At 51.7% G+C, this 55,041-nt stretch carries 58 protein-coding genes (1 of these 58 running past the window's edge); 26 read left to right on the forward strand and 32 right to left on the reverse strand.

Annotation, left to right across the window (positions count from 1 at the left end; all coding sequences use genetic code 11):
- Window positions 1-43: 43 nt before the first annotated feature.
- The gene (locus tag HMPREF3047_RS03380; protein WP_070712192.1) at window positions 44-1,018 is read right to left on the reverse strand and encodes a TerC family protein; all 975 of its coding nucleotides are present in this window, start codon (window positions 1,016-1,018) and stop codon (window positions 44-46) included.
- Window positions 1,019-1,051: 33 nt separating this feature from the next.
- Complete coding sequence (locus tag HMPREF3047_RS03385) at window positions 1,052-1,501, reverse strand: CopD family copper resistance protein (protein WP_049330770.1); 450 nt, start codon at window positions 1,499-1,501, stop codon at window positions 1,052-1,054.
- 254 nt (window positions 1,502-1,755) lie between these two features.
- Between HMPREF3047_RS03385 and HMPREF3047_RS03390 the strand changes: the two genes are divergently transcribed.
- On the forward strand, window positions 1,756-1,968 hold the full coding sequence (locus HMPREF3047_RS03390) for a glycine zipper 2TM domain-containing protein (protein WP_003684747.1): 213 nt from the start codon (window positions 1,756-1,758) through the stop codon (window positions 1,966-1,968).
- Between the two features lie 63 nt (window positions 1,969-2,031).
- On the opposite strand, the gene HMPREF3047_RS03395 is transcribed toward HMPREF3047_RS03390, so the two are convergent.
- The 5 genes from HMPREF3047_RS03395 to HMPREF3047_RS03415 form a co-directional block, all read right to left on the reverse strand.
- Window positions 2,032-2,952: a hydrogen peroxide-inducible genes activator gene (locus HMPREF3047_RS03395; protein ID WP_003749313.1), complete on the reverse strand. Its 921-nt coding sequence runs from the start codon at window positions 2,950-2,952 to the stop codon at window positions 2,032-2,034.
- A gap of 3 nt (window positions 2,953-2,955) precedes the next feature.
- Window positions 2,956-3,219: a cell division topological specificity factor MinE gene (gene minE / locus HMPREF3047_RS03400; protein WP_003680625.1), complete on the reverse strand. Its 264-nt coding sequence runs from the start codon at window positions 3,217-3,219 to the stop codon at window positions 2,956-2,958.
- Window positions 3,220-3,222: 3 nt separating this feature from the next.
- Window positions 3,223-4,038, reverse strand: coding sequence for a septum site-determining protein MinD (gene minD, locus HMPREF3047_RS03405; RefSeq protein ID WP_070712193.1), 816 nt, complete (start codon window positions 4,036-4,038; stop codon window positions 3,223-3,225).
- 26 nt (window positions 4,039-4,064) lie between these two features.
- On the reverse strand, window positions 4,065-4,784 hold the full coding sequence (gene minC, locus HMPREF3047_RS03410; RefSeq protein ID WP_070712194.1) for a septum site-determining protein MinC: 720 nt from the start codon (window positions 4,782-4,784) through the stop codon (window positions 4,065-4,067).
- A gap of 147 nt (window positions 4,785-4,931) precedes the next feature.
- A complete protein-coding gene (locus tag HMPREF3047_RS03415; RefSeq protein ID WP_070712195.1) occupies window positions 4,932-6,167 on the reverse strand; it encodes an FAD-binding domain-containing protein in 1,236 nt (411 codons plus the stop codon).
- A gap of 124 nt (window positions 6,168-6,291) precedes the next feature.
- Between HMPREF3047_RS03415 and HMPREF3047_RS03420 the strand changes: the two genes are divergently transcribed.
- The 7 genes from HMPREF3047_RS03420 (at window position 6,292) to HMPREF3047_RS03450 (ending at window position 15,026) form a co-directional block, all read left to right on the forward strand.
- On the forward strand, window positions 6,292-7,149 hold the full coding sequence (locus HMPREF3047_RS03420) for an ATP-grasp domain-containing protein (RefSeq protein WP_070712196.1): 858 nt from the start codon (window positions 6,292-6,294) through the stop codon (window positions 7,147-7,149).
- Window positions 7,150-7,519: 370 nt separating this feature from the next.
- Window positions 7,520-8,911, forward strand: a complete 1,392-nt coding sequence (locus HMPREF3047_RS03425; RefSeq protein WP_070712197.1) for an alanine/glycine:cation symporter family protein — start codon at window positions 7,520-7,522, stop codon at window positions 8,909-8,911.
- A gap of 77 nt (window positions 8,912-8,988) precedes the next feature.
- A complete protein-coding gene (locus HMPREF3047_RS03430) occupies window positions 8,989-10,245 on the forward strand; it encodes a D-amino acid dehydrogenase (RefSeq protein WP_070712198.1) in 1,257 nt (418 codons plus the stop codon).
- A 180-nt stretch (window positions 10,246-10,425) separates the two neighbouring features.
- Entirely contained in the window at window positions 10,426-11,235 is an 810-nt protein-coding gene (zupT, locus tag HMPREF3047_RS03435; protein ID WP_004520220.1) for a zinc transporter ZupT, read from the forward strand.
- A gap of 96 nt (window positions 11,236-11,331) precedes the next feature.
- Window positions 11,332-14,163 carry a valine--tRNA ligase gene (locus HMPREF3047_RS03440; protein ID WP_070712199.1) on the forward strand — a complete coding sequence of 944 codons (2,832 nt, stop codon included), beginning with the start codon at window positions 11,332-11,334 and terminating at the stop codon, window positions 14,161-14,163.
- Window positions 14,164-14,235: 72 nt separating this feature from the next.
- Entirely contained in the window at window positions 14,236-14,463 is a 228-nt protein-coding gene (locus HMPREF3047_RS03445) for an enterochelin ABC transporter (protein ID WP_070645656.1), read from the forward strand.
- A gap of 98 nt (window positions 14,464-14,561) precedes the next feature.
- Window positions 14,562-15,026: a hypothetical protein gene (locus HMPREF3047_RS03450; protein ID WP_070712200.1), complete on the forward strand. Its 465-nt coding sequence runs from the start codon at window positions 14,562-14,564 to the stop codon at window positions 15,024-15,026.
- 105 nt (window positions 15,027-15,131) lie between these two features.
- Here the strand turns inward: HMPREF3047_RS03450 and HMPREF3047_RS03455 are convergent, their stop codons facing one another.
- Together HMPREF3047_RS03455 and HMPREF3047_RS03460 are read right to left on the reverse strand one after the other, a co-directional pair.
- Complete coding sequence (locus HMPREF3047_RS03455) at window positions 15,132-16,073, reverse strand: ABC transporter ATP-binding protein (RefSeq protein WP_070712201.1); 942 nt, start codon at window positions 16,071-16,073, stop codon at window positions 15,132-15,134.
- A gap of 15 nt (window positions 16,074-16,088) precedes the next feature.
- On the reverse strand, window positions 16,089-16,979 hold the full coding sequence (locus HMPREF3047_RS03460; protein WP_070583778.1) for an NUDIX hydrolase: 891 nt from the start codon (window positions 16,977-16,979) through the stop codon (window positions 16,089-16,091).
- 123 nt (window positions 16,980-17,102) lie between these two features.
- Between HMPREF3047_RS03460 and HMPREF3047_RS03465 the strand changes: the two genes are divergently transcribed.
- The 6 genes from HMPREF3047_RS03465 to HMPREF3047_RS03490 all read left to right on the forward strand — a co-directional run bounded on the left by HMPREF3047_RS03465 (window position 17,103) and on the right by HMPREF3047_RS03490 (window position 24,997).
- Window positions 17,103-17,708: a beta-class carbonic anhydrase gene (locus HMPREF3047_RS03465; RefSeq protein ID WP_070712202.1), complete on the forward strand. Its 606-nt coding sequence runs from the start codon at window positions 17,103-17,105 to the stop codon at window positions 17,706-17,708.
- Window positions 17,705-18,310 carry a nicotinate-nucleotide adenylyltransferase gene (gene nadD, locus HMPREF3047_RS03470; RefSeq protein ID WP_003684732.1) on the forward strand — a complete coding sequence of 202 codons (606 nt, stop codon included), beginning with the start codon at window positions 17,705-17,707 and terminating at the stop codon, window positions 18,308-18,310. Before HMPREF3047_RS03465 ends, nadD begins: the two co-directional genes overlap by 4 nt.
- A gap of 58 nt (window positions 18,311-18,368) precedes the next feature.
- A complete protein-coding gene (rsfS, locus tag HMPREF3047_RS03475; protein ID WP_070712203.1) occupies window positions 18,369-18,755 on the forward strand; it encodes a ribosome silencing factor in 387 nt (128 codons plus the stop codon).
- A 108-nt stretch (window positions 18,756-18,863) separates the two neighbouring features.
- On the forward strand, window positions 18,864-20,258 hold the full coding sequence (gene hrpA, locus HMPREF3047_RS03480; protein ID WP_083315940.1) for an ATP-dependent RNA helicase HrpA: 1,395 nt from the start codon (window positions 18,864-18,866) through the stop codon (window positions 20,256-20,258).
- Between the two features lie 138 nt (window positions 20,259-20,396).
- On the forward strand, window positions 20,397-21,974 hold the full coding sequence (gene lpt3 / locus HMPREF3047_RS03485; protein ID WP_141756544.1) for a lipooligosaccharide phosphoethanolamine transferase: 1,578 nt from the start codon (window positions 20,397-20,399) through the stop codon (window positions 21,972-21,974).
- 65 nt (window positions 21,975-22,039) lie between these two features.
- Window positions 22,040-24,997 carry a DUF3418 domain-containing protein gene (locus tag HMPREF3047_RS03490; protein ID WP_083315941.1) on the forward strand — a complete coding sequence of 986 codons (2,958 nt, stop codon included), beginning with the start codon at window positions 22,040-22,042 and terminating at the stop codon, window positions 24,995-24,997.
- Between the two features lie 60 nt (window positions 24,998-25,057).
- Here HMPREF3047_RS03490 and HMPREF3047_RS03495 read toward each other — a convergent pair whose 3' ends face one another.
- The 6 genes from HMPREF3047_RS03495 to HMPREF3047_RS03515 form a co-directional block, all read right to left on the reverse strand.
- Window positions 25,058-25,912, reverse strand: coding sequence for a reverse transcriptase domain-containing protein (locus HMPREF3047_RS03495; protein ID WP_083315942.1), 855 nt, complete (start codon window positions 25,910-25,912; stop codon window positions 25,058-25,060).
- 255 nt (window positions 25,913-26,167) lie between these two features.
- Window positions 26,168-26,473, reverse strand: a complete 306-nt coding sequence (locus tag HMPREF3047_RS11260; RefSeq protein WP_141756545.1) for a hypothetical protein — start codon at window positions 26,471-26,473, stop codon at window positions 26,168-26,170.
- A gap of 3 nt (window positions 26,474-26,476) precedes the next feature.
- Window positions 26,477-27,031: an SLATT domain-containing protein gene (locus HMPREF3047_RS03500; RefSeq protein ID WP_141756546.1), complete on the reverse strand. Its 555-nt coding sequence runs from the start codon at window positions 27,029-27,031 to the stop codon at window positions 26,477-26,479.
- Between the two features lie 619 nt (window positions 27,032-27,650).
- Window positions 27,651-28,424 carry a ParA family protein gene (locus HMPREF3047_RS03505; RefSeq protein ID WP_070712207.1) on the reverse strand — a complete coding sequence of 258 codons (774 nt, stop codon included), beginning with the start codon at window positions 28,422-28,424 and terminating at the stop codon, window positions 27,651-27,653.
- 67 nt (window positions 28,425-28,491) lie between these two features.
- Window positions 28,492-29,121 (reverse strand): 16S rRNA (guanine(527)-N(7))-methyltransferase RsmG, encoded by a 630-nt coding sequence (rsmG, locus tag HMPREF3047_RS03510; RefSeq protein ID WP_070712208.1) that lies wholly within the window; start codon window positions 29,119-29,121, stop codon window positions 28,492-28,494.
- Window positions 29,122-29,203: 82 nt separating this feature from the next.
- On the reverse strand, window positions 29,204-29,698 hold the full coding sequence (locus HMPREF3047_RS03515) for a hypothetical protein (protein ID WP_070712209.1): 495 nt from the start codon (window positions 29,696-29,698) through the stop codon (window positions 29,204-29,206).
- Window positions 29,699-30,132: 434 nt separating this feature from the next.
- Here HMPREF3047_RS03515 and HMPREF3047_RS03520 point away from each other — a divergent pair, with 434 nt between their 5' ends.
- From HMPREF3047_RS03520 to HMPREF3047_RS03530, 3 genes are all read left to right on the forward strand, one after another.
- Window positions 30,133-31,605 (forward strand): malate:quinone oxidoreductase, encoded by a 1,473-nt coding sequence (locus tag HMPREF3047_RS03520; RefSeq protein ID WP_070712210.1) that lies wholly within the window; start codon window positions 30,133-30,135, stop codon window positions 31,603-31,605.
- Between the two features lie 143 nt (window positions 31,606-31,748).
- Entirely contained in the window at window positions 31,749-32,531 is a 783-nt protein-coding gene (trpC, locus tag HMPREF3047_RS03525) for an indole-3-glycerol phosphate synthase TrpC (protein ID WP_070712211.1), read from the forward strand.
- Between the two features lie 64 nt (window positions 32,532-32,595).
- Window positions 32,596-32,967, forward strand: a complete 372-nt coding sequence (locus tag HMPREF3047_RS03530) for a DUF488 domain-containing protein (RefSeq protein ID WP_070712212.1) — start codon at window positions 32,596-32,598, stop codon at window positions 32,965-32,967.
- 72 nt (window positions 32,968-33,039) lie between these two features.
- Here the strand turns inward: HMPREF3047_RS03530 and HMPREF3047_RS03535 are convergent, their stop codons facing one another.
- The 6 genes from HMPREF3047_RS03535 to HMPREF3047_RS03560 all read right to left on the reverse strand — a co-directional run bounded on the left by HMPREF3047_RS03535 (window position 33,040) and on the right by HMPREF3047_RS03560 (window position 37,028).
- Window positions 33,040-33,672: a DUF421 domain-containing protein gene (locus HMPREF3047_RS03535; RefSeq protein ID WP_070712213.1), complete on the reverse strand. Its 633-nt coding sequence runs from the start codon at window positions 33,670-33,672 to the stop codon at window positions 33,040-33,042.
- 12 nt (window positions 33,673-33,684) lie between these two features.
- Window positions 33,685-34,134, reverse strand: coding sequence for a DUF3290 domain-containing protein (locus HMPREF3047_RS03540; RefSeq protein ID WP_070712214.1), 450 nt, complete (start codon window positions 34,132-34,134; stop codon window positions 33,685-33,687).
- Window positions 34,135-34,312: 178 nt separating this feature from the next.
- A complete protein-coding gene (locus tag HMPREF3047_RS03545) occupies window positions 34,313-34,909 on the reverse strand; it encodes a DUF4240 domain-containing protein (protein ID WP_003749374.1) in 597 nt (198 codons plus the stop codon).
- A gap of 45 nt (window positions 34,910-34,954) precedes the next feature.
- Window positions 34,955-35,170 (reverse strand): DUF4177 domain-containing protein, encoded by a 216-nt coding sequence (locus HMPREF3047_RS03550; protein ID WP_003749376.1) that lies wholly within the window; start codon window positions 35,168-35,170, stop codon window positions 34,955-34,957.
- Window position 35,171: 1 nt separating this feature from the next.
- The gene (gene argG / locus HMPREF3047_RS03555; protein WP_004520241.1) at window positions 35,172-36,515 is read right to left on the reverse strand and encodes an argininosuccinate synthase; all 1,344 of its coding nucleotides are present in this window, start codon (window positions 36,513-36,515) and stop codon (window positions 35,172-35,174) included.
- A gap of 126 nt (window positions 36,516-36,641) precedes the next feature.
- Window positions 36,642-37,028: a hypothetical protein gene (locus HMPREF3047_RS03560; protein ID WP_070461245.1), complete on the reverse strand. Its 387-nt coding sequence runs from the start codon at window positions 37,026-37,028 to the stop codon at window positions 36,642-36,644.
- Between the two features lie 89 nt (window positions 37,029-37,117).
- Between HMPREF3047_RS03560 and HMPREF3047_RS03565 the strand changes: the two genes are divergently transcribed.
- The 3 genes from HMPREF3047_RS03565 to HMPREF3047_RS03575 are packed head-to-tail and all read left to right on the forward strand — an operon-like array spanning window position 37,118 to window position 39,519.
- A complete protein-coding gene (locus tag HMPREF3047_RS03565) occupies window positions 37,118-37,930 on the forward strand; it encodes a competence/damage-inducible protein A (protein ID WP_070712215.1) in 813 nt (270 codons plus the stop codon).
- Window positions 37,930-38,556, forward strand: coding sequence for a phosphatase PAP2 family protein (locus tag HMPREF3047_RS03570; protein WP_070712216.1), 627 nt, complete (start codon window positions 37,930-37,932; stop codon window positions 38,554-38,556). Before HMPREF3047_RS03565 ends, HMPREF3047_RS03570 begins: the two co-directional genes overlap by 1 nt.
- Window positions 38,557-38,568: 12 nt before the next feature.
- Entirely contained in the window at window positions 38,569-39,519 is a 951-nt protein-coding gene (locus HMPREF3047_RS03575; RefSeq protein ID WP_070712217.1) for a YheT family hydrolase, read from the forward strand.
- A gap of 93 nt (window positions 39,520-39,612) precedes the next feature.
- On the opposite strand, the gene HMPREF3047_RS03580 is transcribed toward HMPREF3047_RS03575, so the two are convergent.
- The 6 genes from HMPREF3047_RS03580 to HMPREF3047_RS03605 all read right to left on the reverse strand — a co-directional run bounded on the left by HMPREF3047_RS03580 (window position 39,613) and on the right by HMPREF3047_RS03605 (window position 43,454).
- Window positions 39,613-39,906: a helix-turn-helix domain-containing protein gene (locus tag HMPREF3047_RS03580; RefSeq protein WP_003684039.1), complete on the reverse strand. Its 294-nt coding sequence runs from the start codon at window positions 39,904-39,906 to the stop codon at window positions 39,613-39,615.
- Window positions 39,907-40,310: 404 nt separating this feature from the next.
- Window positions 40,311-41,090, reverse strand: coding sequence for a type I methionyl aminopeptidase (map, locus tag HMPREF3047_RS03585; protein ID WP_070712218.1), 780 nt, complete (start codon window positions 41,088-41,090; stop codon window positions 40,311-40,313).
- Window positions 41,091-41,153: 63 nt separating this feature from the next.
- Window positions 41,154-41,759 (reverse strand): prolipoprotein diacylglyceryl transferase, encoded by a 606-nt coding sequence (locus tag HMPREF3047_RS03590; RefSeq protein ID WP_070712219.1) that lies wholly within the window; start codon window positions 41,757-41,759, stop codon window positions 41,154-41,156.
- A 67-nt stretch (window positions 41,760-41,826) separates the two neighbouring features.
- Window positions 41,827-42,438: a BON domain-containing protein gene (locus HMPREF3047_RS03595; protein WP_039862284.1), complete on the reverse strand. Its 612-nt coding sequence runs from the start codon at window positions 42,436-42,438 to the stop codon at window positions 41,827-41,829.
- Between the two features lie 70 nt (window positions 42,439-42,508).
- Window positions 42,509-43,102 (reverse strand): phosphoheptose isomerase, encoded by a 594-nt coding sequence (locus tag HMPREF3047_RS03600; protein ID WP_003749391.1) that lies wholly within the window; start codon window positions 43,100-43,102, stop codon window positions 42,509-42,511.
- Window positions 43,103-43,106: 4 nt separating this feature from the next.
- Window positions 43,107-43,454, reverse strand: a complete 348-nt coding sequence (locus HMPREF3047_RS03605; protein ID WP_070712220.1) for a YraN family protein — start codon at window positions 43,452-43,454, stop codon at window positions 43,107-43,109.
- A gap of 65 nt (window positions 43,455-43,519) precedes the next feature.
- Between HMPREF3047_RS03605 and rsmI the strand changes: the two genes are divergently transcribed.
- Both rsmI and HMPREF3047_RS03615 read left to right on the forward strand, forming a co-directional pair.
- Window positions 43,520-44,407, forward strand: coding sequence for a 16S rRNA (cytidine(1402)-2'-O)-methyltransferase (gene rsmI, locus HMPREF3047_RS03610; RefSeq protein WP_070712221.1), 888 nt, complete (start codon window positions 43,520-43,522; stop codon window positions 44,405-44,407).
- Between the two features lie 217 nt (window positions 44,408-44,624).
- Window positions 44,625-45,245, forward strand: a complete 621-nt coding sequence (locus HMPREF3047_RS03615) for a DUF1269 domain-containing protein (RefSeq protein ID WP_070712222.1) — start codon at window positions 44,625-44,627, stop codon at window positions 45,243-45,245.
- Window positions 45,246-45,502: 257 nt separating this feature from the next.
- On the opposite strand, the gene HMPREF3047_RS03620 is transcribed toward HMPREF3047_RS03615, so the two are convergent.
- The 3 genes from HMPREF3047_RS03620 to HMPREF3047_RS03630 all read right to left on the reverse strand — a co-directional run bounded on the left by HMPREF3047_RS03620 (window position 45,503) and on the right by HMPREF3047_RS03630 (window position 49,812).
- Complete coding sequence (locus tag HMPREF3047_RS03620) at window positions 45,503-46,312, reverse strand: alpha/beta hydrolase (RefSeq protein WP_070712223.1); 810 nt, start codon at window positions 46,310-46,312, stop codon at window positions 45,503-45,505.
- Window positions 46,313-46,426: 114 nt separating this feature from the next.
- Window positions 46,427-47,416 carry a peptidylprolyl isomerase gene (locus tag HMPREF3047_RS03625; RefSeq protein ID WP_070712224.1) on the reverse strand — a complete coding sequence of 330 codons (990 nt, stop codon included), beginning with the start codon at window positions 47,414-47,416 and terminating at the stop codon, window positions 46,427-46,429.
- A complete protein-coding gene (locus HMPREF3047_RS03630; RefSeq protein ID WP_349267137.1) occupies window positions 47,413-49,812 on the reverse strand; it encodes an LPS-assembly protein LptD in 2,400 nt (799 codons plus the stop codon). The genes HMPREF3047_RS03625 and HMPREF3047_RS03630 overlap by 4 nt, the downstream gene beginning before the upstream one ends.
- Before the next feature lie 69 nt (window positions 49,813-49,881).
- On the opposite strand from HMPREF3047_RS03630, the gene amgK reads away from it, so the two are divergent.
- Window positions 49,882-50,886 carry an N-acetylmuramate/N-acetylglucosamine kinase AmgK gene (gene amgK / locus HMPREF3047_RS03635; RefSeq protein ID WP_070712226.1) on the forward strand — a complete coding sequence of 335 codons (1,005 nt, stop codon included), beginning with the start codon at window positions 49,882-49,884 and terminating at the stop codon, window positions 50,884-50,886.
- An 82-nt stretch (window positions 50,887-50,968) separates the two neighbouring features.
- A complete protein-coding gene (gene mnmG / locus HMPREF3047_RS03640) occupies window positions 50,969-52,864 on the forward strand; it encodes a tRNA uridine-5-carboxymethylaminomethyl(34) synthesis enzyme MnmG (RefSeq protein ID WP_070712227.1) in 1,896 nt (631 codons plus the stop codon).
- 158 nt (window positions 52,865-53,022) lie between these two features.
- On the opposite strand, the gene HMPREF3047_RS03645 is transcribed toward mnmG, so the two are convergent.
- Window positions 53,023-53,610, reverse strand: a complete 588-nt coding sequence (locus HMPREF3047_RS03645) for a GNAT family N-acetyltransferase (RefSeq protein WP_070583731.1) — start codon at window positions 53,608-53,610, stop codon at window positions 53,023-53,025.
- A 94-nt stretch (window positions 53,611-53,704) separates the two neighbouring features.
- A complete protein-coding gene (locus HMPREF3047_RS03650; RefSeq protein ID WP_070712228.1) occupies window positions 53,705-54,295 on the reverse strand; it encodes a 5-formyltetrahydrofolate cyclo-ligase in 591 nt (196 codons plus the stop codon).
- A gap of 78 nt (window positions 54,296-54,373) precedes the next feature.
- On the opposite strand from HMPREF3047_RS03650, the gene HMPREF3047_RS03655 reads away from it, so the two are divergent.
- Both HMPREF3047_RS03655 and rpsB read left to right on the forward strand, forming a co-directional pair.
- Window positions 54,374-54,616, forward strand: coding sequence for a hypothetical protein (locus HMPREF3047_RS03655; RefSeq protein ID WP_004520263.1), 243 nt, complete (start codon window positions 54,374-54,376; stop codon window positions 54,614-54,616).
- A gap of 177 nt (window positions 54,617-54,793) precedes the next feature.
- Window positions 54,794-55,041 carry the start of a 30S ribosomal protein S2 gene (gene rpsB, locus HMPREF3047_RS03660; protein WP_002258397.1) on the forward strand. 481 nt of this gene lie beyond the right edge of the window, so only the first 248 of its 729 coding nucleotides appear in the window; its start codon is at window positions 54,794-54,796; its stop codon lies beyond the right edge, outside the window.

Here is a 55,041-nt window from a genome sequence, read left to right on the forward strand (position 1 = left end):
AAGGCCGTCTGAAATGTTCAGACGGCCTTTTTATATCGGCAGATTATTTTTTCTCTTGCTGACGCGTATATACCAAAGAAGTCAGGATGGACGCACCCAGTGCGCCGAAGACGACAGACAGGGAAATGGAAATCGGGATATGTACCCAGTGCATAATCAGCATCTTGATACCGATAAAGCTCAATACGAAAGCCAAGCCGTATTTGAGGAAAATAAAGCGTTCGGCAAAGTCTGCCAGCAAAAAGTACATGGCACGAAGACCCAAAATAGCAAAAATGTTGGAAGTGAGGACGATGAAAGGGTCGGTGGTTACGGCAAAAATAGCGGGAATGCTGTCCACGGCGAAGATAACGTCGCTCAATTCGATCATAATCAATACCAGCAAAAGCGGCGTAGCGATACGTTTGCCGTTTTCGATGGTAAAGAATTTTTCATCGTCAAACTGTTGGCTGGTCGGGATGACTTTTTTGAGCAGAGTCAGGATCTTGTTTTGGGAAAGGTCTTCTTCAGCTTCGGCTTCGGGCTTCATCATGTGAATGCCGGTGTATAAGAGGAATGCGCCGAAGAGGTACAAAATCCATTCAAATTGTTGTACCAAGGCTGCGCCGATGAAGATCATGATGGCGCGCAGGACGATGGCGCCGAATACGCCATAGAGTAAGACGCGGTGTTGGAATTTGGGTTCTACTTTGAAGTAGCCGAAAATCATCAGGAAAACGAAGATGTTATCGACGGCAAGGGATTTTTCGAGTACATAGCCGGTGAAGAATTCGAGGACTTTTTCTTTGGCGACAACGGCCCCGTAAGTCGGGTTGCCCGCCAGTTCAAAATAGAGCCAGCCTGCAAACGTGCAGGATACGGCCACCCAAATGCCGCTCCAGGCGAGGGCTTCTTTTATGCTGACTTTGTGGGCGCCGTTTTTTTTCAGCGATACCATATCGATGGCGATCATGATTAAGACGGCAATAAAGAAGATGCCGTAAAACATCGGCGAGCCGACGGACGGGTATTGGGTCATAAACAATCCTTGTGTGTGGGGTATGGGTAAGGTTTACCAAGACAGGTAGAACATCGCCTTGGCAAAAAAGACGATAAACAGCATATGGCTGAATACGACGGCATGTATGTATTTCGACCAGCCGACGGTGAGGGTGTGCCGTGCCATTTTGACGACGGCGATGGCAAAATGTACCAAAACGCTTATTGCCAACAGGATTTTGATGCTCAGCATGATGCCGAAAGAGCTGTCGAATGGGTGGTGAAGTATCGGCAGGTAGCGGTTGTACACCATCACGATGCCGCTGATGAACAAGGTAATGACGACAGGCGGCATTACGCGGACGGCACGATAGGACATGGCACGTTCGACTTCGCGGCGCGATTCGCGCGAAACGCGGCCGGTGTGCAAAACGGAGAGAACCAGCATTTCGAAAAATACGCCGCCGACAAAGGCAATCGCGCAATAAACGTGGATGATGTGTGCCAGTGCGTAGATACTCATGACGGGTGTTTCCGGTAATTCAGACAAGTCGTCATTGTATCACTACCGAATGCGGTTGATGTATGCGCAATTTTATGCCAAATATATTAAATTTTATAAATATAATATTGGAATTGCCGTTTATTTTTGAAGTTAACCGTTCATCAAGAGCGTTATCTTAGTTTAATCTGTCTTTACTTATCAGAAAATATATTAATGAAAGGTTGTGCCATACTGCTCTATATACAGCTTAACCCCTGATGGAGAATCAAACCATGAAGAAAACTTTTGCAAAAACTGTGACCTTGATCATGCTGGCCGCTTCTTTGGGTGCATGTGCCAATATGACTCAAACCCAGCGCAACACTGCTGCTGGTGCGGTATTGGGTGGCGTGGCAGGTAACTTGATTGGTGGCGATACCGGTTCTACCTTGGGTGGTGCGGCTTTGGGTGGAGTTATCGGCAGTCAAGTTCATACCCGCTACTAATCCTTTATTCGGTTAAAAATAAAAAGGCCGTCTGAATGTTCAGACGGCCTTTTGTTTTGCGGTTTATTCGTTGACGAAGGTTACACCGGTCAGTTGCGATTGCAAAATGGCAGTGCGCAAAGCAGTCAGTGCTTTGGGACGGACAAAGTTGCGGCGATAAGCCAAAACGACACGGCGGTGCGGTGCAGTGCCTTCAAACGGGATAATGCTGAAAAGCATGTGGTCGTTTTCGGTCAATGCGGTAGCCGGCATGACGCTGATGGCCAGACCGCTGGCAACCATGTGGCGGATGGTGTTGATGGAGCTGCCTTGCAGGGTATTGGTCAAGCCCTGGATTTTTTGCTTGGAAGCCAATTCGGAACAGCTTGCCAACACTTGGTCGCGCATACAGTTGCCTTCGGACAGCAGCAACACTTGTTCTTCGCTCAAAAGCTGAGGCGTAACGGCATCGAGTTCTTCAAAGTGATGGCCTTTGGGAACGATGACGAAGAAAGGTTCGTCATACAGAGGCTCGGTTACGATGCCCGGCTCTTGGAACGGTTCGGCAACGACGATTGCATCGACATCGCCGCGTTTGAGCGACTCGGTCAGGATGTGGGTATAGTTCTCTTCCAGCATCAGCGGCATTTTCGGCGCGGTTTCACGCAGCGCGGTAATGAGCTTGGGCAGAAGGTAGGGGGCAACGGTAAAAATCAGGCCGAGTTTGAACGCGCCTTCCAATTCGTTTTGCTCTTCATTGGCAAGGTGCTTGATGAGTTCGGCTTCTTCCAGAACCCGGCGGGCTTGGGCGACAATGCGCTCGCCCGCTTCGGTCGTGATGATGTCGTTGCTGCTACGGTCGAACAGGGATACCGACAGCTCTTCCTCCAGCTTTTTGATGGCGATGGAAAGGGTGGGCTGGCTGACAAAGCAGCGTCGTGCGGCACGTCCGAAGTGACGTTCTTGTGCGACGGCTACGATGTAACGCAATTCGGTCAAGGTCATGTGTTAAGCCTTTTTTTGTTCCGGCAGGGTGATGTTCAGCTCAAGAACGTCCAAGCCGTCTTGTTTCTCTTGGGAGATGCGGATGTCGTCCAATGATACGTTGACGTATTTAGACAGGACTTCCAGCAGCTCTTTGCGCAAGGTCGGCAGATAATCCGGAGCTTGGCCTTCTTGTGCGCGTTCTTGCGCGATGATGATTTGCAGGCGGTCGCGCGCGACGGTGGCGGTTTTCGGCTTTCTGCCGAACAGCATATCGAGCAGTGACATGTATTAACCTCCGAACAGTCGTTTTAAGAAACCTTTTTTCTCGGCTTCAAGGAAACGCATTTCGCGGTTTTCACCCAAGAGGCGGGCAATAACGTCTTTGTAGGCTTCGGCTGCGGCGGCATTGTCTTGGTGGATGACAGGTTCGCCGGCGTTGGAGGCCTGCAGGACGTTTTGTGATTCGGGAATCACGCCGATCAACGGGATGCGCAAGATGTCGCAGATGTCTTGTACCGACAGCATTTCGCCTTTGGCCACGCGCTCTGGGGAGTAGCGGGTAATCAGCAGGTGCTCTTTAACTGTGCCGCCTTGTTCGGCTTTGCGGGATTTGCTTTGCAAAATGCCCAAGATTCGGTCGGAGTCGCGGACGCTGGATACTTCAGGGTTGGTGGTAATGATGGCTTCGTCGGCAAAGTAGAGCGCCATCAGTGCGCCTTGTTCGATACCGGCAGGGGAGTCGCAGATAATGAACTCGAAGCCCATTTTTTTGCTGGACAGCTCTTTCATCACGTTGTCCACGCCTTCGCGGGTCAGCGCGTCTTTGTCGCGGGTTTGCGAGGCGGGCAGGATGTAGAGGTTTTCGCAGTTTTTGTCTTTAATCAGGGCTTGGTTGAGTGTGGCTTCGCCTTGGATGACGTTGATGAGGTCATACACGACGCGGCGTTCGCAACCCATAATCAGGTCGAGGTTGCGCAAACCGACGTCGAAGTCGATTACGGCGGTTTTGTGGCCGCGCAGGGCCAGGCCGGTTGCGATGCTGGCGCTGGTAGTGGTCTTGCCTACGCCGCCTTTACCTGAAGTTACTACGATGATTTTGGACACGATATTTCCTTTTTAAGTACTGATGTTTATTCGGCGTCGATTGCGCTGATAACCAGTCGGTTGTCTTGCAATGATACTTGTACGGGTTTTTTGTGCAGATGCTCGGGCAAGTCTTGCTCGAAGTTGCGGTAGATACCGGCAACAGAGACTAATTCGGCCTGCATGGAATGAATAAAGATGCGCGCGTTGGTATTGCCTTTTGCACCGGCCAACGCTCTGCCGCGCATGGGGGCGTAAATATGGATGTTGCCATCGGCGATAAGTTCCGCACCTTGGCTGACGATGCCGGTAACGATGAGGTCGCCGTTTTCAGCGTAAACCTGCTGGCCGGTACGCACGGGCGTACTGACCAATACGGTCGGATTGTTGATAACGGTGGTCTGTACGTCTTGCGGCTGCGGTGCTTGGCGCGGAGCAGGTGCTGCCTGTGTATCGGCTGCCTGGGTGGAGTTACCTTGTTTGAAGACCAAGTGGTAACGCGCTGCCGCTGCCGCCCATGTGTCGCTGGTGTGGTGCAGCCCTAAAATTTGCATACCGTAACGGGCAAACAGGGAAATCATGCCGCCCAAATCGATGGATTCGGGATGGTCGAAATCTTGTACGTCTAAAATGAAGGGAACGAATTCGTCTTGGGATTGGCCTGCCAGTTGGCGCAGGAATTCTTCCAATTCTGTTAGATCTGCGGTGTGCAGATGGATGGATAAGACGTCCAACCGTGACGTTTTTATGTCGAATGCGGGTTTCATTGTAATGAAATAATAAAATTTTTTAATGACGTAAGTTTACCGTGTAAATCTTGGCTATTCAATCTGTTTGGCCGTCTGAAATCAAAATATTTTGTTTGAACGTTTTTCAGCTGTATTTAGTGTGGTTTTTTGGTGTGAACGTAGGTTTCAGACGGCCTTGGGAAAGGGATAGCCGTGTGTGTCGATGTCGTCGGCGGCGGCCCACGGCGTGTGGATAAGGGTGGACGGCAGGTGTGCCAATTCGGGGAGGTAACTGCGGATGTGGCTGCCGTCGGGATCGATTTGATGTGAACGATGGGCATAGCGGACGGTGGCTGTGTCTTGGGCGGCAAGGTGCCAGTTGGCTTGGTTGAGCGCAGGGTCGGTGCCGGTTTGGACGGAGGCTGTCCACGCGATGCCTTGGTTGGGGTCGAGGTTGAGGGCGTGGCAGAAATAGTGGGCGCACAGCTGCTGGAGAACGGGGTGTAAGTGGCCGGTGGCTTCGAGGCCGCGGATGGAGGCATCGATGATGGGTACGCCGGTTTGGCCGTGGCGCCAGTATTCGCGTACCGGAGCGGCATCGGTTGTTTCGGGCAGGCGGCGGTGGTAGGCGAGCTGGTAGCAGTAGTCGCGGAAAATGAGTTTGTCCAGCCACTCGAAATGTCGGTTTGCCAAGCCTTCGGCAGCCAGCAGGCGTGGGGAAATGCAGCCTGCGGACAGGTAGGCATTGAGGAGGCTGGTGTTTTTTCGTGCCGGAAAATTTTGGGTAATCGGGTAGTGAACCAAATTCTGTTTGAACGCGTGCCATTGCGTTAAGGCTGCGGTTTCGCCGCCCTGCTGATAGGCAGGCAATACTGCGCCGGTATGGGCTGGAAACAGTGGAACGTCTTGTCCGGTTTGAACAGGCAATTCGGTTTCAGACGGCCTTTGTCCTGAATAAGCCTGCAACCATGCTTGTTTATAGGCGGCAAAATCGGTGTAGGGCAGGCCGTTGGCATCCATGAGGGGGGATTTGGCCAAAATGCCGCGGTCGTTGGCGTGTTGCAGGGCAATGCCTGCGCGGTCGAAATTGTGCCAGAGTAGGTTGTCTTGGCGGATTTCGGCTTCGGTGTAGGCTTCGTCAGTGATGACGGTATGGGCATGGAGCGTAGCGGCCAAGGGGAGGAGGTCTTCGTCGGAAGCGACGACATATAAAGGAATATGGTGCGCCGCCAGACGGGTATGCAGCTCTTGTGCGGCTTGATAGTGGAACAGGCTTTGACGCGGATTGTGGTTTTCAGACGGCCTTTGGCTGACCCAGACGCAGGCGATGGGCAAACCGCTTGCAACGGCGGCATTAAGCGCGGCATTGTCGTGCAGGCGGAGGTTGCGGCGGAACCAGACAAGGACGTGGGCAGATTTCATGAGCATGTTCCGACGGAAAAGGGGAAACCATTTTATCAGAATCGGCCTTATGTATCAGGCCGTCTGAAAAATCTTTTGGTTTGATTTCACTATATAATTTTGGTTTTAGCAACGAGATGCAACCATGACCGAGCAAACCGTTTTGGCACTCATTACCTGCCAAACCTATCCCGAACCGTCAGACAACCTGAAAACATTGGCGGCGCATTTGGAAACCATGGGTGTGAAAACCGTATTTGACGCGTGGCAAAACCATCCGTCTGCGCCGTTTTTACTGCCTTTGTGCGCATGGGATTATGCCGCCGAACCTGAAGCCTTCCGCCAATGGCTGGAGCAAGCCGAGCAGGCGGGGCAGCGTTTTATCAATCCGCCCGAGTTGATGGCTTGGAATATGGAAAAGACTTATTTGTGCGATTTGGCGGCGCGCGGCGCGCAAGTGATTCCCAGCGTGTTCGTACCGCCGCAAAAAACCGAATTGGCGGACATCCTGAACCAACAAGGATGGACGGAAGCGGTCATCAAACCGGCATTTGGGCAGAGCGGCAAAGGCGTGGTTAAAGTTTATGCAGAAAGATTGGACGTGAACATGGCGGATTATCCGCAAGGCATGATTGTTCAACCGTATATCCGCGAAATCGAAACGGTGGGTGAAACCTCGCTGGTGTTTTTCAACGGCATATTCAGCCATGCCGTGCGCCGTCAGCCGCCACAAGGCGAATGGCGCGCCAACTCGGCCTATGGCGTGTCGGTGTTCGGTATTGAGCCGCCCGAATTTGCCATCCGTGCCGCGCAAGACGTACTGGCCGCTTTGCCGAAAATGCCGGTTTACGCTCGAGTGGACGGCACATTGGTCGGCGACACCTTCCTGCTCAATGAATTGGAACTCATCGAGCCAGCCCTGTATTTGCACACCAGCGAAGGTGCGATGGAACGCTTTGCCCGAGTGTTAGCGCAGTTGCTTGGGCAACATTCATCAACCTGACTTTATCAATATAATTAACAAGCCTCAGGCCGTCTGAAAACCATCTTTCAGACAGCCTGAGGCTTTTTTTAAATAAGATTTGCGTGTTTGTATTTTTCAATAATGTACCATTTGTCGATTGTGTCATTTTAATTGTTGCAGTCTTAATTGATGGTTGATTAACTTTCATTTGGCATTTTATCTCGGACGCAGCCTTTATTTTTAGCGGATTGTAAACAATCTGACCGGTCTAAATAGATATCTTTTTAGGGTAAAACCTCAAAAATCTTTTTAAAAAGAAAGATATTGTCTTATTGAATATTCTGTGCTGAAATTACATGACACTACAAAAAGTGGTGCATAAAAAATAAAACAGACAAAGGAGAAAGCCATGCAATTGTTTTTAGACAATCTCAAAGCCTTTTTCGAAACCATCAGCGGCTGGGTCTGGGGACCTATTATGTTGATGCTGCTGGTCGGTACGGGCATTTTGCTGACCGTTTTGCTGAAAGGCTTGCAGTTCACCATGTTGGGTTATGCGCTGAAGCAGGCGTTTGTGCCGTCAAAGAAGCATGAAGACGGCGAAGACCACGAAGGCGATATTTCCCATTTTGCGGCGTTGATGACCGCGTTGTCCGCCACCATCGGTACGGGTAACATCGCCGGTGTGGCGACTGCGGTGGTAACCGGCGGCCCGGGCGCGGTATTTTGGATGTGGATGACCGCCATTTTCGGTATGGCCACCAAATACGGTGAAGGTGTGTTGGCGGTGAAATACCGCGTGACCAATTCCAAAGGCGAAATGTCCGGCGGCCCGATGTATTACATCGAAAAAGGCTTGGGCAAAAACTGGAAATGGATGGCCGTCGCGTTTGCGCTGTTCGGTACCTTCGCTTCATTCGGTATCGGCAGCTCGGTGCAGTCCAACTCGGTTGCGCAAGCAGTGCAAACCAGCTTTGGCGTCGAACCTGCCTACACCGGCGTGATATTGACCGTATTAACGGCCATTGTGCTTTTGGGCGGCATTAAGGGCATCGCCAAAGCCGCGTCCTTTATCGTACCTGCCATGGCAGTGTTTTATGTAGTAGGCGGTATTGCCATTATCGTGATTAATTCCGATGTATTGATGCCTGCCGTCAAACTGATTTTCTCCGATGCATTTAGCGCGCAAGCCGTTGCCGGCGGCGCTATCGGTACAGTCATCCGCTACGGCGTGGCGCGCGGCGTATTCTCCAACGAGGCGGGTATGGGTTCTGCGCCGATTGCCGCCGCAGCCGCGAAAACCGACCACCCCGTCCGTCAGGCTTTGGTTTCCATGACCGGTACGTTTTTGGACACCATCGTCGTTTGTTCGATTACCGGTATCATTTTGGTGATGGGCCTGCTCGGCGCAGGCGGCGAGTTTGTCAAACCTGAATTGAGCGGCGCGGCACTGACCACCGTCACCTTCCAAAAAATGCTGCCCGGTATCGGCGGTTGGATTGTCACCATCGGTCTGATTTTCTTCGCCTACTCAACCATTCTGGGCTGGTGCTATTACGGCGAGAAATGCGCGGTTTATGTATTCGGCGAGAAATTTGCCGGTCTGTACCGCATCGGTTATGTTTCTTCGGTTATGCTGGGTACCGTGTTGAGCCTTGATTTGGTGTGGCTGGCTTCGGACACATTCAACGGTTTGATGGCATTGCCCAACCTGATTGCGCTTTTGTTGATGGCTAAAGTCATCGTCAATGAAACGCGCGACTTCAAACAAAAAATCAAAAACGGCGAATTGCCGCATTAATGTCCAAGGCCGTCTGAACATTCAGACGGCCCGATGTATATTAAGTTTGTTTTGAAAAAAGTCAGAGGAGGAGAAAAATGAAAGTGCTTGTTTTAGGTGCTGGTGTTGCCGGCGTATCTTCCGCGTGGTATCTGGCAGAGGCAGGACATGAAGTAACGGTCATTGACCGCGCCGAGGGCGTGGCGATGGAAACCAGTTTTGCCAACGCGGGCCAGCTTTCCTACGGCTATACCACGCCTTGGGCTGCACCCGGTATCCCGACCAAAGCACTGAAATGGCTGTTTAAAAGCCATCCGCCTTTGCTGTTTCGCCCTGACGGCAGCCTGTATCAAATCGAATGGCTGTGGCAAATGCTGCAAAACTGCACGGCAGCGCGCTATCAAATCAATAAAGAGCGCATGGTCAGGATTTCCGAATACAGCCGTGAAATGTTCCGCCGTTTTGAAGCGCAAACCGGCATGAATTTTGAAGGGCGCAAAAAAGGGACGTTGCAGATTTTCCGTCAGGCCAAAGAAGTCGAAGCGGCAGAACAAGACATTGCCGTTTTGGAACGCTACGGCGTGCCGTACCGCCGTCTGAAACCCGAAGAATGCGCAGAGTTTGAGCCTGCGCTGGCGCGCGTTACCACCAAAATTGCCGGCGGCCTGCACCTGCCTGCGGATGCGACCGGCGACTGCCACCTCTTCACTGAAAACCTATACAAATTGTGTCAGGAAAAGGGCGTACAGTTCCACTTCAACCAAACCATCAGCCGCATCGACCACAACGGGCTGCGCATCAAAGCCGTTGAAACCGAAACAGGGCGGTTTGAAGCGGATGCCGTTGTCTGCGCGCTCGGCTGTTTCAGCAGGACGGTTTTGGCGCAGTTGGATCTCGATCTGCCCATTTATCCCGTCAAAGGCTATTCCTTGACCCTGCCGGTCACAAATTCAGACGGCGCTCCGGTGTCCACCGTTTTAGATGAAAGCTACAAAGTCGCTATCACGCGCTTTGACAACAGAATCCGCGTCGGCGGCATGGCGGAATTGTCGGGCTATGAAATCAAACTGCCCGAAAAACGCCGCGAAACCTTGGCTTTGGTTGTCAACGACTTGTTCCCAGAAGGCAGCGATTTGAACCAAGCATTGTTCTGGAGCGGTCTCAGACCGATGACGCCCGACAGCACGCCGTTAATCGGGCGCACCCGCTTTGAAAACCTATTCCTGAATACCGGCCACGGTACTTTAGGCTGGACCATGTCGCTGGGTTCGGCAAAATTAACTGCCGATATCGTGAGTGGCAAAGACACCGAAATCCGCAGCGACGACTTGAGCCTGTCGCGCTATCAGGCTTAAGCTGGAAAGCGATAAGGTTTGGTGATATTTCAAACTTAAGGGCCGTCTGAAAACCATTTTTCAGACGGCCTTTTGTTTCAAAATCCATGTACCTAATCAATAAAATAAATAATAACTATTATCATATGCATTAAAAAGTGTTAGTCTGAACCTGTCCCAGCTTTTAGCGCAGGTTTTCTCATGCCCGATTTTTCGATGTCCAATTTGGCCGTTGCCTTTTCCATCACGTTGGCAGCCGGTTTGTTTACCGTATTAGGCAGCGGCTTGGTGATGTTTTCCAAAACGCCCAATCCGCGCGTGTTGTCGTTTGGTTTGGCGTTTGCCGGCGGTGCGATGGTGTATGTCTCCCTGACGGAGATTTTCAGTAAATCCAGTGAGGCGTTCGCTGAAATTTATGATAAAGACCACGCGTTTGCGGCAGCGACCATGGCATTTTTGGCTGGGATGGGCGGCATCGCGCTGATTGACCGCCTGGTGCCGAACCCGCATGAAACCTTGGATGCTCAAGATCCGTCGTTTCAAGAAAGCAAACGTCGCCATATCGCGCGAGTCGGCATGATGGCGGCGTTTGCGATTACGGCGCACAACTTTCCCGAAGGCTTGGCGACGTTTTTTGCCACCTTGGAAAATCCGGCGGTCGGGATGCCTTTGGCCTTGGCGATTGCCATCCATAATATTCCGGAGGGCATTTCCATCGCTGCGCCGGTTTATTTTGCCACCCGCAGCCGTAAGAAAACGGTATGGGCGTGCCTGCTATCCGGCTTGGCCGAGCCTTTGGGTGCGGCTTTGGGCTATTTGATTTTACAGCCGTTTTTGTCGCCTGCCGTGTTTGGTTCGGTGTTCGGCGTGATAGCCGGTGTGATGGTGTTTTTGGCATTGGACGAGCTGCTGCCGGCCGCCAAACGCTATTCAGACGGCCATGAAACCGTTTACGGCCTGACAACGGGTATGGCGGTGATTGCCGTCAGCCTGGTATTGTTCCATTTTTAAAACCCGTATGCCAAAGGCCGTCTGAAATGATTCAGACGGCCTTTTTGCGTTATAATCCGCACATCAAAAATAACCTTAATTTCACAAAGTTCCATCATGTTAGACAAATACAATCCAGCCGAAATCGAATCCAAACACTATCAAAACTGGGAAACCCAAGGTTATTTCCAGCCCGATATGGATTTGACCAAACCGTCTTTTTCCATCCAACTGCCGCCGCCCAACGTAACCGGCACGCTGCACATGGGTCATGCCTTCAACCAAACCATCATGGACGGTCTGACCCGCTACTACCGCATGAAAGGCTGCAACACCGCCTGGATTCCCGGCACCGACCACGCGGGCATCGCCACGCAAATTGTGGTCGAGCGTCAGCTTGCTGCGCAAAACGTGTCCCGTCATGACTTGGGCCGCGAGAAATTCTTGGAAAAAGTGTGGGAATGGAAAGAAGTTTCCGGCGGCACGATTACCCAACAAATGCGCCGCGTGGGCTGCTCTGCCGACTGGACGCGCGAGTATTTCACGATGGACGACGTGCGCGCCGAAACTGTTACCGAAGTGTTTGTGCGCCTGTTTGAGCAAGGCTTGATTTACCGCGGCAAACGCTTGGTGAACTGGGATCCGGTTTTGGGTACGGCAGTATCTGATTTGGAAGTGGAAAGCGTGGAAGAACAAGGCTCTATGTGGCACATCCGCTATCCGCTGGCTGACAATCCTGCTGAAGCCGTTATCGTGGCGACCACCCGTCCCGAAACGCTGCTGGGCGACGTTGCCGTTGCCGTCAATCCTGAAGACGAACGTTACACCCACTTAATCGGCAAGGAATTAATCCTGCCGCTGACCGGCCGCACCATTCCGGTTATCGCCGACGAATACGTTGAAAAAGACTTCGGTACCGGCTGCGTGAAAATCACGCCTGCGCACGACTTTAACGACTACGAAGTCGGCAAACGCCACGACACGCGCCTGATTAATGTGTTCGATTTGGAAGCCAAAGTGCTGGCAAACGCTGAAGTGTTCAACTTCAAAGGCGAAGCGCAACCAGGCTTTGCCCTGCCTGAAAAATACGCAGGCTTAGACCGCTTTGCCGCGCGCAAACAAATGGTTGCCGATTTGCAGGAACAAGGCTTCTTGGTCGAAATCAAACCGCACACGCTGATGACGCCGAAAGGCGACCGTACCGGCTCAGTGATTGAGCCGATGCTGACCAGCCAATGGTTTGTCGCCATGTCCGCCACCCCAAACGGTGGCGAGCCTGACAGCGAATTCAAAGGCTTGAGCCTCGCCGACAAAGCCAAAAAAGCCGTCGACAGCGGCGCAGTGCGCTTCATTCCCGAAAACTGGGTCAACACCTACAACCAATGGATGAACAACATCCAAGACTGGTGTATCTCGCGCCAACTGTGGTGGGGCCATCAAATCCCCGCGTGGTACGACGAAGCAGGCAATGTTTACGTTGCCCGCAATCAGGAAGAAGCCGAAAAACAAGCCGGCAAAACAGGCTTGACCCGCGAAGAAGACGTATTGGATACATGGTTCTCCTCCGCGCTCGTGCCGTTCTCCACGCTCGGCTGGCCGTCTGAAACCGACGAACTCAAAGCCTTCCTGCCGTCCAACGTCTTGGTAACAGGCTACGAAATCATCTTCTTCTGGGTGGCGCGTATGATTATGATGACCACACACTTCACCGGCAAAGTACCGTTTAAAGACGTGTACATCCACGGCATCGTGCGTGACCACGAAGGCAAAAAAATGTCCAAATCCGAAGGCAACGTCATCGACCCTGTGGATTTGATCGACGGCATCGACTTGGACAAGCTGCTAGTGAAACGCACGACCGGTCTGCGCAAACCCGAAACCGCGCCGAAAGTGGAAGAAGCCACGAAAAAACTCTTCCCCGAAGGTATCCCCAGCATGGGCGCGGACGCCTTGCGCTTCACCATGGCGAGCTACGCCAGCCTCGGTCGCAGCGTGAACTTCGACTTCAAGCGCGCCGAAGGCTACCGCAACTTCTGCAATAAATTGTGGAACGCCACCAACTTCGTGTTGATGAACACCGAAGACAAAGACTGCGGTCAAGACGAAATGCAGCCGTTGGCGTTTACCTTCGCCGACCAATGGATTATCGGCAAACTGCAACAAGCCGAAGCCGCCGTTGCCGAAGCCTTTGAAACCTACCGCTTTGACCTTGCCGCGCAAACGCTGTACGAATTTGTGTGGAACGAATATTGCGACTGGTACATCGAGCTGGCAAAAGTGCAAATCCAAACCGGCTGCCCGACAACCCAGCGCACCACACGCCGCACCCTCGTGCGCGTACTCGAAACCATCCTGCGCCTGCTGCACCCAATCATGCCGTTCATTACCGAAGAGCTGTGGCAGGTCGTTGCGCCTCTGGCGAATGCCAAAACCGCCGACAGCATCATGTTGGCCGCCTATCCGCAAGCCGATAAAGAGAAAATCGTTCAGACGGCCTTCGATAAAATGGCCGCATTGAAAGACTTGGTGGAAGAAGTGCGCAAACTACGCGGCGAAATGGGTATCGCGCCAAACGTCAAAGCGCCGCTCTTTGTCGAAGGCAACGCAGAACTCGAAGGCCTGCTCAAATACCTGCCGTCGCTGACCCGACTGACCGAAGCCAAGCTGGTGGACAGCTTGCCGGAAGCGGAAGACGCACCTGTCGCCGTCTGCAACGGCGCGCGCCTGATGCTGAAAGTCGAAATCGACAAAGCCGCCGAAACCGCCCGTTTGAGCAAAGAAGCCGAGAAGCTGCAAAAAGCCTTGGACAAACTCAACGCCAAACTCTCCAAACCCGGCTACACCGAAAAAGCCCCCGCGCATCTGGTGGAAAAAGACAAAGCCGATTTGGCGGAATTGGAAGACAAAATGGGGAAAGTTCAAACTCAGTTGGCGAAGTTGAAAGACTGATTTTGATTTAAACAAGGCCGTCTGAAAACCTGAAACCAGGGTTTTCAGACGGCCTCATTAAAAGGAAATCAAATGATGGACTTCATCGTGCCTATATTGTTCATCGTCGCCATCGTCGTACTTCATATTTATACCTGCTTTACCGAAGCCGTCCACCTCAACAAATGGCGGCCGTGGTTGATTATTCTACTGTTGATTTTGACCGGCACTTGGTTTATCTACTTCGTCAGTCGTACCGCACTGATGAAGTTGGGTGTCCAGCTGGTGCTGATTGCCGGTCTCGTGATTTATATTTCTTGAACGTCCGCCTGCAGTAAAATACTCGCAAAGGCCGTCTGAAAATGCAGCTTCAATGTCGTTGCAACTTTTCAGACGGCCTCTTTTAAGAAAGGAAATAGATGAAACTCTTTATTCTGCCGGTACTTTTATCCGCAACAACTGCTCTGGCTTCTCCGATTGTCGGTACATGGCATTGCGTTGGCTCTGATGAAAATATTCACAGTGATACAAAAGTCGAATATCTTCAGGACGGCAGTTTCCGTGGCGACGCTAAGCTCAAAGTGGACGATGACAGCAATGTCTTGGCATACCATGTTGTCGGTGGGGGTAAATGGCGTTTTGAGAACAATGCCTTAACTCAAAGCCAAATCAAGTACAGTGAAGTTTCACGACTCCATAGCCCTGAAACATTGGCATGGTTGGAAGAATCAGAAGACGGCCAATTCTTGGAAAGCATGATATACACCGGATTGGTTGCGCAGATGGACAAGCCCGGTAAAGACGAGGTTTATCAAATGGATAAAACAGGCAAATTGGTGTCTGAGGATGGAACTTCCCGTGAGGTGTGCACGAAAGTGAAGTAAACAGCGATTGTGGGTCGGACATATTTGTCTGATTGATGGCTAGATAACAAAGGCCGTCTGAAACTTAAATTTCAGACGGCATTTTTCTTTTTTAATCCATCAAATTCAATCAAACCAAACAATCTGACTTTCATCCACGCAGATGCGGATTTCCTGTCCGGTTTGCGGTTTGTCCATATCGTGGTCGGCGTGGGGGTACCAAATCAAATCGCCGTATTGCGGATGAGCGAGGGTGAGGCGTATGCCTTCGGCGAGGGGGACGGCTTCGCTGATGCGGACGGCTGTGCCGTCCGGGTCGAATCGGATGGCGTGTTGGGGAATGTAGCGTGTGTCGCCGGTGTTGGCCAAACCGAGCAGCAGGGCGGCTTGGGCGTTGACGGGGCGGCGGATAAGGGTTTCCGGCGTGCCGTGTTGGAGGATGCGGCCTTCGTGCATGATGGCGATGGTGTCGGCCATGGTGCAGGCTTCCTCGGCGGAGTGGGTCACGAGGATGGCGGGGATGTTTTGACTGCGGATGCGTTCGGCGGTCAGGGTGCGCAGGTGGTGGCGCAGGTGGGTGTCGAGGCTGGAGAAGGCTTCGTCCAAGAGCAACAGCGACGGACGCGTGATTAGGGCGCGCGCGAGGGCGAGGCGTTGCTGTTCGCCGCCGGAGAGGCTTTCGGGTTTGCGTTGCGCTTCGTGTTCCAAACCGATGTCGCGCAAGGCCTGCATGGATTGTTCTTCGATTTCGGCTTTGGGCAGACGGCGCATTTTGAGGCCGAAACCGACGTTGTCGAGGGCGGTTAAATGCGGCAAAAGGGCGTAGTCTTGAAACATCAGCGAGATATTGCGCTTTTCAGACGGCATGTCGGTGATGTTGTCGCCGTTGAGCCAGACTTCGCCGCTGTCGGGACGCACCAGGCCGACGATGGTTTTGAGCAGGGTGGATTTGCCGCAGCCGGAGCGGCCGAGTACGGCGAGGATTTCGCCTGCGTCGACGTTTAGGTTGATGTTTTGGGCAACGGTTTTGCTGCCGAAGCGTTTGTTGATGTTTTTGAGTTGCAACATGGTTTCAGACGGCCTTTAAAAATGGGGTCGGCAACGGATGCTGTCGAGCCATGCGGACAGCGGATGTTTGGGGTCGATTAAGCCGTATCGACGGCAGGCTTCGATCGTGACCAACTGGGCATCGTGCATCATGTGTCCGCCCAACATGGCATCGATCAGGGTGGGGATGTCCATCAGTTCAAAACCGGCGACTTCGCCGTCTTGGTTGGCAGGTTGGAAGCCTTCGGGCAGGACGATGTCGAAGATATACAGGATTTCGTTGTGGACACCGCGGTTAACGGGGCGCAAACTATATATTTGGGCAGTCGGTCGGATATGGGGGGTTAAGGAAGCGGGAATGCCTGCTTCTTCTTCACCTTCGCGACAGACAGCTTCAGACGGCCTCTCGCCGCTGCTGATGCCGCCTCCGGTCAGGTTGTCGAGTTTGTTTGGATCAACGGCTTTGTGCGGACTACGGCGGCCTATCCAAAAGCGCAAACCGTTTTCTGTTTCGACCAATCCGTTCAAATGCACAGCCTGACTCATCAGGCCGAACGGACGGAAGGCGGCGCGTTCTAGTGCGCATAAAGGCTTGCCCGACTGGTCGCAGATGTCAAACTTTTCACCGCGCCAACCTTTGAGCCAACCGCACTCGCGCCATTGTTGCGCCAGCGTTTGCAAACTGTCGCCCATTTCTGCCCAGCTGTCGGTTTCCAAATTCAGGCCGTCTGAAAGGGTTGACTGCCTGCCTGTCCAATCTTGCCCGAGGCGTTCGCGCCATGATGGGTTCAGATGGCCTAAAGGCAGGCTGTTGAGATACAGAATGCACCAATCGTCGGATGCGCCATAGCTTGTTTGCGCCCAATCCCACAATGCGTCGTGGATATCGGGTGTGAATACTTGTTCAAAACGGAAAGACTGAGACATGGCGCATCCTCCAAAAGAACTAAAGATACGTCGATTTTAGCCGTTTACGGCGAATTTGCAAAACAACCATACCCCCTGAAAACCGCTATAATAGAGTAAATCATCCGAAACGAGCACATCATCATGAGTGAATTGACCGATATCCTTTCCTACAACCAACGTTTCGTTGAATCGGGAGAGTACGAAAAATATTTCACCAACAAATACCCCGGCCGCGAGCTGGCCATTCTTTCCTGCATGGACGCACGCATTATCGAATTGCTGCCCAATGCTTTAGGATTGAAAAATGGTGACGCCAAGCTCATCAAAAACGCCGGTGCGCTGGTGACCCACCCTTGGGGTTCGGTGATGCGCAGTTTGTTGGTTGCCGTATTTGAACTCAAAGTCAAAGAAATCATGGTCATTGCCCACCACGACTGCGGTATGCGCGGACTACACGCCGAAGAGTTCCTCCAACGCGTACATGACAGCAATATCCCCGACGACCGCATCGAAACCCTGCGCAATGCCGGTATTGATTTGGACGGCTGGCTGACCGGTTTTGACAACGTCGAAGACAGCGTGCGCCATACCGTCGAGCTGATCCGCAAACATCCGCTGATGCCCGACAACATCGCCATCCACGGCCTGGTCATCCACCCGACCACAGGCAAGCTCAACCTGATTGTTGACGGCAGCCTGCCTGTTTCAGACGGCCCAACATCTAACGCAGACACCACCACGAAATGAAAAATATCGGATTATTCGGCGGCACGTTTGACCCCATCCACAACGGCCACCTTCACATCGCCCGCGCCTTCGCTGACGAAATCGGTTTGGACCTTGTCGTCTTCCTGCCGGCAGGCGACCCATACCACAAAGACAGCACGCGCACGCCGGCACAAGAGCGCCTCAATATGGTCGAACTTGCCATCGCCGACGAGCCGAAATTCGCCGCCAGCGACTGCGACATCGTCCGCGACGGCGCGACTTATACGTTTGACACCGTCCAAATCTTCCGCCAGCAGTTTCCCGGCGCGCAACTGTGGTGGCTGATGGGCAGCGACAGCCTGATGCAGCTGCACACATGGAAAAAATGGCAAACCCTTGTGCGCCAGACCCATATCGCCATCGCCATGCGCCAAGGCGACAACCTCAACAAAACCCCGCGCGAATTGCACGCATGGCTCGGCGAAGCCCTGCAAAACGGCAGCGTCCGCATCCTCAACGCGCCGCTGCACAACACCAGCTCCACCCAAATCCGTGCCGATCTCGCTAAAACCCACCATTCAGACGGCCTGCCGCAACCTGTCGCCCAATACATCCGCCAACACAAACTCTATGAAAAATAGCGTTTATTCAGGCAGATAAGCTATAATGCCGTCTGAAAACATTTCAACTAGGAAAATAATGAACGAACAAGAATTGCAAGACCTGCAAAAAATGGTCGAAGTGGCCGTAAACGCCCTCGAAGACATCAAAGCCAAAGACATCTCTGTTTTGGAAACCCAAGACAAAACCTCCCTGTTCGCCCGCATGATTATTGCCAGCGGCGACAGCACACGCCAAGTCAAAGCACTGGCGAACAACGTTGCCGTCGATTTGAAAGAAGCCGGTTTCGAAATCCTCAGCACCGAAGGCGACAGCGGCGAATGGACGCTCGTTGACGCAGGCGACCTCATTGTCCACATCATGCTCCCTGCCGTGCGCGACTTCTACGACATCGACACCTTGTGGGGCGGAGAAAAACCGAGTTTCCACGCCGGTATGCAAAAACCTTGGCATGCCGCCGACTAAAACGGTTTATCCATACAAAGGCCGTCTGAAACTTGAAAGCAAGCAAGTTTCAGACGGCCTTTTGCTATAATTCCATTCTTTTCACATTATTTAATTTATTGCACCATCATGCCGCAACCCGATTTCGCCCAAACCCTCTCCAAAGACCGCCATTTTCTGCGATCTGCCTTTAAAAACCCCAATAAATACGGCGGCTTGGCCAAGGTTAAGGAAAAATACAAAAAATCGCACGACCTCTATCTACAACGCCTGTCCAAACTGCCCAAGCCCGAATTTGACAACACGCTGCCTGTTCACGAAAAACTCGACGAAATCAAAAAAGCCATTGCCGAGAATCAGGTAACGATTATTTGCGGCGAAACCGGTTCGGGCAAAACCACGCAGCTGCCCAAGATTTGTTTGGAACTCGGACGTGGGGCGGCAGGATTGATCGGGCATACCCAGCCGCGCCGTTTGGCCGTGCGTTCCGTAGCAGAGCGGATTGCCGAAGAGCTGAAATCCGAAATCGGCAGCGCGGTCGGCTATAAAGTGCGCTTTACCGACCACACCTCGCGCGATGCCTGCGTCAAGCTGATGACCGACGGCATCCTGCTGGCGGAAACCCAGACTGACCGTTATCTTGCCACCTACGACACGATTATCATCGACGAAGCGCACGAACGCAGCCTGAACATCGACTTCCTCTTGGGCTACCTGAAACAGCTACTACCGCGCCGCCCCGATTTGAAAGTCATCATCACCTCGGCAACCATAGACGCAGAACGCTTCTCCCAACACTTCAACGGCGCGCCCGTGCTGGAAGTGAGCGGGCGCACCTATCCCGTCGAAATCCTCTACCGACCGCTTACCAGCAAAGACGAAGACGATGCAGAAGTGGAGCTGACCGACGCGATTGTCGACGCCGCCGATGAATTGGCGCGCTACGGTGAAGGCGATATTTTGGTGTTCCTGCCGGGCGAACGCGAAATCCGCGAAGCCGCCGAAGCCCTGCGCAAATCCACGCTGCGCCGCAACGACGAAATCCTGCCCCTGTTCGCACGCCTGTCGCACGCCGAGCAGCATAAAATCTTCCACCCTTCAGGCGCAAAACGCCGCATCGTGCTGGCGACCAACGTCGCCGAAACCTCGCTCACCGTGCCGGGCATCAAATACGTCATCGACACCGGCCTCGCGCGTGTCAAACGCTATTCCGCGCGGGCAAAAGTGGAGCAGCTTCATGTCGAAAAAATCTCCCAAGCCGCCGCGCGCCAACGCTCCGGCCGCTGCGGCCGCGTCTCCGCAGGCGTGTGTATCCGACTGTTTTCAGAAGAAGATTTCAACAGCCGCCCCGAATTCACCGACCCAGAAATCGTCCGCAGCAACCTCGCCGCCGTCATCCTGCGCATGGCATCACTGAACCTGGGCGACGTAGCGGCATTCCCATTTTTAGAAATGCCCGATTCGCGGTATATCAATGACGGTTTTCAGGTGTTGCTGGAGTTGGGTGCGGTGGAGTCCGTCTGAAAATAAAATCTTTCTTAATCAAATGGCAGGCCATGTTTCATTTTCAGACGGCCTAAATCATTGAGAAACTAAAAACTATCGAAAAGGGAATATTGGGTTTTAAAACTCAATCGGTAAATTTTTTATTGTGAAATATTAATGATGAAAAAATCTTTCTTCACGCTTGTTCTGTATTCGTCTTTATTTACTGCCAGCGAAATTGCATATCGCTTTGTATTTGGGATTGAAACCCTGCCGACTGCGAAAATGGCGGAAACGTTTGCGCTGACATTTGTGATTGCTGCGCTGTATCTGTTTGCGCGTTATAAGGCTTCACGGTTGCTGATTGCGTTGTTTTTCGCGCTCAGCATCATTGCCAACAATGTGCATTACGCGGTTTATCAAAGTTGGATGACGGGCATTAATTATTGGCTGATGCTGAAAGAGGTTACCGAAGTCGGCAGTGCGGGCGCATCGATGTTGGATAAGTTATGGTTGCCTGTGTTGTGGGGCGTGTTGGAAGTCGTGTTGTTTTGCAGCCTTGCCAAGTTCCGCCGTAAGACGCATTTTGCCGCCGATATTTTGTTTATTGCGGCGATGTTGTTGATTTTTGGACGCTCATTCAGTACGACGCAGGAACACGGTATTTCGCCCAAACCGACATACAGCCGTATCAAAGCCAATTATTTCAGCTTCGGCTATTTTGTCGGGCGCGTGTTGCCGTATCAGTTGTTTGATTTAAGCAAGATTCCTGTGTTCAAACAGCCTGCACCAAGCAAAATCGAGCAGGGCAGTGTTCAAAATATCGTCCTGATTATGGGCGAAAGCGAAAGCGCGGCGCATTTGAAATTGTTTGGCTACGGACGCGAAACTTCGCCGTTTTTAACCCAGCTGTCGCAAGCCGACTTTAAGCCGATTGTGAAACAAAGCTATTCCGCCGCTTTGATGACGGCTGTGTCCCTGCCCAGCTTTTTCAATGCGATACCGCATGCCAACGGCTATGAGCAAATCAGCAGCGGCGATACCAATATGTTCCGCCTTGCCAAAGAGCAGGGCTATGAGACGTATTTTTACAGCGCGCAGGCGGAAAACGAGATGGCGATTTTGAACTTAATCGGTAAGAAATGGATAGACCATCTGATTCAGCCGACGCAACTTGGCTACGGCAACGGCGACAATATGCCTGATGAGAAACTGCTGCCGTTGTTCGACAAAATCAATTTGCAGCAGGGCAAGCATTTTATTGTGTTGCACCAACGCGGTTCGCACGTCCCATACGGCGCATTGTTGCAGCCTCAAGATAAAGTATTCGGCGAAGCCAATATTGTGGATAAGTACGACAACACCATCCACAAAACCGACCAAATGATTCAAACCGTATTCGAGCAGCTGCAAAAGCAGCCTGACGGCAACTGGCTGTTTGCCTATACCTCCGATCATGGCCAGTATGTGCGCCAAGATACCTACAATCAAGGCACGGTGCAGCCCGACAGCTATCTTGTGCCGCTGGTGTTGTACAGCCCGGATAAGGCCGTGCAACAGGCTGCCAACCAGGCTTTTGCGCCTTGCGAGATTGCCTTCCATCAGCAGCTTTCAACGTTCCTGATTCACACGCTGGGCTACGATATGCCGGTTTCAGGTTGTAGCGAAGGCTCGGTAACGGGCAATCTGATTACAGGTGATGCAGGCAGCTTGAACATTCGCGACGGCAAGGCGGAATATGTTTATCCGCAATAAGCGGCGTGAAACCAATAAAGACAAATTTAGATGATGTCGGGGATAGATGCCCGACCGACAAGACTATGCAAAATATGAAAAACCAAGTACGCGGATCAGGCATGGATGCCCGATCCAATCCAGCCAATGTTTCAGACGGCCTGCAAAACAGTTCGGGCCATATCGGTGCCAACACGCGCTACCGCCTGACCAAGCTCGGCGAACAAATGGCGCGCCTGCCCATCGACCCGAAAATCGCGCGCATTTTGCTGGCGGCGAAGAAACACGACTGCATGGCGGAAATATTGGTGATCGCGTCCGCGCTGTCGATTCAAGACCCGCGCGAGCGGCCGTTGGAAGCGCGCGATGCCGCGGCCAAGGCGCACGAGCGTTTTACCGACAAGCAATCCGACTTCCTTGCCTACCTGAATATTTGGGACAGCTTCCAGCGCGAGCGCGATAAAGGTTTATCCAACAAGCAATTGGTGCAATGGTGCCGCCAATATTTCCTGTCGCACCTGCGTATGCGCGAGTGGCGCGAGCTGCACCACCAGCTTGCCCAAACCGCGATTGAAATGGGTTTGACCACCAAAGAAGCCGCGTTTAGACAACCTCCTTCCCAAGAACAATTAAGGCCGTCTGAAAGCCAGGGCGACCAAGATTTGGCGGCTAAACTCAAACAAAAACAACTGGACAAGAAACAACACCGCGCCCAAATCCGTGCCGCTAAAGAAGCCGGCTACGAACAAATCCACCGTGCCCTGCTGACCGGCCTTATCGCCAACGTCGGCATGAAATCACCCGACGGCAACGACTATACCGGCGCGCGCGGCAGCCGCTTCCACCTTTTCCCGGCATCAGCCCTGTTCAAAGCCAAACCCAAATGGGTGATGGCGGCAGAATTGGTTGAAACCACGCGCCTTTACGCGCGCGACGTCGCCGTTATCCAGCCCGAATGGATAGAGCAGGAAGCGCCACACCTCGTCCGCTATCACTATTTCGAGCCGCACTGGGAGCAAAAACGCGGCGAAGTCGTCGCCAGTGAACGCGTTACGCTTTACGGCCTGACCGTATTACCGCGCCGCCCCGTGTCTTACGGCAAAGTTGCGCCTGAAGAAGCGCGCGAAATCTTTATCCGCGGCGCATTGGTGGCGCAGGAAAGCAATCTTCAGACGGCCTTTTTTGCACACAATAAAAAGCTGATTAAAGAAATTACCGAACTCGAACACAAATCGCGCAAGCAAGACGTATTGGTCGACGACGAAGCCCTGTTTGCGTTTTATCACGAACGCCTGCCGGAGCTGGTGTGGAAAGACGCGAAAGGCGGCGTTTGGGGAAGCGAAGAGGGCGGACAAACCCAGTCGGATAACGTAGCCGGACAAAACGGACAAGCAAACCAGGGCAACGCAGGGCGTGTGGCGCAAGCCGCGCACTCAGATTCCAAAGATGCGGACAATCGCGAGCGTGAACCGAGTTCACATACCCGACAAAATGTTTCAGACGACCCCAAACCCCAAAAGCAGCCTACATCTCAAAAAGGCCGTCTGAAACCTTTGCCCCTTGCCGATATCCGCACCTTTGAAGCCTGGCTCAAAACCGCCGAACGCGACAATCCGCGCCTGTTGTTCCTCAGCCGCGACGATTTGATGCAACACGCCGCCGCGCACATTACCGAAGAGCAATTCCCCAAATTCTGGCAAACCGCAGACGGCAAGTTCAAACTTTCCTACCGCTTCGAGCCGCACCATCCGCTCGACGGCGTGACCATGACCGTGCCGCTGACCGTCCTCAACCGCTTGCACGCGCCGTCGCTCGAATGGCTGGTGCCCGGTATGTTGCGCGAAAAAATCCAGCTGCTGATTAAAGCACTGCCGAAGCAAATCCGCCGCATTTGCGTGCCCGTACCCGATTTCATCACCAAATTTCTCGAAAGCAATCCCGACCGCCAAGCGGCCATCATTCCCCAGTTGGCACACTTTATCGCCAAAAGCGCCGGCGATATGCGGATTCTCGAGCAAATCGACCAAGACGCATGGGCGGCGCAAGAATTGCCCGAACACTGCTATCTGAATCTGCGCATTATCGACGACGGCGGACAAGAGCTTGCCGGCGGCCGCAAACTGTACGAATTGCAACAACAGCTCGGCCAAGCCGCCGCCACCACCTTCCGCGACAACACCCAAGAATTCGAGCGCGACAACGTCACCGCATGGGACATCGGCACCCTGCCCGAATCCATCAAATTCGCCCGCGGCAAACAACAGCTCACCGGCTACCTCGGTCTGCAAAAAGAAAAAGACGGCCGCATCGCCCTGCGCCTGTTCGACACATCTGCCGCCGCCGAACAAGCCCACCGATTAGGCGTGATCGAACTCATGAAACTACAACTAAAAGAACAAGTTAAAGACCTGAACAAAGGCATCCAAGGCTTCACCCAAGCCGCCATGCTGCTCAAACACATCAACGCCGACACCCTGCGCGACGACCTCACCCAAGCCGTCTGCGACCGCGCCTTTATCGGCGAAGACGAGCTGCCGCGCAACGAAAAAGCCTTCAAAGAACAAATCAAACGCGCCCGCAGCCGCCTGCCCGCCGTCAAAGAAGCCCTCAGCCGCTACCTGCAGGAAACCGCCGCCGCCTACGCCGAACTGAACGGCAAACTCGGCAAACACCCATTGACCCACCTTCTAAGACTACGCCTGCAAACCCTGCTCGCCCCCGGCTTCGCCAGCCATACCCCATGGGCACAATGGCCGCGCCTCCCCATCTACCTCAAAGCCATGACCCTGCGCCTCGAAAAATACAGCAGCAACCCCGCCCGCGACGCAGCCCGCGAAGCCGATATTCAAGAGCTGGAAAATATGTGGCAGGAAAAAACAGATAGCTTGATAAAACAAGGATTAACCGTTTCAGACGACCTCGCCGCGTTTAGATGGATGATTGAAGAATTGAGAGTGTCGCTGTTTGCACAGGAATTGAAGACACCGTATCCGGTCTCGGTGAAGAGGTTGATGAAGGAGTGGGAGGGGGTGAATAAAAAATAGCACTGTTCTTAAGTATCCAAAATTGAGATATCTAAAGAATTTCTTAGATTATTTTGGGTTTTAAGAGATTGCTCCTAAATCTGATTCAATGTCAGAAGTATGTTTATTTATGATTTTTTTAAATAAATAAATAACTTCGTTATCCGTTTTGTTAATTAAAAATTCTTCATCAAATAGATTTAAAAGTTCCTTTCTAATTTTAGCTACATCTTCTTTTACTAAATCAAAGTTTGGGATGTATTTGTTTGGTCTAGTTGATCTTTGAATAATTTCATGAGCTTTTAAAAAGCTTTTAGGTGCAATTTGCAAGGTATCTAAACCAAATCTTATAAGGATATTTCTTACTATACCATCTAGAAGGTATAGTATTTTTGTATCAGTAAGTTGTGAAAAATAGAAAATCCATCCATATCTTTTATTGTTATAAATACAACCCGTAATTTTTAGATTTAACTTCCATTTGAATTTCTGTAGTTCAAAATTATATGCATTATGAAATCCAGCCTCATCTTCACGATATGCCTCCTCTAATGCTCTTTTTTTATATTTCAAAGCAGTACATAATTTTGCGATACTATTTTCTAATTTATTGATACTTGCTTTTCTAACACTAAATTTTGAGTTTATATATCTATAGCCAAGAAATTCGAAACCATCATTAAGTTCTCCTAAATTTGATTTAGTAGAATTTCCTTCTAGTGGATGTACAGACAACTGGTACGTTTTACCGGATAGTTTATTAATTATTTCATCGCTATATTCTATTGCTTTACCTATGGGACAAAGTAATAGAATATCATCAACATATCGAAAATATGCTGAATCTGGAAATTGTTGTTCAACCCATTTGTCAAAATCTATTAAGAATATTTCTGCCAATAGATTGGATATTGATAATCCTTGAGGGATGCCAATTTTTCTATGATTTTTTTTTTCGTACTTTTAATATCTAATGGTAATGTTTCTGTAATCAATGCTTGATTCAATAAATACAGAATTTTTTTTGATCTTATTTTATGGGATAGTGAAGCCATTAATAGATCATGTTTTATGCTACCATAAAAATTATTCAAATCTAATTTAATAAAGTCATGATAAGTGTTATTATTTATAGAATTTATTAATCGTTTAATAATTTGTTGAGGAAGGGGTTGTTGTATATCAAAAGATTCATATAGAAATAGTAAATAAACTTTTAAGAACCATTCTATCTCGTAATGATGGGATGGAAATAATACGAGGTTTTTTATTTGCTCCTTTTAGTATTAACTTTTCCTTATAAATAGAAAATTTATAGGTAGAGTTATTTACTTTTTTAATAATATTCTGGATATGTATGTCTATTTCTTTTTTAAAAGTTTCTGCATTTATTCGGTCTCTTCCCGTTGTCGTTGATGTTGAAAATTCTTTATTGAATAGCTCGTTAAGTTGTTTTTTTGTAAAAATCTTTTTAAAATTATTTGATGGGTAAGTCATAATTTATTTATATAACGACAATATCGATAAGTAAATTAATAATAGGGGGATTGTAAGTACGGCTGTAATAAAAATAAATTTTGAAAATATATATATATAATAATATAGAAATTCTTTATTACTTACTTCTCTAGAAGTCTTCTGATTCATTCTATTTGTAATATCATCAATAATGTTATGATTTTCATTTCTTTCTAGGATATTAAGATATTGGTCTATATATTTATCTATATCCCCACTAGCGTCTCTTTTTAGATTTTCATATAACCTTTGTAAGTCAAGGTAGTTTTCTTTCATTGCTAATGCTCGATCATCAAATTTGTAGCTAACGATAAGTAATGAAAATACGAAAGAAATTACTGATAATACGATCAATAAGGTATCTGTATGCTTGCCAAGTAATTTAGGTAGAGATATTGAAATGATAGAGCATACTACGGTTGCTAGAGAATAAAGACATAATAATAAACTTGCCCAAAATGAGTAATTTTTTAGGCGTCTATACGCTTCTATTCTTGCTGTATATGTAAACCAAATTTTATTTTTTAAAGTTTCCATTTAATTCTCATGAAATATTTTAAAATGCCAAAGAAGTACGGTATTAAAAATAAAATTTATTTATCTACTTATTTAAGGTATAGATAAGTCATACCATACAAAATGATAATGAGAGTATAGGTATCAAAAGATGGTAACTATACTCCCCCTGTTTACTAGCTCCTTATGAAATCATAAAGAGACGTACTTCCTTGGCAGCTTGGGATTCTATATCATAAGGTATTAATTAGCCAGCGTAGCAAGCTGTAGCCTCCATCCAAACGTGTGCACACGGTCTTTTAAAATAAAAAAATATTCTTTCCAACCAAACCAAAGCAAGCTGTAGCCTACATCAAACCGCGTGCGTGCCTTCGGGCACACACCCTACCTATGAATCACAAAGAATTTGAAATTTATGTGTAGCCAGCGTAGCCTGTCTAGCAAGCCGTAGCCTGTATCCAACCGCGTGCGTGCCTTTGGGCACACACCCTACCTATGAATCATAAAGAGTTTGAAATTTATGTGTAGGGTGTGTGCGGTACGCACGCACGCGGTCTTTAAGAAATATTCTTTCCAATCAAACCAAAGGCCGTCTGAAAGTATTCTTTAACTTTCAGACGGCCTTTTTATATTCATATCCCTATTTATTTTCTAAACGCGCAATCAGTTCATCGGCCAAGTCGAGATAAGCTTGGGTGCCTTTGGCGTGGGCATCGTAGGCGAGGGCGGGGAGGCCGTGGCTGGGGGCTTCGGCGAGGCGGATGTTGCGGGGGATGACGGTATCGAAGAGCAGGTTGCCGAAGTGTTGTTTGAGCTGTTCGCTGACTTCGACGACGAGGCGGCTGCGGCTGTCATACATGGTGCGGACGATGCCGGTTACGTCGAGGTCGGGGTTGATGGCTTGGCGGATTTTGCGGACGGTGGCCACTAAGTCGGAAATGCCTTCGAGGGCGTAGTATTCGCAAAGCATGGGGACAATGACGCCGTTGGCGGCGACCAGGCCGTTGAGGGTGAGCAGGGTCAGGGACGGGGGGCAGTCGATGAGGACGTAGTCGTAGTCGTCGGCAACGAGCTGCAGGGCGTTTTTGAGGCGGATTTCGCGTGCGATTTCTTGGACGAGTTCGACTTCTGCGCCGGCCAGCGTGCGGTTGGCGCCCAATACGTCGTAGCCGCCTTCTTTGCTGCGGACGACGGCGTTGGGGATGTCGGTTTCGCCGAGGACGACTTGGTAAACGCCGTTTTCGATGGTGGCTTTGTTGATGCCGCTGCCTGTGGTGGCGTTGCCTTGGGGGTCGAGGTCGACGACGAGGACGCGGCGGCCTTTGGAGGCTAGGGAGGCGGCTAGGTTGACGGTGGTGGTGGTTTTGCCGACTCCGCCTTTTTGGTTGGCGACGGCGAGGATTTGTGCGCTCATGTGCTTTGCTGTCGTGTTAAGTGTGGATGGCTGGATTGTACCGTTATTCGGTATGCTTGGGTTGTTTTCAGACGGCCTTTTTGCGGATGATGACGATATGGCGTTCGGCATTGAGTTGGGGGACGTGCAATGCTTCGACTTTTTCGACGGTGACGCTTTCGGTCAGTTTGTCGATTTCTTCTTGCGGATATACGCCTTTCATGGCCGCCCAGTAGCCGCCGTCTTTGAGGAGGTGCTCGGTCCAGTTGACGAAGTCGGCGAGTTCGGCAAAGGCGCGGCTGGTGATGACGTCGGCGCGGCAGTCGGCGGCGGCTTCTACGCGGCCGCTGATGACGCGGACGTTTTTAAGGCCGAGTTCGATGACGGCTTGTTGCAGAAAGGCGGTTTTTTTGGTGTTGGCATCGAGGAGGGTGATGTCGAGGTCGGGGCGGCAGATGGCGGTGGGTATGCCGGGCTGTCCGCCGCCGGAACCGACGTCGAGCATGTTTTGCGCGTGTTCGATATAGGGCAGGAGGGTCAGGCTGTCGAGCAGATGATGGCTGACGGTTTGGGCGGGATCGCGCAGGGCGGTCAGGTTGTAGGTTTTGTTCCACTTTTGCAGCAGGGCGGCATAGTCTAGCAGTTTGGCCTGTTTGGCTTCGTCGATGTCCAAACCCAGTGCCTGTATGCCGTCGCGGAGCTGTTGCGCCTGATTCATTTGTTATTCCTTATTGGTTAAAACGCGTTGGATGTAATGGTAATGGAAAGCATGCCGTCTGAAAATGTTTGTGCCTGTTGAATCAACGTTTCATTTTGTGAAAGACGATGGGCTGCTCTGGCGCGCGCGTGAGCTGTTTGGGCAGGGTCAGCATGGCGATGATCCATACGGAGAGGGTGTAGTAAAACACGCCTTGTCCGCGCATACCTGCCAATGCGGCATTGCCTAAGATGGCTTCAAAAATCAAACCTGCCGCCGCCGAGGCACACGCTGCGACACCGGCAAGGAAAATGGCGTAACGTGAATGCCGGCGCATCATTTTTTTATACGCCAGCTTGGTCAGTCCGCCGGCAATCGGCAGGTTGAGGAAGGCAAACATGCCGCAGACAAACCATGCGACGGAATCCTGCCAACCGCTTTGCCATGCCCACGCGCCATCTTTGACCGTTATCAGCAGCCCTTGGCCGTCTGAAAAGGCGATTTGCACGATATTGTGCAATATCATCGCCAGCGGCAGGGTGAGGAACATCAGTGCGACCAATAGGGGGCGGTAGGGCTTTTCTTGTGTCAGATACATGGCGGTTTGCCTTGTTGTGGGATAAGTCGAAATGATAGCAGATTGGCGGTTGATTCACGTTTGTTAGCGCTGAAATTGCTGACAAAAACGGTCAATTAAAAAAGAAATGAAAAATTCTTTTTTCTTGGAAAACATTGGCGGATAAAGGTTAAAAAAACGTTTTCAGATGGCCTAATCTCTTATTTTTATATGAACCGAACAGAAAATCTTTGCATTTCTCCGTAAAATCTACTAAATTCTCAATAACATATTATAAAGACCTGAAATCTGGAACCCAAACCGAAACTGCCTTCCGCCATTTACGCTCGGAAACTCAGCAGGCAACAAAAGTTTCACACACAACAAAAATACAAAATAATTCCTATGAAATCAGTTGTTTATAATGATAGATAACCACAAGGCAAACCATGCCTGACTTTAGTAGGAGTAAAACCATGGCTGAAGCAACCGATGTCGTATTAGTAGGCGGCGGCATTATGAGCGCCACTTTGGGCGTATTGCTCAAAGAACTCGAACCATCTTGGGAAATCACCCTGATCGAACGCTTGGAAGATGTAGCGTTGGAATCATCAAATGCATGGAACAATGCCGGTACGGGACACTCTGCGCTGTGTGAATTGAACTATGCGCCCCTGACTGCCGATGGCACGATCGATCCGACCCGTGCCCTCAATATTGCCGAACAATTCCATATCAGCCGCCAATTTTGGGCGACTTTGGTCGAAGAAGGCAAACTGACCGACCGCACTTTCATCAATTCCGTTCCCCATATGTCGCTGGTGATGAACGCCGACCATTGCAGTTATCTGCAAAAACGTTTCGACGTGTTCAAAAACCAAAAACTCTTTGAAAAAATGGAGTTTTCTACCGACCGTGCCAAAATTGCCGAATGGGCGCCACTGGTTGTCAACGGCCGTGATGAAAACCAATCCATCGCCGCCAACTACTCCGCCGAAGGCACAGACGTCGATTTCGGCAGCCTGACCCGCCAGATGGTCAAATACTTGAGCGACAAAGGCGTAAAAATCAAATTCAACCGTCATGTCGACGACCTCAACCGCGAATCGGACGGCGCATGGGTGCTGAAAACCAGCAGCACCAAAGACGATGACGACCCATTGACACTCCGCACCCGTTTCGTCTTCCTCGGCGCAGGCGGCGGCGCACTGACCCTGCTGCAAAAATCCGGTATCCCCGAAGGCAAAGGCTACGGCGGCTTTCCGGTTTCCGGCCTCTTCTTCCGCAACAGCAATCCCGAAACGGCCGCGCAACACAACGCCAAAGTGTACGGCCAAGCCTCCGTCGGCGCGCCCCCTATGTCCGTTCCGCATTTGGATACCCGCAATGTGGACGGCCAACGCCATTTGATGTTCGGCCCGTATGCAGGCTTCCGCCCCAACTTCCTCAAACAAGGCTCGCTCATGGATCTGCCGATGTCCATCCAAATGGACAACCTCTATCCTATGCTCCGCGCCGGTTGGGCTAATATGCCGCTGACCAAATACCTGCTGGGCGAATTGCGCAAAACCAAAGAAGAACGCTTCTCCTCCCTGCTCGAATACTATCCTGAAGCAAACCCTGACGACTGGGAACTGATTACTGCCGGTCAACGCGTACAAATCATCAAAAAAGACCCGAAAAAAGGCGGCGTTCTCCAATTCGGTACCGAAATCGTCGCCCATGCCGACGGCTCGCTGGCCGCATTGCTGGGCGCGTCTCCAGGCGCATCAACCGCCGTGCCTTTGATGATTAAGCTGATCAACCAATGCTTCCCAGGCCATATCGAGGCATGGTCAGGCCGTCTGAAAGAATTGGTGCCCGGCTACGGTATCAAGCTGAACGACAATCCGACTTTGGCGGACGAAATCATCAGCCACAACGCGTCCGTTTTGGGCATTCATCACTAAATTGAAGCAGACACAAAGGCGGGCATTCTTGCCCGCCTTTTTTCAAACCATTAAAATAGCGGCATTCAGGCCGTCTGAAATCTAATCTTCGTCAGCATGTTGCACGATTCAAATCCGAAAATCAGCCCCAATAGAAAAACGCCATGACCGATATTCTCAACAAAATCCTTGCCACCAAAGCAGAAGAAGTGGCCGCCCAAAAAGCCGCCGTTTCCTTGGAAGACATCAAAACCCAAGCGCAGGCTGCTGCGCCGGTTCGCAGCTTTATCGGCTCGATCCGTGAAAAACACGCGCAGAATCTGCCTGCCATTATTGCCGAAGTCAAAAAAGCCAGCCCGAGCAAAGGCCTGATCCGTCCTGATTTTCATCCTGCCGAAATTGCTGTTGCCTATGAAAAAGCGGGTGCGGCCTGCTTGTCCGTATTGACGGACGAACCTTATTTCCAAGGCTCGCCCGAGTATTTGAAACAGGCGCGTGCGGCCGTGGCGCTGCCGGTCTTGCGTAAAGACTTTATCATCGACGAATACCAAATTTATCAGGCGCGCGCGTGGGGTGCGGATGCGATTCTTCTGATTGCCGCCGCATTGGAAGCCGAGCAGCTTGAGCGTTTTGAAGCCGTTGCCCACGAATTGGGCATGACTGTCTTGTTGGAGTTGCACGATGCGTCCGAGCTGGAAAAATGCCGCAACATGACCACGCCGTTGTGGGGCGTCAACAACCGCAACCTGCGTACGTTTGAAGTGACCCTGCAACAAACCCTCGACCTCTTGCCTGAATTGAACGGCAAAACCGTTGTAACCGAAAGCGGCATCCGCAACAAAGAAGACGTCGATTTCATGCGCGGCCACGGCGTGCATACTTTCCTGATCGGCGAAACCTTTATGCGTGCCGACGACATCGAAGCCGAAGTCAAAAAACTGTTTTAAACCCTAAAAAACATCAGGCCGTCTGAATTTTCAGACGGCCTGAATCCATTGGAGACGAGAAAAAATGTTTACCGTACAGCGCATTTACGCCTATCAACCCGATTCTAAACAAACCGCCGTCTTTATCGACCGCCTCTATCCGCGCGGCGTCCGCAAAGAGGTTTTTGCCACTGCGCTCTGGCTGAAAGACATTACGCCCAGTGCAAACCTGCGCCGCTGGTATCACGAAAATCCGGCTCAAAATTTCGACGGTTTTGTCAGCCGTTATCATGAAGAGCTGCATGGCGATACGGAGCAAGCCGCCATCAAGCGGCTGCTGGATTTGGAAAAACAACACGGCAATATCTTGTTGCTGACCGCCATCAAAGACCCTCGACATTCCCACGTCTCCGCACTGGCTCAATTTTTGGGTGCAAGGTTTGAATATCGCGATTAAAAAATCAGTATTTGGGCTGAATACAAAAAGGCCGTCTGAAATCAAGGTTTCAGACGGCCTGCTATTTTCAAATCAAGAAGGATAAGGGTGTGCCACCAATTTTCCGTCTATGTATTCGCCGATATAGACTTGCGAGGCTTCAAGGTGGAGGCGGTCGAGTTCCTGTTGCAACCATTCTTCATCACGCTTAATGATTTCGAGGATGTCGGGGTCGACTTGGCCGTCTGTAATCAGTGGATAGCGCAGGCTTTCATCGCCGTACTGAATGACGGTGAGCTGGCCGTTTTGCTCCATGACGGCGCGTTTGATGGAAGAGATTTCGTAGATGCCGGCGGCGCGGAGTTTGAACATGAGGTCGTGTGCGCTGATGCCGTTTTTCATGCATTCATCGGTTTGGATTTTGCCGTTGACGATAACCCAGACGGATTTGCCGTCAATGATGGATTTGACCCAGCGGTTGTGGTTTTTGATGAATTTCAGACTCAAGACCAACAGCGTCCACAAAATCAGCACGAGGAAAAATTGCAACAGGCCGACGCTGTCGCTGTAAATCACGCCACCGATGATGCCGCCGAGTACATAGTTTTGCACTTGGTCCATGGCGGAGGTCGGCGCGAGGTTGCCTTTACCTAAGAGGTTGATTTGCAAAATCAAACCTAAAATACCCATCAGTAGTTTGAGGGCGAGCAGGGAGTATGCTTCCATGTGTGTATCCTGTTATTCTTTATCGATGAGTTCGATATTGTTGTTGACCAAATTGATGGGCGTCAGCGTGTAGGCGGAGAAGTCTTGATTGAAATGGACTTCGTAGTATTGGTTTTTGATGCCGATAATCATACCGTTGGACAGGCGCGTGCTGTTGACGATAATGTCTTGTTTTTCGACTTTTTGGTTTTCAATCAAGGCATTGAGAAAGCCAACCATGTGCGAAGTATCGGCGGCAAAGTTTTGACGCTCGCTGTACGAAAGATATTGCGTGCCGCAGATGAGGATGAGCAGCAGCAGCGCAATTATGCTCAGGTCGCGGTATTTGGTGTCCATGCGGTGGCGCAGGTATTGCGATACGGCGAGCAGGAGGATGACGAGGGCGGCGAAAATCAGGATGTATTTCAAGTAGTCGTTGAAATACATATGATTTTCAAGATAAAAGTGAGAAAAGAATTTCATGGTATTTGATAAATTTGGGAAGGGTAATAAGGCCGTCTGAAACTTAAATTTCAGACGGCCTCGTCTATTAAACAAGGATGTTGCGTTAAGTTTTCAAAATAGGGTGTTTTTAAAGCGGTATCAGTTGATAAATTCGTCGTCCTTCATTTTCTTTTCGGATATGTATTTAATTGTACATTCATACACATATATATTTTTGATAGGTATTGGGTAGTATCACGGCAAGATCTTCCAGTGTCCAATTTCTATTGGACTGAAAGGTGGGAGAGTTTAATTCTTGCTGTTCGATTTTTTGCCACTCTGTGTTGGCTTTTGGGGCGAATTCTTTGGTAGTTTTTTCGAATGCGCGAATACCGATACGGTTTCTCTTGCTGTATATTCTGCCTGCCAAGTAACGTTGTTCAGGAAACTCATGCTCATGCCCCTTCAAGTTACCACTGCAATAGTTTTGAGTAGCTTCAGTATCAGCCAGCCGATCGGCATCGTGTAAAACAGCAAGATAGTGGCTTTTACCTTGCAAAATCAGCCAAGCTGCGAAGCCATAAGTATTGTATTTATGCTTACCACCGTACACCAAAGATAGCGCAGACCAAATTAATCTATTGGGACTGGCAATAATTGTGCATTCGTACATCTTAAAGAAATAATCAAAATATAATAAATCCTCATCTGGTAAAGATTCCAATAACCGATTCAAGTTTTGGTTGAATTCTCCAATATTGCGAGATTCAGGACGTGCTTGATCAATGATGTTCCAAAAATCGTTGATTGTCATGGCTCCAATCTTCCGAACAATCCGAGACAGGCATAGACGCCGAGTTTAAACACGTTCTTTTTCCAAAATGACGACGTAGGCTTCACGCACGAAAAACAGCAGCATGCGGCGCTGATCTTTTTCCATGGTAACGACCTTCCAGCCTTGCGAAGCGTGGCTGTTGAGGAAATCGCTGAATTTGACCGGATTGATTTTGGCGCTGCCAAAAACCAAACTGGAAAGCAGGTTCTCTTGATAAATGACGGCTTTATATTCTTTCATTTTACTCCTTATTATTCAACTGAGGTAATACGGAGCCTTCGCCCAATGCCAACAAACCGCTTTGCGAGTAAATACCCAGTTTGGCGCGGGTGTCGGTGATGTCGAGGTTGCGCATGGTCAGTTGGCCGATACGGTCGAGCGGTGTGAACGCTGCGTCTTCGACTTTTTCCATGCTCAGGCGTTCCGGTTGGTAGGTCAGGTTAGGCGATTCGGTGTTCAGAATCGAATAGTCGTTGCCGCGGCGCAGTTCGAGGGTAACTTCGCCGGTGATGGCTTTGGCAACCCAGCGTTGGGCGGTTTCGCGCAACATGAGGGCTTGGCTGTCAAACCAACGGCCTTGGTAGAGCAGGCGGCCGAGGCGCAGGCCGTTGATGCGGTATTGTTCGATGGTGTCTTCGTTGTGGATGCCGGTAACCAAACGCTCGTAGGCGATGTGGAACAATGCCATGCCCGGGGCTTCGTAGATGCCGCGCGATTTGGCTTCGATGATGCGGTTTTCGATTTGGTCGCTCATGCCCAAGCCGTGACGGCCGCCGATGCGGTTGGCTTCGAGGAAGAGTTCGACAGGATCGGCGTATTCTTTGCCGTTTAATGCAACCGGCACGCCTTCTTCAAAGCGCACGCTGACTTCTTCGGGTTTGACTTCGACGTTTTCGTCCCAGAAGGCAACGCCCATGATGGGCTTAACGATTTTGATGCCGCTGTTGAGGAATTCCAAGTCTTTGGCTTCGTGGGTGGCACCCAGCATGTTGGAGTCGGTAGAGTAGGCTTTTTCAACCGACATTTTGTAGTTGAAGCCGTTGGCAATCAGAAATTCGCTCATTTCGTGACGGCCGCCGAGTTCGTCGATAAATTGTTGGTCGAGCCAAGGTTTGTAGATTTTTAACGCCGGATTGGTCAACAGGCCGTAGCGGTAGAAACGCTCGATGTCGTTGCCTTTGTAGGTGCTGCCGTCGCCCCAAATGTTAACATCGTCTTCTTTCATGGCGGAAACGAGCATGGTGCCGGTAACGGCGCGGCCCAAAGGCGTGGTGTTGAAGTAGGCGATGCCGCCGGTGGAAACGTGGAACGCGCCGCATTGGATGGCGGCGATGCCTTCGTGTGCCAACTGCGCGCGGCAGTCGATTAGGCGGGCATTTTCCGCACCGTATTCCATCGCTTTTTTGGGAATGGCGTTGTAGTCGTCTTCGTCGGGCTGACCGAGGTTGGCAGTGTAGGCATAAGGCAGCGCACCTTTGAGTTTCATCCACAACAGCGCGGCAGAGGTATCAAGACCGCCGGAGAAGGCGATGCCGACTTTTTGACCGACGGGGAGATTTTGTAAAATGGTATGGTTTTGGCTCATTGGGATTCCTCCAGACTTGAAAAGTTGAAACCATTATCTTATAAATGGATAAGATAATCTACTTTGATGCCGTCTGAAAAAGCATTCAGGTTTTCAGACGGCATTTGTCCGCAATTATTGATGGTGCTATCTGACGCTGAATGCAATGAAGCATACTGCCCAAACCGAAGCAGCTGCCAAAGGCCACAACAAGTAGCCTTTTTGCCCGGTCAAACGCCACATTTCATCTGCATTGGTTGCAACAAAAAACAACCACAAAAAACCAAGTAAAATATCCGTAAAGACTGCCAGTGAAAAAATCATACGGTTTGCAGGCAAGAGGCTGAATGCGTTCAGAACAACCCATTGTATAAAAAATGTGGAAAGCGTAGCATATTTGGCGCGAAAATTGACTGCCCGTTTGTCTTGATGAATTTTACGGCGAATAATCAAATACTGAACAATCAGCACAAACGTACACACAAAAAGGCTGATAATGAACATGAAAAACGCAAAAATGCCGATTACAAACATGAGCCTCTCCTATTCGTTGCACCTAATAAGCAATATTGGAACAGTAATCATGGGGAATCATGAATAGCCTTTAGGCAGAAGGAAAGATTATGAAAGACCGACAGCATTTGTTCAACCTCATCATCATCGGCGATGAAATCCTGCACGGCAGCCGTCAAGACAAGCATTTCGCCTTTTTTAAATCTTTATTGGAATCGCACGGGCTGAAGCTCAATCAGGTGCAATATCTGCCTGACGAACCCGATTTGCTGGTCAAACAACTGCGCCGCAGTTTTTCAGACGGCCTGCCGACTTTCGTGACCGGCGGTATTGGTTCTACGCCTGACGACCACACGCGCCAAGCCGCAGCGGCTGCTTTGGATTTGCCTGTCGTCCGCCATCCTGAAGCCGCCAAGTTTATCGAAGGCGTGACCCAGAAACGCAGCGAGCCGTTGGATTCGCCGGAACACGCCCAACGCCTGAAGATGGCGGATTTTCCCGAAGGCGCGGAATTGGTGCCCAATCCGTTTAACAACATCGCCGGATTTTCCATCCGCGAGCATTATTTCTTCCCCGGTTTCCCCGTGATGGTGCACCCGATGGCCGAATGGGTATTGGAAACTTATTATGCCGACCGCTTCAACCAAACCGAACGCGGCAGCCGCAGCGTGTATGTGTTCGACCAACCCGAATCGCGCATTACGCCGATTATGGAACATCTTGAGCGTACCTACGCAGGTATCCGTTCGTACAGCCTGCCCACAGTGGGCCGTACCGATTCAGACGGCCGTTATACTCCGCCGCATATCGAGTTCGGCATCAAAGCGGAAGGCGAGGCCTGCCGCTTGCTGGATGTTGCGTGGGAAGATGCGTTGCAGGGTTTGCAGGCGATTGGCGCGACTTTGAAAGAAACGGTGGAATAATGCACTTATCCCCAGCCCAATCCAGACGCGCACTGACTTTTGCCTCTTTGCTGTTTTTGCCGCCGACCCTCATCATCGGCATTTGGCTGGCACAATATGGCGGCTTCGCTTTTGAACCGCCGCTGATGCACGCTGTCCATGCCCACGCGGGCACATGGTTTGATCCGATTGCCACCGTGTTGCACTATCTGGGCAAAACCGCGATTGCCGTGCCGCTGATCGGCGCAGTCGCCGCAGCCCTGTATTTTGCCGATAAGAAGCGCGAGGCACTGTTTTGCGTGTTGGCGGCATTGGTGCCGACTTTGAATATGCTGATTGTGAAGGTATGGTTTGCCCGCGAACGTCCGCTGCTTTGGCCGCGCCTGATTGAAGAGAGCAATTTTTCCTTCCCCAGCGGCCACAGTACGTTTTCCGCCGCTATTGCCGTCATGTTGATATTGCTTTTCCGCCGCACGCGCTACCGCCGCGCCGCTTGGATAGGCGGTATTTCCTTTGCCCTGCTGACCGGGTTTTCACGCATTTATTTGGGCGTGCATTATCCCACCGACGTTTGGGCAGGCTGGACAAACGGTACGCTGACTGCCTTTCTGGTGTATATGCTCATCTTCAGGCCGTCTGAAAAATAGAAGAAACGAATTATGAATACACGTTCACCCAACACGCCTTATTGGCTCAGAAATGGCCATGCCGACACCCTGTTTGCCAAGCTGCTGCAAGGCAAGGCGCCCGACTACCGCCGCGAGCTTCTGCCCGACAGTACCGGCAAAACCCAAGTTGCCTACGATTTTGTCGACAGCGCCGACCCCGATGCGCCGCTGGTGGTTTTGTTCCACGGACTGGAAGGCAGCAGCGAGAGCCATTACGCGGTCGAATTGATGAAAGCCGTGCAGCAGCGCGGTTGGAACGGCGTGGTTGCCCATTTCCGCAGTTGCGGCAGCATAGCAAACACCGCACCTGTGTTCTACCATCTCGGCGATACGCCCGAAATCGCCTTTATGCTCAACACGCTGGCACAACGCTATTCAACCATCTACGCTGTCGGCGTTTCTTTGGGGGGGAATGCCCTGGCCAAATATTTGGGCGAGCAGGGCAGTAATGCCGTTCCGCGCGCATCTGCCGTCGTTTCCGCGCCGGTTGATGCCGTGGCGGCCGGTACACGTTTTGATCAGGGCATGACGCGCTTGATTTACACGCGCTATTTTTTAAATTCGCTGTTGCCGAAAGCCCAGGCGATTCCCCGGTTTCAGACGGCCTTAAGCCAGCAAAACTGCAAAACGCTTGGCGATTTTGACGACCGCTTTACCGCGCCGTTACACGGTTTTGCCGACCGTCATGATTACTACCGCCGCAATTCCTGCAAACCGTTTCTGAAAGGCGTAGATACGCCGTTGCTGCTGCTCAATGCCGTCAACGACCCCTTCCTGCCGCCAGAAGCCTTGCCGACCGGGCGGGACGTGTCCTCAGCCGTTACGCTGCTGCAACCGGCATACGGCGGTCATGTCGGCTTCGTCAGCCGCGATCAAGGCCGTCTGAATCTGCAATGGCTACCGCAAACCGTGTTGAACTATTTCAAACAGTATCAGCTGTAAATGAAAAAGGGCATGTATGCGACATGCACTCAGGGTGTAGAAAGTAAAAAGGCCGTCTGAAAAGAGTTTCAGACGGCCTTTTGAATAGCTTGATTATTTGCCCTTGTCGGCTTTGGCTTCTTTTTTCAGAGAAGCGTACAACTCAGGGTCGCGGTTTTTCAGTAAGGACGCAACGGCCAAGTCATCACGGTTTACTTTAGCCAAATCTACGCGCTCAATGTGTACCAAACGCAGCAATTCGCGTACAGGTTTAGGCATATTGCGGCCGGACTCGTAACGGGAACCACCGGATTGAGTCACACCAATGCGACTCCAGAAGTCCATTTGGTTCAGGCCGAGTTTTTTACGGATATCGCGGATATTTTCAATTTTTTCGAACGATTTCATGAATCTTCCTTATTGTGGTATTTAGTGTATGCCATTAGGCATAAAAAAGGTCTGCAAGAATGCCGGCATCCTTTTCCCTATTGTTTTTTGGGGTGATATGTGGGCGTATTGCAAATGGCTGATCTAGATAATTAGACAGTATATTCGAAAGAAGTTTTCTGCTGTCTGCCATAATTTGTGTAAATATTTCTTAATTCATTATTTCAGTAAAATTTTGTTATATAAATCATTAAATTATGCGTTTATCTTAGATATGGCATAAGCAAATTTTTACATAATTAAACAATTCAATATGGGTAAAAACTTAATTTCGAGTTTTTATTCGGTTTTCTGGATTGAGAATGCGAATAAATTTTAGGCCGTCTGAATCTATGTTTTCAGACGGCCTGAAGGTTTTTTCAAGGTTAAGGCTTACCGCTGGCAGGGCTGACGGTGAGGATTTCGTAGCCGGTTTCGGTAACCAAAACTTCGTGTTCCCATTGGGCGGAGAGGGAGCGGTCTTTGGTGACCACTGTCCAACCGTCGTTCAGGATGCGCAGATGGCGTTTGCCTTGGTTGATCATCGGCTCGATGGTGAAAATCATGCCCGGTTTGAGGACGAGGCCCTCACCTTTGCGGCCGTAGTGGACCACTTGCGGCGCTTCGTGGAAACCGCGGCCGATGCCGTGTCCGCAGAATTCTTGTACTACGGAGTAGCCGGCATTTTCGGCAACCTGCTGGCAGGCATAGCCGACATCGCCGAGGGTGGCGCCGGGTTTGACCGCTTCGATACCCGCCATCATGGAGGCGTGGGTCACGTCGATCAGGCGTTGGGCAATCGGTGAGACTTTGCCGACGGTAAACATACGGCTGGAGTCGCCGTGGAAGCCGTCTTTTTTAATGGTCAGGTCGATGTTGACGATGTCGCCTTCTTTCAGCGGCTTGTCGTCGGGAATGCCGTGGCAGATGACGTGGTTGACGGAGGTGCAGCAGGATTTCGGGTAGGGCGGGTTGCCGTAGTTGAGTGGGGCCGGATAACCGCCTTGAACGTTGACGTGGTAGTCGTAAACGAGTTTGTCGATTTCGTTGGTGGTTACGCCGGGTTTGACGAATTGGCCGATGTAATCGAGGGCTTCGGCGACCAAGCGGCCGAGTTCGCGCATTTTTTCGATTTCTTCGGGGTTTTTGATGATGACTTTGTCCATGAGGTTTCCTTCTTGTTTCAGACGGCATGGAGGCCGTCTGAACGGGACGGGTGTGCCGTCTGTTTAAAACAGGTTGTCGAGATTGTCTTTGTTGCGCGGTTTGGCTTGTGGTTTGGCCTCAGGTTCGGCTTTCGGAGTCGGTTTGGACTCGGGGGCTTTGGCTTTTTCCGGTTTGTTTTCTGCTGCTTGTGCGGCCGGTTTGCTGTCTGCGGCTTTGTTTTCTACCGGCTGGCTGTCTGCTTTAGGTTTGTTTTGAGCGGCAGAGCTGTTGTTGTCGGATTGTGTGTTTTCTGATTTGTCGGCTTCAGCGCGTTTGTTTTCAGTGCGTTTGCTGCGGTGTACAGTGGAGCGGTCGTTTTTTGCACCTTCTTCGGCGTTGTCGCTTTTTTCGTCTTGTGGGACGACAGGATAGCCAGAGGCGGTTTTTGCGTCGCCGTCTTTGGCAGGCTGAACGGTTTCAGGTTCGACTGCGCCGTTGGGGCGCCAAACTTCAATGCGTGTGTCGGTTTGTTCGGCAGGGCTTTTTTCGGGTACGTCGGTTTTACTGGAGTTTAGGGTGCTGAATACGCCGGCAACAAGGGCTGCGACGGCGATAAAGCTGACAAGGAATAAAGCGTGGATTAAGTGTTTGGGCTTAAGTTGGAAAGGGGTTTTATTATTCTTGGACATGATGTGGCAGGTAATCGTTGGAGGAATGGCCGTCTGAATGTTCAGACGGCCCCGGGTTGCCTGTGAATCAGTTGGCAACGTAGTTTTGATAGAGGGTCACGACTTTTTGTACGCCGACGGTCGTGCTGACTTTTTGGGTCACGCGGGCTTGTTCGTCAGGCGTGAGGATGCCCATCACATAGGTCACGTTGCCGTAAGTCACGATTTTGACGCGTGCTTGGGTGGCCGGGCTGAGGCCCAACAGGGTGGCGCGGACTTTGGATGTACCCCAGGTATCGTTGGTCACGTCGCCGAGTGAACGCGCTTGTGAGGCAACGGTGATGTAGTTGTACACGCCTTCTGCGGCTTGTTCGGAACGGGCGATGCGTTCAACAAATTGTTTTTCGCCTTCGGTAGCCACTTGGCCGAGCAGGAGCAGGTGGCGGTTGTAGCCGACAACGTTCAGTTTGGGCTTGTAGCCTTGGACTTGGTTGTTTTGGCGCAGGTAGGAGCGTGCGGTGGTTTCGACGCGCAAGGCCATAACGTTGTCGTCGGTTTGCGCGCCGGTGGTGCGGCGGTCGACGGCGGATTTGGTGCCGACGGCTGCACCGCCGATCAGTGCGCCGACGCAGCCGCTCAGACTCAGGCTCAAGAGGGTCGCAGTCAGAACGGGGAGGGCGTAGCGTTTGATATTCTTCATATCCTTTTCCTTGGGTATGGACGGGTGGGCGTTCAGACGGCCTTTAAGGGGGCCGTCTGAAAAGAAAGGGTTACATGCCTTCAAGCAGGACGGAGTCGATGCAGTCGCACATGGCGTGAATCAGCAAAATATGGTTTTCCTGAATGCGGGCAGTGCGCGGATAAGGGACGTTGAGCAAAACGTCGGTATCTTTGAGCATGGCGGCGATTTTTCCGCCGTCGCGGCCGGTCATGGCGATGACGTGCATGTCGCGTTCGTGTGCCGCTTTGATGGCTTCGATGACGTTGGCGGAATTGCCAGAGGTGGAGATGCCGACCAATACGTCGCCGGCACGTCCGAGCGCGCGCACTTGTTTGCTGAATACGTGGTCGAAACCGTAGTCGTTGCCGATGGCGGTCAGTGCGGAAGTGTCCGTTGTTAGTGCGACAGCGGCCAATTCCATACGCTCTTTTTCAAAACGGCCGGTCATTTCGGCGGCGAAGTGTTGCGCGTCGGCAGCCGAACCGCCGTTGCCGCAGGCCAGGATTTTGCCGTCGTTCATCAGGCATTGCAGCATCAGCTCGGCGGCCTGTGCGGTCGGCTCGACCAGTACTTTTTCAGCTTCCTGCTTGGCGCGGATGCTCTCGGCAAAATGTGCGGAAACGCGTTCTTGTAATGTTGTCATGAGGTTAACCTGTAATATTTTGAATCCATTCGGGCGGGCCGTCGCCCTCGATCAGTACCGCGTCTAGGCGGCAGGGCGCATGGTTTAACCCGTGCTTTTGCAGATAATACTCTACACTTCGTTGCAATTTCAATAATTTGGACGGCGAGATGCTGTATGCGGCACCACCGAAACCTCGGTTTTTGCGGTATTTTACTTCAACAAACACAATCGTACCGCCGTTTTTGACGATTAAATCGATTTCGCCGTAGGCACAATGCCAGTTCCGCGCCAACAGCGAGCAGCCTTTGTCCAGCAGGAATGCCAGCGCCGCATCTTCGGCCGCCGCCCCCTGTTTGTGGTTTAAGCGCATGAAAAGTTTACCCGTTATATAATCATTGTTTTTAAAGAGACGCCGTTTCAGACGGCCTTGAATCTATGTACACAAAACACCTGCAAAAAGCCGTCGACAGCATCGAAAAACAGACATTATACGTTGTCGCCACACCCATCGGCAATTTAGCCGACATAACGTTGCGCGCACTGGCCGTGCTGCAAAAGGCCGACATTATCTGCGCCGAGGACACCCGTGTTACCGCCCAGCTTTTGAGCGCATACGGCATTCAGGGCAAACTCGTGAGCGTTCGCGAACACAACGAGCAGCAAATGGCCGACAAAATCATCGGCCATCTTTCAGACGGCCTGAGCGTCGCCCAAGTTTCGGATGCGGGTACGCCAGCGGTGTGCGATCCGGGTGCGAAACTTGCCGCCCGCGTGCGCGAAGCCGGATTTAAAGTGGTGCCTGTGGTCGGCGCAAGCGCGGTCATGGGGGCGTTGAGCGTGGCCGGTGTGACGGAATCCGATTTTTACTTCAACGGTTTCCTGCCGCCTAAGGCCGGCGAACGCCAAAAACTGTTGACCAAATGGGTGGAAGCCGATTTTCCGATTGTGATGTTTGAAACGCCGCACCGTATCGAAGCAAGCCTTGCGGATATGGCCGCGCAGTTCCCCGAACGCCGTTTGACATTGGCGCGCGAAATTACCAAAACGTTTGAAACCTTCCTCTGCGGCACGGTTGCCGAAATTCAAGCCGCCCTTAAAAATGACAGCAACCAAACGCGCGGCGAGATGGTGCTGGTGTTGCACCCTGCGGTGAAAGAGAAGCACAGCGATTTGCCCGAAGCGGCGCAAAATACCATGAAAATCCTTGCGGCCGAGTTGCCGACCAAACAAGCCGCCGAGCTTGCCGCCAAGATTACCGGCGAAAGCAAAAAAACCTTGTACGATTTAGCGTTGGAGTGGAAACGGATTTCAGACGACGCTTGAGGTCTTGTAGGCTTATTTCTCTCAACCTGTGGTGTAAACAACGCGACGATTTCCTACAGGTAAGGCTGGGTATTGTTCGTTATCCGTTTGCCGGTTCTACAGGCTTTATATAGGTAAAGTTCTGTTTGCCGCATTGCTCCCCCCCCCCCTTGTAATTTACATGACACTGCATACAACTAGTATGTTCTTAAATCTTTCAATCTACGGGAGTGGACTTATGAAACAAAACATCATCGTTGCCTTATTCGACATCTCCAGCGAAGCTTATCAAGCCTTTTCTGAATTGAAAGCTTACTCGCAGACAACAGATGCTTTGGTGGCACAAGCCGTTTTGGTTAAAAAGGAAAATGGTCTGATTATCCCAGCAGAAAGCACCGACTTTACCGCCAATACGGTCGAAGGCACATGGACGGGCGGCCTCATTGGTTCGCTGGTCGGCATCCTCGGCGGTCCTATCGGTGTTCTGTTGGGTGGAGCTACTGGCGCACTCATCGGCAGTGATGTAGGCACTGCCCAAACATTGGGAGAGGGGGCGTTGCTGGAAAATACAGCCAAAAAACTGGATAACGGCAGTACTGCAATCATTATTTTGGCGCAAGAATCCGACGAGGCTGTATTGGATGCTTTCTTCCACCGTTTCAAAACCGTTATTCTCCGGCAAGATGCAGCCGTTGCCCAACAGGACGTATTGGCAGCAATAGAAGCGCAGGAAGAAGTGGCACGTCAGGCACACGAAGCTTGGAAAAAACAGCGCAAAGCCGAACGCAAAGAGAAAGTGGAAGCCTTCAAGGCCGACATCAAACAAAAATTCGACGAATTGGCAGCCAAGTTGAAATAACACTGCCACCAACCCAAGGTATGTAACCGCTCAAATTTTCCGTTTCGGATGCATGCCAAACCGGTTTGAGGCTACCTGAAAATCTATTTTTCAGGTAGCCTCTCCCTTTTTCATGCCCCGAGACCTTTGCAAAGGTCTCAACCTATGTTATTGCGAAGGTCTCGGCCTTTTTATAATTGGATTTTAGATTGATCCAATAGGTTCAATACGCTTCTAAGTTTGCATTTCAGACGGCCTTGATGTTTGGCGAACCTGCTTCAACGTTGCCATGCGCTGCGCAAATATTCGATGCAGTCGGTCAGGGCGTAAAACGGGGCGTTGCCGTGATTGGCGTTGGGGTAGAGGGTAAAGCGGACATCCGCGCCGAGGTGGTGCAAAGTGCCGGCAAGGATTTTGGCTTGTGCGACCATGCCGTGGCTGGTTTGGTCGGGGCGGTTGTTTCTGCCTTCATATTCGCCTGCGCCAAGGCGGATGCCGATTCCTTGCGGTAAAGTGTCGGGCAGCCAATCGAGTACGCGGCGGTCTTGCCACCAGATAGACGGCGAAACCAGCAAATAATGGCGGAATCGTTCGGGACGGGTGAATAGGGAATAGAGGCCGTACAAGGCACCGAACGAATGGCCGAAGACGGCTTGGTTTTGGGTATCGATGCGGTATTTGCTGTTGAGCAGGGCGGAGAGTTCGTCATCGATAAAGTGGCTGAAGCGGTCGGCTTGGCCGTATTGTTTGCGTTCGGATTCGGGCGCGTTGTCGGGCAGCGGCGGCGTGTAGTCGAGGGCGCGTTGGCTTAAGTCGCGGATGGTGCCGCCGGTGTAGCCGATACCGACAATCAGACAGGCGGCATGGCTTTTGGTAATGGGATTGATGAGCAGGGATTGCGCCATATTGAGGATGGCGGGGAAAAAGGCATCTCCGTCAAGAATATACAGTACGGGATAGCCGCCTGCCGGACGCTCGCCGAGTGCCGCGGCTTGAATGCGGTAGGTGCGGCCGGTGTGGGCGGAGGTAATGGCGGTTTCTTCGGCTTGCAGCAGGGTGGCGGTTTGCCAGTTGGGACGGATAGGCATGATGGGGTGCTTTAATCAATGGGTTGCTTAAGTAAAAGGAGAAAAGGCCGTCTGAATAATCGGTTTCAGACGGCCTTATTGTACGGATTTCTGCTTTTTTAACAATACGCGCGATTAGCGTACGTCAACGTAGGAGCTGCTGTGCAGTTCGCGCAGGAGGTTGGTGGTCGCCTGTTGTGCTTTTTGTTGGGACAGGTATTGGCGGACGGCGTTTTGTTGGCGCTCTTCAGGCGTACCTGCTTCGCGGACGTCGTTCAGCTTGATGATGTGCCAGCCGAATTGGGTGCGGACAGGGGCGCTGATTTGGCCGGGTTTGAGTTTGTGGACGGCTTCTTCAAACGGGGCAACCATCATGCCGTCGGCAAACCAGCCCAAATCGCCGCCATTGCCGGCGCTGCTGTCTTGCGAATATTGGCGTGCCAAACCGCCGAAATCTGCGCCGCTGCGGGCTTGTGAGTAGATTTTGCGGATGGTGCTTTCTGCGCCGACGGCGGCATTGTCGTTGTCGGCTTTAATGAGGATGTGTTGGGCATGGTATTGGCGCACAGGGTCTGCTTCAGGCAGGGTTACGCCTTGTTGTTTGGCCTGCTCGATGTAGCGTGCCACTTCGGAGTCGCTGACGCGGCTGTTTTGCATGATGGCCTGTTGGCGCACTTTTTCAACAATAATGCTGTCGGCGATGTCTTGACGCACGGCGGCAGACGGATTTTTGATGTTGGGGTTGTGCGCGATAACGGCTTCGATTTCGCTATCGGTCGCTTGGATGTTGCGGCGTTTGCCTGCTTGGAGAATCAGGGATTGGTTGATCATTTGTGCCAAAACTTGTTGGCGCAGCTCGTTGGCGTCCATTTGCGTGCCTTTAGGCATGGTTTGGCGCGCTTGCGCTACGGCTTGCGCTACTTGGCGGTGGGTAATGACTTCGTTGTCGACAACCGCAGCAATGCCGTCTGAAAGATGTACGCCGCTTTGTACGGCAGGCATGGTGGTGGCGCTGACGACTGGAGTTTTGTTGGCACGCGCTTTGCCTGCTTTGGCTTTAGGGGCGGCGTGTGCGCCTACTGCAAGAGTGAGTGCGGCGACGAGAATCAGGGGTTTGAAGTTCATTGTTTGACTACCTCGTTGGTTTTGCTGTAACCGGGGATGGCTAAGCGGAGTTTTTCGAATGGGTTGTTGCCGATATTGCTCAAGTCTTTGAGTTGGAGGTTGAAGAATACGGCGTTTTTGTGGCTGTTTTCGCCGGTAACATAGCGTTGGCCGACCAAGCTTGCGCTCCAGCAGCCGCAGTTGCTTTTGTATTCTGCACCGATGAGCATTTCCAGCGGTTTTTTGGCTTCGATTTCGTAGTTGTAACGGGCAACGGCGTACAGGTTTTTACTCAACGGCCATTGGGCTGCAAGGTCGACTTGGCTGAGCCTGTCGTAGAAATAGTCGCCGTTGGCTTGCAGATAGATGCGCTCGTTGCGTCCGTATTTGTAGCGCGCGCTTAAGACTTTGCCGGGTTCGGGGTTGTAGGTAATCCCTGCGGCGTAGCTTTCGGCACGGCTTAGGTTTTGGTTGTAGTGGATGTCCAAATCAATGCGGGTGCTCGGGGTAAGGTTGCCGTGTGCAAAGGCTACCCAGTCGGATTGGCTGCGCGGATAATTGCTGACGTTGCCGTCAGGCAGGACGTTGTCTTTTTTGAAATAAAACTTCTGGCCGATACCTGCACGGAAGAGTTCTGCACCGGTGTTGGGGTTGAGGATACGGCTTTGTGTGGCCAGCGTCAGGCTGTTGGCCGAATTGATGCGGTCGTTGCCCGAATACAGATTTTCGCGGAACAGCTGCGAATAGGTAAAGCTGTTTTCGGAGCTGTCGAAATTAGGCAGGTCGTTTTGGGACTTGGTCGGAATGTAGTTGTAAAACAGGCGCGGTTCAAGTGTTTGCAGGTATTCCCCGCCGAAGAGCCGGGCCCTGCGCTCGAAAGTCAGGCCGCTGTCGACGTTGATAATCGGCAGGACGCGGCTGACATTGCGACCGCTTTGACCGTTGAAGCTGTTGAGGCTGTAATAAGTGGCATGTACGCCGACTTTAGGCCGGATGTAGCCCCATTGGTTATGGAAATCCCATTTGACGCTCGGATACAGCACTACACGGCTGCCGTCTTGCTTGGTATCGTGATCAAAACGGGTGAATTGGCCTAATACGTTAAGCTGAGCCTTGCCGATATGGCTTTGCCAACGGCCGGTCAGACGAGGCATGATGGCATAAGGCTCGTCTTTATAACCGTCTTGGTTGGCCAGCGTTTGATATTTTTGTACGCGCAACGAGCCGTCGAAGCTGCCGCCCAACAGTTTGTCGCTGTAATTGAGCCATGCCTGACGGTCAAGGTTGACGTTGCGTGCGATGTCTTCGCGGCCATAGAAGTCGCGGTAGTAATCGTCGTCGGAAACTTGGTTGTAGTTAATGCCGCCACTGATTTTGCTGTTCAGCTGCTGCTGGTGTTTCCATTTGAGCTGGTAGCGGTTGTTGTGGACGCTTTTTTGGTCGTTCGGCATCCAGTCGCCATCGACTTCGCCACTGTAATTCGGTTGCAGATAACGCACTTGGCCGCCCAGTTGCACACCGCGTTTGCTGATGATACCCGGACGGATGGTGGCATCCAAATTCGGCGCAAGGTTGAAGTAGTAGGGCAGGCTCAGCTCAAGGCCGTCTGAACCTGTAGCAATGGTCGGAACGAGCAGGCCGCTTTTGCGGTTGCCGTTGATGGGAAAGTCCGCCCAAGGCGTGTAGAGGACGGGGACGCCGCCGAATACGAGCGAAGCGTGTTTGGCCACGCCGATACCTGTCGACTCATCGGCTTCAATGCTTTGCGCTTGGATATACCAGCTGGCGTCGCCGGGCGAACAGGTGTTGAATTTGGTATTGATGAGCTTGTAGAGGCCTTTGCCTTTGAGTTCGGCTTTTTCACTGACACTTTGAAGGCGGCGGCCGCCTTGTTCGGTATTGAGGCGCACGGCGGTGCCGGAGCCGGTTTGGTCTTTGAGGTTGTAAACCAATTGATCGCCGGATACGGTCGAACCGTTTTGATACAGGGTAAAGCGGTCGCCGGCGGTAACGGTGTCGGTGGCTTGGTCGTATTGTGCCCAATCGGCGTTGAGAACATCGGCATTGCGCTCGACAATGACGTCGCCTTCGGCACGGACGCCGACTTGGGTCTGACCTTCTATTTTATCGGCGTTGACGCGGGTGTAATCGGCAGGCAGGGCAGGCTCGCCGCTGCGTTTGATTTCGGCGGTTTCGGCCGGCTTGGCATCTTCATGGTCGCAAAACAGGCAAGTGCTGCCCAAGGAAAGCGGATCGGCTTCGCTTTGGCCTGTTTTTGCCGGTTTGGATTCGGCGGCGTGGGCAGGGGTATAGTCTTCCGCCTGCGGAACAGAAGCATCTTCCGCGCGCACGGCTGTTGCGCCAAAGCCCATAATTAAGGCGAGTACCAAGGGTTTGAGTGAAAATAAACGAGCCAAAATCGCCCCTTAAATCGGTTTGCCAGTTAGAATAGCGGTTATTGTAACCTGAAATTCTGCGATACCGCTATGCAACGACAAACCGAATTAAAAAACTGGCTGGAGTCTGTTTACCCGAACCAGTCGTTCGAATTGAGCTTTGCGGCAGCCGATGCCGACTTCCGCCGCTATTTCCGCGCGACGTTTTCAGACGGCCAGACCGTCATCTGTATGGACGCGCCTCCTGAGAAGATGAGTGTTGCGCCGTATTTGAAAGTGCAAAAACTGTTTAACATGGTCAATGTGCCGCAAGTGCTTCATGTGAATGAAGCGTTGGGCTTTATGGTGTTGAACGATTTGGGCAACACCACATTCCTGACTGCCATGAATCAGGAAAACAGTGAAACCGCCCACAAAGCCCTGCTGCTCGAAGCCATCGACGAACTGATCGAGCTGCAAAAAGCCAGCCAGCCCGGCAAACTGCCGGAATACGACCGCGAAGTCATGCTGCGTGAGATTAACTTGTTCCCCGAATGGTTTGTGGCCAAAGAATTGGGCCGCGAGTTGACCTTCAAGCAACGCCAGTTGTGGCAGCAAACCGTCGATACGCTGCTGCCGCCCTTGTTGGCGCAGCCCAAAGTGTATGTCCACCGCGACTTTATCGTCCGTAATCTGATGCTGGAAAAAGGCCGCCCGGGCGTATTGGACTTCCAAGACGCGCTTTACGGCCCGATTTCCTATGATTTGGTGTCGCTGCTGCGCGATGCGTTTATCGAATGGGAAGAAGAATTTGTATTGGACTTGGTCATCCGTTACTGGGAAAAAGCACGCGCTGCCGAGTTACCTGTGCCTGCCGAGTTTGACGAGTTCTACCGCTGGTTTGAATGGATGGGCGTACAACGCCATTTGAAAGTGGCCGGTATTTTTGCCCGTCTGTACTACCGCGACGGCAAAGACAAATACCGCCTGGAAATTCCGCGCTTCTTGAACTACTTGCGCCGCGTATCGCGCCGCTACAACGATTTGGTGCCGCTCTATGCGTTGCTTGTCGAATTGGTCGGCGATGACGAATTGGAAACAGGCTATACCTTCTAAGCTTGGTTTTAAGATTTGATTCCACTTTTCAGACGGCCTGATCAACAAAAGGCCGTCTGAAACCTTTACAGAACACATAAAAATGACTTACATGATTTACCCCAAAACCTACGACGTGATTGTCGTCGGCGGTGGCCATGCCGGTACCGAAGCCGCGCTTGCCGCCGCACGCATGGGTGCGCAAACCCTGCTGCTCTCACACAACATCGAAACCCTCGGTCAAATGTCGTGCAACCCCTCCATCGGCGGTATCGGCAAAGGCCATCTTGTGCGCGAACTCGATGCGCTCGGCGGCGCAATGGCGTTGGCCACCGACAAATCCGGCATCCAGTTCCGCCGTCTGAACGCCAGCAAAGGCGCGGCAGTACGAGCCACGCGCGCGCAGGCAGACCGTATCCTATATAAAGCCGCCATCCGCGAAATGCTGGAAAACCAAGAAAATCTGGAGCTTTTCCAACAAGCCGTCGAAGACGTAACGCTCGACGGCGAACGCATCAGCGGCGTGGTTACTGCGATGGGCGTGGAGTTTAAAGCACGCGCCGTCGTGTTGACCGCCGGCACGTTTTTGTCCGGCAAAATCCACATCGGTTTGGAAAACTACGAAGGCGGCCGCGCCGGCGATCCTGCCGCCAAATCCTTGGGCGGCCGTTTACGCGAATTGAACCTGCCGCAAGGCCGTCTGAAAACCGGCACGCCGCCGCGTATTGACGGACGCACGATTGAATTCTCCCAGCTCACCGAACAGCCCGGCGACACACCCGTTCCCGTAATGTCCGTACGCGGCAGCGCCGATATGCACCCGCGCCAAGTGTCCTGCTGGATTACGCATACCAACACGCAAACCCACGACATCATCCGCTCAGGCTTCGACCGCAGCCCGATGTTTACAGGCAAAATCGAAGGCGTCGGTCCGCGCTACTGCCCGTCTATCGAAGACAAAATCAACCGTTTCGCCGACAAAGACAGCCACCAGATTTTCCTCGAACCCGAAGGACTGACCACGCACGAATACTATCCAAACGGTATCTCCACCAGCCTACCGTTCGACATCCAAATCGCCCTCGTCCGCAGCATGAAAGGCCTCGAAAACGCCCATATCCTGCGCCCCGGCTACGCCATCGAATACGACTATTTCGATCCGCGCAACCTTAAAGCCAGCCTTGAAACCAAAACCATCCAAGGCCTCTTTTTCGCCGGACAAATCAACGGCACGACCGGCTACGAAGAAGCCGCCGCACAAGGCCTGCTCGCCGGTGCAAACGCCGTGCAATACATCCGCGAACAAGACCCACTCCTGCTGCGCCGCGAACAAGCCTATCTCGGCGTATTGGTGGACGACCTCATCACCAAAGGCGTGAACGAACCTTACCGAATGTTCACCAGCCGTGCCGAATACCGCCTGCAACTCAGGGAAGACAACGCCGATATGCGCCTGACCGAAGACGGCTACAAAATCGGCTTGGTGGGTGAAGAACAATGGCGCATGTTCAACGAAAAACGCGAAGCCATCGAACGCGAAATCCAACGTTTGAAAACAACGTGGTACACGCCGCAAAAACTCGCCGAAGAAGAGCAGCTGCGCGTATTCGGCCAAAAACTCAGCCGCGAAGCCAACCTGCACGACCTCCTGCGCCGTCCGAACCTCGACTACGCCGCACTGATGACCCTGCCCGACGCACAACCTGAAACCGCACTTGCCGACAGCGTGGTCGAACAAGTCGAAATCCAAGTCAAATACCAAGGCTATATCGACCGCCAAAACGAAGAAATCGACAGCCGCCGCGACATCGAAACCTTAAAGCTGCCCGAGGATATCGATTACAGCAAAGTCAAAGGTTTGTCAGCAGAAGTGCAGCAAAAACTGAATCAGCACAAACCCGAAACCGTCGGCCAAGCCAGCCGCATTTCCGGCGTAACCCCTGCCGCCGTCGCATTGCTGATGGTGCATTTGAAACGCGGATTTAAAGATGCCAAGTAAGGTTTAATCCGAAATAAAGGCCGTCTGAAACTTTCAGACGGCCTTTATTTATCAGGGGATTGATGGTGTTGCACCTTATTTCATTAATTTTTTAAAGAGTTCGGATTGTCAGCAAGATGGGCGTATTCTGATGAAAAAATGAAGAAGAAAACGTTTTTTCAGGACGCGTCATAAGCTGCCGCTTTTTCGAGCAGTTTTACCCTTGCCTGCGGCCATTCCTCACGCAGCAGGCTGTATTCAACCGTATCGCGCACGCTGCCGTCTTTCCGCAGCTTGTGGCAGCGCAAGATGCCGTCTTGGTGTGCGCCCAAGCGTTCGATGGCGCGTTGGGAGGCGGTGTTGAGGTTGTCGGTCTGCCAGCAGACGCAACGGCAGTTTAAAGTGTCGAAAACGTAGTCGAGCAACATGATTTTGCAGGCGGTATTGATGTGCGTGCGCTGTGCCGACAGGGCATACCATGTGTAACCGATATACAGGCGTGGGATGGCGGGGTCGATGTGGTAAAGCGAAGTCGAACCGACGATTTTGCCCGTATCTTCGTCGATGACGGCAAAGGCGAGACGGGTTTGCATAGCAGTACGGATATAGTCCGCCACTTGGTGGGGTTCGGGCGCGGTGGTTACGTTGAGCTTCCAGACTTCGCCGTCGCAAACTGCTTCGCGCAAACCAGCTTCGTGTGCCGCCGTCAAAGGTTCGAGACGGACGCGGTCGAAGGACAAAACGGGAGCGGATGAAAAATCAGCCATGTGGTTTCCTTTGTATTTGATGGTTTGATTTTTCAGACGACCTTTTATAGTGTCTTAATGGACGGCTTTTTTGAGGTCGTCTGAAAGCTATTGATTAATGATGTTTGAACACCAGCACGCCCGACTCCGATACAAACCCGTCCAACGGCAGGTCGTGCGGTTCGGTCGGCAGTGTGTTGGTCAGTTGGCAGCCGAAGCCTACGCCCAGGGTTTGGGTTTGCAGGCGGTATTTCGTGGCGGAGAGGGTGGCGTCGTAATAGCCGCCGGCTTGTCCGAGGCGGTAGCCGCGTTTGTCGATGCCGACGATGGGGACCAGCAGCAGGCTGAGTTGGTGGACACGGATTTTTTTGCCGGTGAATTGGGGGACATGCAATTTGGCGCGGCCGCGTTTGCGTTCTTGTTTGGCACCGTCGGCAGGGTAGGGGGTGAACCACATCCGCCGCGTGTTCGGTTCGATATAGGGCAGGTAGAGTTTTGCGCCGCGTTTTTGTGCGGCACGGACAAAGCCGTCCAATCGCAATTCCTTGCCCATCGGCCAATACACGCCGATTTTCCGTCCTTTTTTGATGCAGGGCTTGAGCAGGCGGTTGATGGTTTCGGTGGCGGCGTTGCGCTCGTCTGCGCTCATTTGGGCGCGTGCGCGGCGGAACTGTTTGCGTAGTGCCGATTTTTCGGGATTCCTCATTTTCAGACGGCCTTTCGGGATTGCGGTAGAATGTTGCGATTATAACGATTTTGTTAACATTCAAACAGGACGCACACGATGTGGCACATTGTCGCCATCGGCTATCTTTTTGTTGCCGTGATGTTTTCCGCCGCGCAGCCGAGTATTGCGCGCGCGTTGATTTATTTGGTTTTTTGGGCAGTGTTGCCCACTGTGTTTACGGTCTTTGTCGTGACCATCCGCCGCCGCAACCGCCTGATGAAACGGCAGGAGCAGGCGGAGTTTGAGGCGGCCCGACAAAAGGCGGTACAGACGGATGAAAAACAGGATGGAAAGGTATAAAATCCCTTTTCAGACGGCCTCTTATCCGCTATAATCCGTCAGTTTTCCATTTCGGAAACACTCTTTTATTTTTTAAAACTTATGCCCACTTTCGCCGAAGGGTGCTTGACAATAGGCGCCGCCTATCAAGTTCTATGCGATTGAATGTGTGCTCTTTAACCCTTTCAAGGAAATAACATGTCTCAAATTACTATGCGTCAGATGATTGAAGCCGGTGTTCACTTCGGTCACCAAACCCGTTTCTGGAACCCGAAAATGGCTCAATACATTTTCGGTGCGCGCAACAAAATCCATATCGTAAACTTGGAAAAAACCCTGCCGATGTTCCAAGAGGCGCAAGAAGCCGTACGCCGTCTGGTTGCCAACAAAGGTACAGTATTGTTCGTAGGTACCAAACGCCAAGCCCGCGACATCATCCGCGAAGA

Source organism: Neisseria sp. HMSC075C10 (genome assembly GCF_001815615.1).
Lineage (GTDB): Bacteria > Pseudomonadota > Gammaproteobacteria > Burkholderiales > Neisseriaceae > Neisseria > Neisseria subflava_A.

Bases quoted from the DNA above. Each gene is read 5' to 3' on its own strand.
- HMPREF3047_RS03465 (WP_070712202.1), top strand. From the start codon at position 17,103: ATGAGTGAATTGACCGATATCCTTTCCTACAACCAACGTTTCGTTGAA.
- HMPREF3047_RS03590 (WP_070712219.1), bottom strand. From the start codon at position 41,759: ATGTCCAAGAATAATAAAACCCCTTTCCAACTTAAGCCCAAACACTTA.
- HMPREF3047_RS03595 (WP_039862284.1), bottom strand. From the start codon at position 42,438: ATGAAGAATATCAAACGCTACGCCCTCCCCGTTCTGACTGCGACCCTC.
- HMPREF3047_RS03415 (WP_070712195.1), bottom strand. From the start codon at position 6,167: ATGAAATCTGCCCACGTCCTTGTCTGGTTCCGCCGCAACCTCCGCCTG.
- HMPREF3047_RS03430 (WP_070712198.1), top strand. From the start codon at position 8,989: ATGAAAGTGCTTGTTTTAGGTGCTGGTGTTGCCGGCGTATCTTCCGCG.
- minE (WP_003680625.1), bottom strand. From the start codon at position 3,219: ATGTCACTGCTCGATATGCTGTTCGGCAGAAAGCCGAAAACCGCCACC.
- HMPREF3047_RS03500 (WP_141756546.1), bottom strand. From the start codon at position 27,031: ATGGAAACTTTAAAAAATAAAATTTGGTTTACATATACAGCAAGAATA.
- HMPREF3047_RS03445 (WP_070645656.1), top strand. From the start codon at position 14,236: ATGATGGACTTCATCGTGCCTATATTGTTCATCGTCGCCATCGTCGTA.
- rsfS (WP_070712203.1), top strand. From the start codon at position 18,369: ATGAACGAACAAGAATTGCAAGACCTGCAAAAAATGGTCGAAGTGGCC.
- hrpA (WP_083315940.1), top strand. From the start codon at position 18,864: ATGCCGCAACCCGATTTCGCCCAAACCCTCTCCAAAGACCGCCATTTT.
- lpt3 (WP_141756544.1), top strand. From the start codon at position 20,397: ATGATGAAAAAATCTTTCTTCACGCTTGTTCTGTATTCGTCTTTATTT.
- HMPREF3047_RS03570 (WP_070712216.1), top strand. From the start codon at position 37,930: ATGCACTTATCCCCAGCCCAATCCAGACGCGCACTGACTTTTGCCTCT.
- HMPREF3047_RS03655 (WP_004520263.1), top strand. From the start codon at position 54,374: ATGTGGCACATTGTCGCCATCGGCTATCTTTTTGTTGCCGTGATGTTT.
- HMPREF3047_RS03515 (WP_070712209.1), bottom strand. From the start codon at position 29,698: ATGTATCTGACACAAGAAAAGCCCTACCGCCCCCTATTGGTCGCACTG.
- HMPREF3047_RS03540 (WP_070712214.1), bottom strand. From the start codon at position 34,134: ATGAAATTCTTTTCTCACTTTTATCTTGAAAATCATATGTATTTCAAC.
- HMPREF3047_RS03520 (WP_070712210.1), top strand. From the start codon at position 30,133: ATGGCTGAAGCAACCGATGTCGTATTAGTAGGCGGCGGCATTATGAGC.
- HMPREF3047_RS03380 (WP_070712192.1), bottom strand. From the start codon at position 1,018: ATGACCCAATACCCGTCCGTCGGCTCGCCGATGTTTTACGGCATCTTC.
- rsmI (WP_070712221.1), top strand. From the start codon at position 43,520: ATGTACACAAAACACCTGCAAAAAGCCGTCGACAGCATCGAAAAACAG.
- HMPREF3047_RS03625 (WP_070712224.1), bottom strand. From the start codon at position 47,416: ATGAACTTCAAACCCCTGATTCTCGTCGCCGCACTCACTCTTGCAGTA.
- minC (WP_070712194.1), bottom strand. From the start codon at position 4,784: ATGAAACCCGCATTCGACATAAAAACGTCACGGTTGGACGTCTTATCC.
- HMPREF3047_RS03395 (WP_003749313.1), bottom strand. From the start codon at position 2,952: ATGACCTTGACCGAATTGCGTTACATCGTAGCCGTCGCACAAGAACGT.
- HMPREF3047_RS03600 (WP_003749391.1), bottom strand. From the start codon at position 43,102: ATGACAACATTACAAGAACGCGTTTCCGCACATTTTGCCGAGAGCATC.
- nadD (WP_003684732.1), top strand. From the start codon at position 17,705: ATGAAAAATATCGGATTATTCGGCGGCACGTTTGACCCCATCCACAAC.
- HMPREF3047_RS03490 (WP_083315941.1), top strand. From the start codon at position 22,040: ATGCAAAATATGAAAAACCAAGTACGCGGATCAGGCATGGATGCCCGA.
- zupT (WP_004520220.1), top strand. From the start codon at position 10,426: ATGCCCGATTTTTCGATGTCCAATTTGGCCGTTGCCTTTTCCATCACG.
- HMPREF3047_RS03420 (WP_070712196.1), top strand. From the start codon at position 6,292: ATGACCGAGCAAACCGTTTTGGCACTCATTACCTGCCAAACCTATCCC.
- HMPREF3047_RS03550 (WP_003749376.1), bottom strand. From the start codon at position 35,170: ATGAAAGAATATAAAGCCGTCATTTATCAAGAGAACCTGCTTTCCAGT.
- mnmG (WP_070712227.1), top strand. From the start codon at position 50,969: ATGACTTACATGATTTACCCCAAAACCTACGACGTGATTGTCGTCGGC.
- HMPREF3047_RS03565 (WP_070712215.1), top strand. From the start codon at position 37,118: ATGAAAGACCGACAGCATTTGTTCAACCTCATCATCATCGGCGATGAA.
- HMPREF3047_RS11260 (WP_141756545.1), bottom strand. From the start codon at position 26,473: ATGACTTACCCATCAAATAATTTTAAAAAGATTTTTACAAAAAAACAA.
- amgK (WP_070712226.1), top strand. From the start codon at position 49,882: ATGCAACGACAAACCGAATTAAAAAACTGGCTGGAGTCTGTTTACCCG.
- HMPREF3047_RS03455 (WP_070712201.1), bottom strand. From the start codon at position 16,073: ATGTTGCAACTCAAAAACATCAACAAACGCTTCGGCAGCAAAACCGTT.
- HMPREF3047_RS03605 (WP_070712220.1), bottom strand. From the start codon at position 43,454: ATGCGCTTAAACCACAAACAGGGGGCGGCGGCCGAAGATGCGGCGCTG.
- HMPREF3047_RS03460 (WP_070583778.1), bottom strand. From the start codon at position 16,979: ATGTCTCAGTCTTTCCGTTTTGAACAAGTATTCACACCCGATATCCAC.
- HMPREF3047_RS03575 (WP_070712217.1), top strand. From the start codon at position 38,569: ATGAATACACGTTCACCCAACACGCCTTATTGGCTCAGAAATGGCCAT.
- HMPREF3047_RS03620 (WP_070712223.1), bottom strand. From the start codon at position 46,312: ATGCCTATCCGTCCCAACTGGCAAACCGCCACCCTGCTGCAAGCCGAA.
- HMPREF3047_RS03535 (WP_070712213.1), bottom strand. From the start codon at position 33,672: ATGGAAGCATACTCCCTGCTCGCCCTCAAACTACTGATGGGTATTTTA.
- trpC (WP_070712211.1), top strand. From the start codon at position 31,749: ATGACCGATATTCTCAACAAAATCCTTGCCACCAAAGCAGAAGAAGTG.
- HMPREF3047_RS03390 (WP_003684747.1), top strand. From the start codon at position 1,756: ATGAAGAAAACTTTTGCAAAAACTGTGACCTTGATCATGCTGGCCGCT.
- HMPREF3047_RS03505 (WP_070712207.1), bottom strand. From the start codon at position 28,424: ATGAGCGCACAAATCCTCGCCGTCGCCAACCAAAAAGGCGGAGTCGGC.
- HMPREF3047_RS03645 (WP_070583731.1), bottom strand. From the start codon at position 53,610: ATGGCTGATTTTTCATCCGCTCCCGTTTTGTCCTTCGACCGCGTCCGT.
- HMPREF3047_RS03385 (WP_049330770.1), bottom strand. From the start codon at position 1,501: ATGAGTATCTACGCACTGGCACACATCATCCACGTTTATTGCGCGATT.
- HMPREF3047_RS03545 (WP_003749374.1), bottom strand. From the start codon at position 34,909: ATGACAATCAACGATTTTTGGAACATCATTGATCAAGCACGTCCTGAA.
- HMPREF3047_RS03560 (WP_070461245.1), bottom strand. From the start codon at position 37,028: ATGTTTGTAATCGGCATTTTTGCGTTTTTCATGTTCATTATCAGCCTT.
- HMPREF3047_RS03580 (WP_003684039.1), bottom strand. From the start codon at position 39,906: ATGAAATCGTTCGAAAAAATTGAAAATATCCGCGATATCCGTAAAAAA.
- argG (WP_004520241.1), bottom strand. From the start codon at position 36,515: ATGAGCCAAAACCATACCATTTTACAAAATCTCCCCGTCGGTCAAAAA.
- rsmG (WP_070712208.1), bottom strand. From the start codon at position 29,121: ATGAATCAGGCGCAACAGCTCCGCGACGGCATACAGGCACTGGGTTTG.
- HMPREF3047_RS03440 (WP_070712199.1), top strand. From the start codon at position 11,332: ATGTTAGACAAATACAATCCAGCCGAAATCGAATCCAAACACTATCAA.
- HMPREF3047_RS03650 (WP_070712228.1), bottom strand. From the start codon at position 54,295: ATGAGGAATCCCGAAAAATCGGCACTACGCAAACAGTTCCGCCGCGCA.
- HMPREF3047_RS03615 (WP_070712222.1), top strand. From the start codon at position 44,625: ATGAAACAAAACATCATCGTTGCCTTATTCGACATCTCCAGCGAAGCT.
- HMPREF3047_RS03530 (WP_070712212.1), top strand. From the start codon at position 32,596: ATGTTTACCGTACAGCGCATTTACGCCTATCAACCCGATTCTAAACAA.
- HMPREF3047_RS03425 (WP_070712197.1), top strand. From the start codon at position 7,520: ATGCAATTGTTTTTAGACAATCTCAAAGCCTTTTTCGAAACCATCAGC.
- map (WP_070712218.1), bottom strand. From the start codon at position 41,090: ATGGACAAAGTCATCATCAAAAACCCCGAAGAAATCGAAAAAATGCGC.
- HMPREF3047_RS03450 (WP_070712200.1), top strand. From the start codon at position 14,562: ATGAAACTCTTTATTCTGCCGGTACTTTTATCCGCAACAACTGCTCTG.